We start from the raw sequence: 57,671 nt of genomic DNA, 5'->3' as shown, positions 1-57,671 counted from the left end.
ACACTGGACAAGGCTACACACCGGCAACGCACGGTAGCTCTGATCGTCAAGTTCCTGCTCTTCACCGGGGCCAGAGTCAATGAAGCCTTGAACGCTCGGTGGTCTGAAATAGACCGGAAGAACCGCACATGGACTATCCAGGCCAGGACCTCGAAGAGCAAGCGCAGAAGGTCAGTTCCACTCAATGACAGGGCTCTCGATATCCTCGATCAGCTCCGCACCAAAGGTCGATCAGAATGGCTGTTCGTGAGTAGCCGCAAGGGGGACAAGCGGATGACGTCCATCAACAAGGTCTGGCAGACCCTGAGGAAATCTGCTGACTTGGAGCATATCCGCTTGCACGACCTTCGCCACATGCACGCTAGTATGCTGGTCTCCAGCGGGCACAGCCTGTACGTCGTGCAGAAGGTGTTGGGGCACAGCGATCCGTCAGTAACGCAACGTTACAGCCATCTCACTTCCGAGGCTTTACGGGAAGCCACTAACAGCGTCGGCGACTATGTGGACCGCGTGACCAAGGAGGCCGGCTAGCGGTCAGAGGACAGATTCGGTTGCATTCCAGGATTCTACAATTCCAGTTTCCCGGTCATGGTGCGCCGCCGCGACCGGGCTCCGGGGCTGTGGGAGCCTGGAACTCTGACGGCGTCATTCACTGACCGCGCCGTCCGACCACACCGCCCCTGAGGCCGCCTCTCCGGCCCGCTGTGGGCCATTCCCCCCCGGCCCCTGGCTCGCCCCATGGGTCACCTCGCCGGCCCGCCTGCGGCCTCGCTAATGTGTCTACCTTTCGGACGCGTAGTTCGTCAATGTTTATGTGACTTAAACCTTATGTATTTTTTCGATCCTACGAAAGCACTATTTTTATGAACATAGATTTACTAACAAGCAACACGCTATTCACCAAGCAGACCAGGCACGACAATCGATCAGAAGGCTTTTCGTGAGTAGCCGTAGAGGCGATCAGCGTGTAACCTCCATCAATAAGGTCTGGCAGACCCTGAGGAAATCTGCTGGCCTGGAGCATATCTGTTTGCACGAGCTAAGCCACATGAATGCCAGTATGCTGGTCTTTAGCGGGCACAGCCTGGACGTTGTCCAGAAGGTGCTGGGCCATAGTGACTCTTCTGTAACGCAACGTTATAGCCACCTCACCTCTGAGGCTCTTCGGCAGGCCACCAAGAGCGTCGGCGACTATGTGGATCGGGTGACCCAGAATCCCAGTTAGCCAGCATCCCAGCTGACCACCTGGCCGGACCCCGGGGATCTGGATTTCTGAATTCCTGTAGCACCACATACACCACGCACTGTCTGCCGCACCGGCTCCTGCAGTACGGCCACTCTTGTGGCCCCACTTTGCCCCGCTCGCGGGCAATCTCACCCTCCCCCTGGCTCGCCCCCGGGGGCACATCCCCGGCCCGCTCTGGGCCACGCTATCTGTACATATTTCAGTCACATTCCCGGCTTGGCCCGGGATTTCACTCCATAAACCTATTTTTTTTTTTCTTCTAGATAAGGTATGTTGACAAATGCAGCATCACATGAAAACACAGCATCCAGGGAAGGGGTTGAATGAAGCTGTCCAGTACACCTGTTAAAGCAGTTTGTATCCTATTTCTGATTGCCCTCTGCACGCTAAGCCTTTCCGGCAGCTTCGACAAAGTGGCTGACGAGAATCTTGATGGGGCGCTTGCTGCGACAGGAGCGATCTACGCAACAGCAAGGGGCATCAACGCTCTGGTCTCCGTACTCCAGGGCACAGAACTTGATTTACCTTTCGTCACCCTAACCATCGGTGAGGTTCTCGACCCGGTCAATGACTTGATCGAGCGCTTCTCTACCGTAGTCCTATTTGCACTAGGTGCTGTTGCCGCCCAGAAGGTACTTCTGCTGTTGGTATCCAGCGAAATCTTCAACTATATCTTTACCGGAATAGCAGTCCTAACCGGACTAGGCCTAATCTCCCAAAATTCACGCGCACTCACTCCCCTCGTTAAAATTTTTCTTGTCGCTGTTTTCGTTCGTTTTGCGCTTGGCATCGTTGTCATAGCAAATACCTGGGTAGATTCAGTATTTCTCCAATCAGCCGAGGAAAAACACCACAGTGCCATGCAGGTCTTCGAGGGTGATCTTAGAAGCGTCAAGGCTTTGGCTACCCAGGGGGCTGACTACTCGAAAGCCCGGGAAAGCGCTCAAAAGAATATCGAGAATTTGAAGCTATCAATCGAGGCCAGTAAAGAAAATCACAGAGTCAAAGTAAAAGAGTTGGGCGTTGCTAGATCAAATCTCGAACAGCAACTAGGTAAAGAGGACATAGCGTGCCGTCTCTCAGCCAAGACCCCCAAAACCCCCGTGTTATCACCAAGTTGCTCTGGCACCACCAAATCTCTATTCCAAAATCAAAGGCTGCACGCAAAAGAAAAGACGAATATCGAAGAAGTGATAGACGAATTTGAAGATGCGCTCAAACAACAGCGCGACAAACTGATCTGCATAAACAAGCGGTCTCAGGGTAAAGCCTGTTCATTTTTGGACCATATTCCAAAACCGCCCAGTACTTCTTCGATTCAGAACAAACTTGAAGGCCTCGATAACAAGCTTGATGACTTCACCAAGAATGCCTGGCTCTTACTCACTTCCGTGCTGTTGAAATCAGTGGCAATCCCGCTGCTTTTCTTCTATGCCCTTCTCAAATGCACTGGACTTATATGGAGGTCTGACTTTGAAAAATCACCTGGCTAGATGGGCAAGTCTGTTTATTGTCCCTGCACTAATCATTCTTCACGGATGTAGCAAGGAGAATGACGAACGGATTCAGAGTTCGATGTCTGAAGCAGCTGAGACAATGCGGGAAAAAACGTCTCAGGCAATGGACACGGCCGGAGATATGCTCGACAGTGCCGAAAGCTATGGTAGTGGTACCCCCGACAAAACCGTGACTCAACAGCACCCTATTGAAGCAACTCAAACCGAGCAATCTAACGTCTCCTGGATGGAACGCGGTATTTGGCTTTCACTGATCATAATTATCGTTCTCGTTGGCTACATACTACACCTACAGAAACGACTAGAAGACAAAGAGGAATGATTGATACCCAGGAGGGAATCTTCGATGGGAACAATTACTACTGAGAGAACAAGCAAACCATTAAAACTTCATCTCGCGCTTTCTATCTTCCTGGCCTGCTTTGCAGGTCTGGGAGTATTCACTTTTCAAGATCGTGACGGCTCTATTGCTGATTGGACCGTCTATCTCTTCTTGGCCGCCTTCACTTGGTATGTCATCACCAAGGTGCGTATTTGGTGGAACCATGAATAAGCAACCTAGAATGCTCTCTATACTCACTCTGATCGTCGTCTCGGCACCGACCTCCCTGTACGCTGAGGCTGACACATACTGCAAAAGATCAAAGGGCGGGCTTACCGACTACAACGATTGTATCAAGGTCACGGAAGATGAAGCCGTTCCTGTGGATATCTATGGCAGGAGGACGAAAATAAAAGGAAAACGCCGGACGAACGAAAGTACCTTCTGCGATCAATCATCTGGGGGGAATGTTAACTACAACAAGTGTCACAAAGTGGTCGACGGGAAGCTGTACCCTGTTGATATTTATGGCAGAAAACTTTCGACCACTGGCGTCGACGTAAGTAATACTTATAAAAAGATTGATCGCTGATATCTGCTTCCAATGATTGACACAAAATTTGATTTTTTTACCGATACCCCCGCCGGAAAAGATCCAGACTCACATAGCCCAACTCTACGTCGGTACCACCAAATGCTCTGGTCTAAGACTCTACCCAATGGGAAGTATTTTAGCTTGGATATGACTAACACAAAATATCTGCAATGGCGGGAGTTAGCCCTGAGCAGTGACGCGATTACCAATAGTTATCGCGGAAATACCCGTATGGCTGCGATTATCGGCGAGGTTAATGCCGACGCTGAAGAGCTCTATCGGGCGGGGTCAACAATTGGTGCTTATATCATATTCCCCTCATATCAGATTGACAGAAAGAACACGATTAATCAGGCACGGGGTATAAATGCAAAAATAGCCGACAGATTTGACCTAACACTTGAATGCATTCGAAGGCATTATATTTTTGAAAAATCACCACTAGCCGATGTGCTTCAACGTTACAACGCGTTCTTCGAGTTGTTTATTAATTTCGATGGGTATGTAAATTTCTTTTTACTGCAAGACCTTGTAACAGCTGACAACCAAGTAGATTTTTTTCTACCGTTTGATGGTTTCATTCGTAAGGGCATACCTGCGAATGCTGAAGAGTATCTAAAGTTAAAGGACGCGACCATTAAGTTCATTCAATCTCGTGCCCAGCGGATGCAGGCAAGCCTCTCCACTGATTCAGATACCATGCCCGATAGCTGATGGCGTGAATGAGCAATCTAAGGATTTTGGTCATCGATAAAACCAGAAGCATCTACTAATAAAGAACAGCCTCAATCACTACTCGCTCCACACTATTGATGCGCGACTAAACGACTGTTGATCAAGATTTGTCCACGATCCGAGCGATTGACGTCCTAGCCCGGTAGTCAGCCCAACTATTATCCTAACAGGTTCACAGAATCTGAGTAAAACACGCTTCAGCGCTTGGCATTCATTGAATGTATGTGAAACTATGTTTCTCACAAACCGGGATTGTTCAAGGATGACTAATGAGAGTCAGGAGACGCCTTTCTCCGCTTTTATGCTTGCTAGCAACCATAACTTCTACAAGTGTTGTAGCTCAAACACAATCAACCAGCACGTCTCCTTGGCTCGAAATCGAGACCAACGGCGGACTACCGAATGGAACGGAAACATTCGGATTTCCGTTTGCTAGGTCACTAGGTAACGAGGAATCTACCTTTAAATCTTCAGTGCCCGTCCCCACTCGGCGCGAGCAGAACTCAGCGTTGATGTCAGCGCGTGACCACCAAACATCCGAATCGCCTGGCAATACACTCAAGCTGTCAAATGCCAATTATGGCGACATCAACTCCCAAAACGACAATTTTGATACTGATCGAGATAACTACCTGACTAGAGATCGCCAAGACAACACCGTAGAAGGCGCGGCACCTAATATACAGGAAGCTGCCTCTATACCAGCATGGCTTGTTGTCATGCTTTTTCTCCTTGTAACTACAACAGCTCTTTCCATTGGTATTAGTTTCTACCTTTATCGTTGGAGGCAATTACTTATCAATGACCAGAGATTGCTTGTTCCGGAAAAGTGGGGCAAATATCTATCTTCAGTCGGATCGGGGCTAGAAGCGCTCCATATGGGCATTACGACAGAATTAGCGCGCAATACTGATCAGAACGGCAGAACCGAAACGAAAGTCGCCTCCATGATAGAAACATATCTTGAACTTAACTCTGCTCTCGATGAAAAGGACCAAGAGATAAGACGATTACGTAAAGGCTATGATGCAGAAATTTTCCGGCGATTTGTATTAAGGTTTGCACGAGTTGATCAAGCTGTTAGTGAATTTATAGAGGACGGCGATGATTCGGAATCACTACACTTTATCAGACGACTGCTTGAAGATGCTTTTGAAGAGTCAGGCGTCATACGATTCGAGCCTGACGTCGGAGATGATTATAGAAAACTCGGCGATAGTATTTCAGATAACCCCAAGATTATCCCAACGCAATCTGAAGAAGATGACTTCAAGGTGGCTGAAGTCATAGAAGCAGGATATCGACTGATAGCGGGGGAAGAAGCGACTGTGATCATACCCTCAAAGGTCAAGGTATTTCAGCTTTCTAGTAATCCAGGAGCTTAATCAATGTCAGCATTTATAGGTATAGACCTAGGAACCACATTCTCCGCGGTCTCCACTATTGACAAGACCGGTAGGCCTCTAATCATTCATGACGAGGATGGCGAAAACATAGTCCCCTCCTGTGTCTCAGAAGGTGACGAGGGCCAGATGGAAGTTGGCGATACCGCTCGAAAAACATGGGGCGTCTCCCCCGAGAGGGCTGCAGCTCGTTTCAAAAGAGACATGGGTACAGAAAGAACCCACAGCATTAACGGAAAGAATTTCTCCCCAACACAGCTAAGTAGCTTTGTATTAAAAAAACTACTCAAGATAGCTAACAAGAATCTTGGAAGTGTTGGTGAAGCTGTGGTCACAATTCCAGCTAATTTTTCTACAGAAGCACGTGAAGCCACGATGACGGCAGCAAAAAGTGCCGGCCTAAAGGTAAATTATATTATCAATGAACCGACAGCGGCCGCACTGTACTACGCCTTCAAGAACGGCGAAGATCTTCATGGAGTATATGCAGTATATGATCTAGGCGGAGGCACCTTTGACGTATCCATAATCCGAGTCGACGGTCAGGATGTCGAAGTGCTCGCATCTAATGGTGTGTCTAAGCTCGGTGGAGACGATTTCGACAAAGTCATTATTGGGATTGTAAAGAGGAAGTACGCACAAATCACTGGCGACCCTCTTGATGACGAAGACTTCACTTTAAACGACGCAGAAGAAGAGAAAAAGTCACTTTCAAAAAGGAAAAGCGTCACTCTCAAAGTCAATCGGAAACTGATTGAAATATCGCGTGAAGAGTTTGAGGAAGGAATATCTACACTCATAGCTCAAGCGGAAATGCTTTGCGAATCAACGATCGAAGAGGCTGGTATTAGTCCTTGCGATATTAGAGAGATATTTCTCGCTGGGGGTAGCACTCGCGTTCCCCTCGTTCGAGAAAGTGTAACGCGAGTGTTTGGTAAAGAGCCAACAGCCTCTGTCAATGTAGACGAGGTTGTGGCAATGGGCGCGGCGCTTTATGCCGCTTATAAGGGTGACAAATCTAAACTAACCGAGACACAAAAGCATTCCATAGGAAAGATTCGAGTAAGTGAAAGCACATCCAAGTGCTTTGGCACTATCGCCGTAACGTACGACCAACACCGTGACCAACCCACTTTGTCGAATAGCGTCATCATCATGAAGGGGGAAAAGATACCATGCTCTGTCACCGAGTCTTTCTACACCATGTCTGATGGGCAAACATCAGTAGCATGTAGGCTCACTGAATCCACAGCACCGGAAACTGACCCGAGATTCGTGAAGATTATTTGGGAAGGCGCGCTCGAACTACCCCCGGGACGACCGGAGGGCCAGGAAATCAAAGTTACTTACGCCTACGACGAAAATCAGATAATGAAATGCGCTTTCGTCGATGTTGCGACAAATAGAAGGACCGACATTGATCTATCAATGTCTGGAAGCGATGACGGACAAGCTATTTCGATTGAACAGTTCACGGTAGAGTAACATGGAAATACTAGCCATAATTGGCGTCATAATCGCTTGGGTTTTTATCGGCCAAATTCTCTCTGCTGGCGCCAAGACCGTCACAGCTGCCGGCAAAACAGCTTTGGGAAAGGGTACGTTTTCAGAAAATCTAGAGCTTCAGTTCCAAGGAATGCAGCCCTTCGAAGTCAAACTTGAAGATGGCAACATTGACACTGATGACAAAGATAGTCCGATCGTAAAGCAAATTATGGGCAAGGGTCTATTTCCTGTTACACGCCCAGTCAACGCTGCGTGCATCACTTCGATATTCGACAAGACCTCTGGAGAGTATGAGCCAGTAATATGCGTACTGGACGCATTTCAAGAAGATGAAAGCCTCGTCTATCAACATGCGCTTCCAATTGGCGAGGTAAAACCTAACTACGGCTTCACAAGCTGGGTAAGGCTTGGGGTAGCTATTCCGCAAATGATACAGCCGCCATACACTGGTAAGCGCGAGCTTGTTGCGGTTTTTCGGTTAGTGGACATAGATAATCTTCCCTCTATAAAGCATGGCTTCCACCAACCCGATGATCCAGGAATTCTATGGCAAAAAGGGATCGACTTTACCTGGGAGTATGATGCTAAGGGCTATTTAGAACAGTCTGAAGACCGCGATGAAGCACAATGTCTATCTCTTAAGTTGGGCGTAGCGGTGGCAATGTCCGATGGATCACTTCACTCTGATGAAGGTGAGATCCTCAAACAACACGTGATGAAGCTGATCTCTCCATACGATGGTGATGAAGAACAACGTCTTAAGGAAATGTACAACACCGCTCTACGTGAGTCCTACAAAGCAGCTCTAAGTGGTGATTTGGCAGTAAGCTCCTTGACAAAACGCCTCAACGAGGTTGCGGATCCTGCACAGAAGTTTGAAGCGGTCGAACTGTGCTTTGAGATTATGGCTGCTGACGGTATTGCAGAGGCAAGTGAGCTTACACTAATTTCTAAAATTGCTAGCGCGCTTGAACTTGATTTGGATGAAGTCAATAAGCTGCGTGACCAAAAAATTGTTTCACTTGATGCATCTCAAAGTTCAAGCGATGGAGTTGAATCTCTTCTAGGAATCGATCCAGATTGGCCGAAGGACAAAGTTAGAAAGCACTTATTGGGGGAGTTTCAGAAATGGAATAATCGACTCAATACCCTTGATGATGGTGAGGAGAGAAGGAATGCTCAATTAATGCTTGAAAAGATTGCGGAAGCACGTAAAAAGTATGCTTAAAGAGCTGGAATCATGTAGAGCAAGGATAGAAGCTCTTAGATTTTCCGGTGAGCGCCAATCCTGCTCACAACACAAAAAATTTGCTGTAGACGCACAGAGAATACGTGACTCCTTGTTTTCGCAGGAGTTATCGATCAGTTCAGCCGTCACTCCCACCCTGGATGAGAGCGTTCTAAACGTCTCACATCGACTTGAGATTCCTCGCGCTTGTATACACGTTTTCGTTTTTCCTGGCCCTGACCTCAATGCTCAATGTTTGCTAGGAACTGACGGAGAGTGCATAGTCAGGTTCTCTTCTGCTTTGATTGATCTTCTGTCTCCTAAGGAATTCGAGTTTGTATTAGGACATGAGATTGCGCATTTCCTCTTACGGCACTACAGAACAGAATTTTTTGGTCAACCTCACTCAATAGAGTCCTTGATGCATGACCGAGCAATGGAAATATCTGCGGATCGAATTGGACTCGTTGCGTCAGGCGCAATTGACGTCGCCATTAGAGCGTTGATAAAGACTGCATCTGGCCTGAACGATAGACATTTGAGATTTGATGTCAGTTCTTTTATGCGTCAGATGGATAAGATTGAGGGCACTGATACTCGTGCAGCAGAATCGACGCACCCATCCATACTTATCAGATGCAGAGCATTGATATGGTTTTCCCTCAACGAAGATTTTTATACAGGAAATCTCCAGTTTTCCTCCAAAAATTTGATACAAATCGATAAAAGAATCGAAGAAGATTTGCAAAGATTTATTGATGGGCCAGCTAAGCAGAAAATTGCTAACGCGGAGCGGGATGTTGCAATGTGGATGCGGGCCAAAACTATAGTGGCAAAAGGAACATTTACAAAGGATGAACAATCAAAATTCAAGGACGAATTTGGGGACCAAATGTTGGTTAAGATGACTACATTTCTTAAAGGATTATCCAAGTCCGAGAGCATCGATACGGTTGAAGCAAAACTGAATGAGTCGCTCTCGTATCTCAGTACTCTGAGTCCAACAGCTTCTAGAGCTTGGCGAAGTTAAATTCTTGAGTCTATATTCTTCAGCCAAAACTTATTCACTAGCCAGTTAGAGCACAACCGTTATTGATCACTCCACTCTATCGTTGCACGCCCGAATGGTCGGTCACTCGAATTCGACAGCCCTAGCCATGATCCAAAAACATCGCGTCCGACCTCGGTGCTCATACCGGCCAACATACCCAGATTGAGGACAACAGTTACAAAAAACATCGACCGGAACGATTGCTTCTTCGACTTGTGTCTTAGGAACTGCTGAGCCACTAGAGCTCCCGGCCAGCCACCAAATAGCGATAGGCCATGGAGAGTTCCTTCAGAAGTCCGCCATGCCCCATCCTTGGCTGCTACCTTGTCAAACGCGTAAACAAAGAATGTAATTATGCTCAAGCCAATGTAGGCCCAAAGGATCAGGGCTGGTAATTTGCCAACCACTACGGCAGCTGAAATTGCACACAGGAATACAATGGCCACAACAACGGCAACTGTCCTGCCCTTGGTTCCCTGGGCTGGTTTCAGCCGATCACCGGGCAAGAGCACATTGGCCGCCCGCGGTCGACCTCGGTTATCGGTACCCAGATCATATGACGCTATCTCGCCTACGACTGGCCGCCTGCCCCGGCGTCTCACTGCTGAGACGTGCATGAAGACATCTTTGCCTCCATCCTCGGGAGTGATAAATCCAAACCCCTTTTGGTCATTCCATGACCTAATTTTTCCCTTTTGACGCATTTATCTCATCTACAAAGCAATTAGCTTATAAAAGCGGTGAAAAAATATCGCCCAGATGTTCCTGACAAACAAGCGCTGTCAATATCCCGAACCTCGATAGGTGTGGTATCTGCACAATCACCGTATCATTTTCAAAGAAATAGTGTGTCGCAGTTTGACACGCAGAATTATTCCAGCCAGTTTCGATACTTCGCATTCCAGTAACTCGATAAGGGATTGAATCCAATAGTGCACTGATCTGCGGTTTTCCAACACACACAATTTCGTTCGGGCAATGCTCAGTGAAATATGGTTTCCATATCCGATCATTGCAGAATTGAAGTGTCTCCCGGGCAACATCACTAGGAAGTTTTGACCAACTCGGGTGACGATAGGGTGAGAACGGCGCCTGAAGCACCTGCAGCGGCTCCCATCGGAGCAGCTTAAACATTTCTTGGTATTGTACCTGTAACTTACTGCTACCCATCGGGGCGGAAAGCCAACGTTCATTAACGTATGCGCTTGTTCCTTCGGCGGTAAACATGCCGTCGTTCTCATAATCAGGCGTGTTACCAGCGGGATTGATGGACATTATCAAACGAGATGAGCCAAGTGTAGACTCCGGCGAAGATAGAAAGCGATATCCTCGATCACCCAATTCTCTATACCCAAGGCGTTCGTAGCCGTTTTCGATTACACCTTCCAATTCGGCAAGAGAACTCCAACTCCGCATTTCTTTCTCCCCTCAGGCTCGAACTTTGGGTGTAATGTTCTAATAATGTGGGCAGACGTGACCAGAAATGATCAGTATATCTGGCTCCTAAGTGTCAGCTAGATTTACTCTTGTGTGACGGAGGTCACCTTTACACCAACCGAGATACAACTTCTCACCGCTGGGGGTATGTAACTGGTACAAATCTTCTGTAACCGGCTCTGCGTCCAGGGCTCTCGCAAAGAATTCGAAGTCCTCTCTCCATGCCTGATCAGCGCTGAAAGATTGTACGATCATCGCCGCAGTGGCGGTATGGAACGCTCGAGCTGTCAGAATCGCGGAGACGGTTCTATGCATGAGCTGGTAGCGAATTTCATCTGCCATTTCACGTCCATCGTGAAGCTCCGCTTCCAGGTAGCGTATGCGCTCCTGCTGGCCCATCGAGGCATTCCTACGTTTTTCACCTAGCGTCGGTCCGAAGGGCTCGTCGACTTTAGCCTCGACCCCCAGTACCACTAATCCACACTCGTTCCTCGCGATAGCCATTACATCGGTGCAAGAGGAGGTCTTACCGCCTGGTAGCTCAACCTCCCATTCTGGGATCGCGGCTAGAAGTTCCAGATTCAACAACGCTGGATCTTCCGAAGCTTCGAGGGTAACCCTAAGGTCCTGGGGCAATTGATCACGTGCCGTTTCCCAGCAAGAGGCCGTCGACATGGCCGATCGGCCGATTTTCCAATGAAGGTCTGGTTTTGCGAGGAGGGGTTTCCAATCATCGCCCGATTGGGTGGGCACAAATATTCTTTTCATTGGTTGAAGCCTAGTCGATTCACTGATCAAAAACTAGACAGCCCCAGAATGCCAGTTTCCCAGTGTGCCTGCCTACACGACAGGTGCCGGGCCGGATTTCGGTTTTGGTTCGGAAGTTCGGTTGGGAAATCCGTTACAACTCTTCGAGTTGCTGGCCCCCAGTTCGCCGCGGAGTCCCGTGAAGTTCGGTATAGGTTCGGAGTTCGGAATATGGGCGGTGATCTATGGAAAATCCCGTTATTTTTCTGCTACTTAGGGCCACCGAACTCGCCCTCTCCGCTCCCCTCATAATCGGCAGGTCGAAGGTTCAAGTCCTTCTGGGCCCACCATATCCCTTTGTTTTTTATCAGATTTTTCTATATATCGACCCGCCGACTTCCATCGGCGGGTGGGGGATTTTGCGTGCGGAATCGGTAGGTGAGGATGCTCGAGCGAAACCGTTGTAACCGGAGTTCGCCCGCAGAGAAATGGTCGGTGTGAGAGGATTCGAACCTCCGACCCCTTCCTCCCGAAGGAAGTGCGCTACCAGGCTGCGCTACACACCGTAGTTTTGAGGCGCGCAACTATACCAAAAGGTCCCGGGCAGGCCAAGAGCCCTTCGGGAATCAATGACTTCGGTAGCCCAGCGGGTCTCGCTCCTAGTCCTCAATGTCTTCCAGCCTCCATGCGGCCGTGTGCTCACTGAGCTTCACCGACTCCGGAAAGCTTCCTTCGCTCATCTTGGCATAGATAGTACTTCGAGCCAGCCCTACCCGATCAGAAACGTCTTTGATCCTTAGAAACGTTGGCTTCGATTTTGGTTCGTCATGCTGCGGCCTGACAGCCATGGCTGAGACCAAATCCCTCATCCTGGATTCCAATTGCTTGGTAACCCTGGCCACAATCGCATCAGCTACTCCATCGATGAACTGCCTGGGTATGGTTATGCTGAGATACTCAACCTGGTTAGTACTCGATACCTCCGCGTGGTGTAGAACAACCACGCGGCATCGAAAGTGTCAGACCGAAATTGGCGACCAAAACAACGGTCGCAACCATCGAGCCTCCTCCACACCAATCGTTATAGGCCTTCCTTAGGGATCGGCTCGGCCACCGAGGTTATCGACCACAAACCTTATTGAAATTCGGGATTAAGGTTAAATCACTCATAATCGGCAGGTCGAAGGCCTGGGCGGCCCCGTTAACTCCTTCTGGGCCCACCATTTTCTCGCTCTGGCTCAGGCGTGATTTCGTGATGGCTTGATCAATGACTCAGCGGGGATACCCAGTTCCTGATTCAGCTTCCAGATCATTTTCAGGGTCAGCGAGCGCTTGTGATTCAGGATCTCGTAAATCCGGTTGCTCTTGCCAATCATCGGCTCCAGATCCTTGACCGTCAGCCCTTTTTGCTCCATCTCATACTTTATGGCTTCCACCGGGTCGGGGAAATCCAACGGATAGTGCCTGGCTTCATACGCTTCCACCAGGGTTACCAACACATCCAGTTTTTCACTCTCCGCTGTCTCCGGGGCAGCGGTCATCAGCGTTTCGATTTCTTTCAACGCAGCACGGTAATCCGCATCCGTTTTAACTGGTTTGATGTCCATGGTTTTACCTCTCCCACCAACGATGGGAACTAAATGGTTTGCACGTCAATCTGGTAATAATGTGCGTGCGTACCAATGAAACGGACGTACACCACGCGGTAGGCATAGTTGATCCAGACCAACAGCCAGTACTTATTCCCAGCAAGGTTGAACACCACTCTTCCATCTTTGAGGATGCTGGCGTTCCGGATATCCTGCTTTACTTCGGCTGGCGATGACCAATCTGCGTTCAGAGTATGGCGATACCAGGCAAGCGTCGGCTGCATCGCATCGATGTAAGCAGGATTGTCCTCCCAGACGGCTTTCAGGGTTGATAAGGCTACAACCCTCACGGCACACATCTCCCAACGACTTTCTCACGCGGCAAAAGCCTTTCCTGTAGATAGATCATTGAACAACAAAACAGTCCCATAATGGGACTATTGCAAGTGTTATACACTCTAAAACCGCTCACTTTTCAAGCTCTACCCCATTAACGGGGGACGGGAATCCAGTAATCCACGCCATGGGCCAGTTTTCGCGGAAATGACTCAGATCGGTCAGAGAGTGGTTTGATTGCCTTTGCCCCACTGAGCTACAAATTAACCACCCAATTCAACTGATCAGAGCTGGTTGTTTGGTGTTCAACAACACAAGCCAATCGCCGTGTATCGGTTTCTGCGGGTATCACTAAATGGGCCTTTTCCCTGTTTATCTAACTCAACTCACCTGTTCCCCACTTCAGTCAGTGTCCGATTTCTCATGCCGCCCCTCCCATCAGGTGACTGTACAACATAGTCAACGCATCTCCACCGGGACCGGGATTTCCGCATTTCATCTACCCACGGAATTCGCAGGAGGACGACCGCACTGGTCAAGGGTTGAACATTCACCGGAGACAGAACATTGAAGAAATTCACAAGGCGGAACCTCATCAAAGGTGGAGCTGCAGCGGGAGTTGCTGCCGGCACCTACAGCCCCCTGAGTAGAGCCGCGCTGTTGGTTCCCACCTATCGCAGTTCCCGAAAAGCTGTTGTTATCGGTTCGGGCTTCGGAGGATCAGTGGCCTCGTTACGTTTAGCGGAGGCAGGCATCCCGACGATGCTGATCGAACGCGGAAAACACTGGGTCTATCAGGGTGAGGATTCCTATCCCACCGTGGGAGGATTTATCGGCGATATCGACGACGGGCTCCTGTGGAAAGAACCCGGTCCAATTTCCGGTTCCACAGGCATGCTGGAGCAGTACATCGGTGGCTCGATTCCTGTGGGTGTTGGCGCCGGCCTGGGGGGCGGCTCGCTGGTTTATGGCGGTGTCCTGTTGCAACCACCGCGCGAGTTGTTCGAGAAAGTACTGCCGAATATTTCCTACGACGAAATGGACTCCATCTACTACCCTCGGCTGCTCTCAAGGGTCAGCGGCGGCAAGATTCCCGACGATATTCTGAATTCACCCAATTACACATCAATGCGAGTGTTCATAGAAAACGCAAACCTGGCCGGACTCGATGTCGTGCGCAGTGAGGTCGGATTCGATTGGGATGTCATTCGCAAGGAAGTTCAGGGCGAGATCACCCCCTTTGCCTCGATCGGTGAATACGTGCTGGGTTGTAATAGCGGCGCCAAGAAAACCCTCGACAGGAACTACCTGGCCGATGCGCAAAATACCGGCAACCTCGAGATCATGACCCTGCACAACGTGGTCAGGGTACGCAAGAAAATCTTCAGTAGTCGTTACGAGGTACATTGTGATGTCGTCAGCGAGGACGGAGAAGTCATTGCCAAGCGCATCATCGATTGCAAGTACCTGTTCATGGCTGCTGGCTCCATTCATACAACACGCCTGCTGTTGAAGGCGAAGGCGCTGGGCGACATTCCGACAATCAACGAAGGGGTTGGGCAGGAATGGGGAACCAACGGTGATGAACTGAAAGCAAGAAATAACATTACCGCGTCAACCGGGCCGGTGCAGGGGGGGCCCCCTGCGATTGCTGCATTCGATTTCGACAATCCGGTCAAGCCGACCGGTTTCATGCATTCCCCCAATCTCGTCGCCGGAGAGTACATGCAGATGCAGATGGGAATGTGTATTCCCGACCAGACAAGCACGGCTTCCTACAATGTGGTGACTGACAAAATTAACTTTAACTGGTCCCGGGAAGACAATGAGCCATCTACCTCCGCTTTGAACCATACGATGGACAAAATGATGAACAAGGGCGGCGGAGAACTACTTGATGTCAAAGCGCTTGGTACCTGGCACCCACTGGGAGGCGCTGCCATGGGTGTCGCGTGCAGTGACCTGGGCGAATTGTACGGCACACCCAATCTCTTCGTAGTCGATGGCGCCTTGATACCGGGGTCATCGGGTGCGGCCAACCCGTCACTGACTATCGGTGCCAATGCGGAACGTATTATGGAGCGATTGGTAGCCCAACTGACATAGTAAAATCCGCCTGACTCCGTCCGTTTGGGGGCCTGTGTTTCGGGCCTCCTTATGGACCATCCAATTGGACCATCCGATCTGCGCGGTGCCCTAGGGGACAGCCTGTCGCCGAGGGTCTCGGATCCACTGGATACCCTGCCAGCCTTGAGCAGGACTTCACCGAACTCGCGCTTGGCTTCAGTCGCGTTGATACGTCCCATAGGGGTAACCTCTGGCAATTAGGCGTAAAGCCCAAAATGATCATTTTCGTCGACCGAATTTCATTCTCGAGGATTCGAATCCCTCGCTACATCAGTTGTTTAAGTGTCGGTAGAGATGGTTATTTATCAGCGACCGACTTTAGGGATGGTTACCCACAAATACTGATTGACTGGCAAGCGAAGCCTGCAGGGGGTATGCGCCGAACGGCAGGACGGCGGCGCGAGGGGTGTAAACCCGGTTGCTCTTGCTCCGCTTTGATCAATTGAACTACTGCAACCGAAGCTTGTTACTGTCCATCGCACTATGGTGAACCCTGAGTATTTGAAGTCGCTTGTTTACAACACGATAGAAAATATTGACCTTATCCATGGGGTAAAACCTGACGCCTTCGCCTGATCGGGTCCTTTCTGTACCCATCTGAGAGTTATGGCAGAGAAGATCGAATGCCTTGAACACCTTACTTGCGAAACTCTCGGCATAGCTTTGATAGCTTTCGGCAGCAATATACAAATAGATTTCCTCGATATCGGCCTCTGCCTGATCGGTGATCTCAAGCGTTAGCATTATTGACTTTGTTCTTCGTACCGTTGGCGGGCGCTAGCCAATATTTCATCTCTCACTTTCTGGGTAAGAGGGCGAATACGCCCTTCGTCAGCAGCAGTTATGCCTTCTTGAATGAGGGTATCCAGATGAGCTTCCCTCATCGCCTCGATGCGCTGTGATTCCTCGTAGGAATACACTACTGCAACGGGGCGCCCGTTGCGCTCAATGGTCACTGCCCCGCTTTGCACGTCATCGACCAGTTGGCCAAAAGCCTTGGAGGCCTCTGTTGCGGTTACTTTCTTCATGGGGCGAAATTCCGTAAATTCCGTAATTTACGGACTTCTAGCATGGAGTAGGGTTGAATGCAATAGAGGGTCATTTCGGGGGGGCACCGCAGAATTTAACGATGGGACCACCATAGACCATCATTTCGCCCCTTCACGCCACCCAATGCCCATCTCCAATTTTTAAGTCTCTGATTTCGAAGGCATCAGCGGGCATCCGGGCGCGTCATTTTCACTCAGGGTAGTCTCAGTTAGACTCTCCTGAACGTTCGGTATAAGTTCGGAGTTCGGAATATGGGCAGCTAGCTATGGAAAATCCCGTTATTTTTCTGCCGCTTCCCTCGCTGCTTGCCCTGATCATCGCCATACTGGGTACTGCGGGAACTGCTTTGGCGAGGCAAATCATATGTCTGTATCCCTACCCAGGTTCACCGTAATAGCCCGGATGACAACACTCTTATTGGTTCTAATGGCCGCAGGTTGTGAAACGACAGACTCTTCACTGCAAGCAGCGGGTAAAACGGAAGCGTACATCACTGGATTTCATGATGGCAGGCACAGTGGAATGAAAGAAGCCGGCAACTATCTCGAACACATGGTCAAGGACACTCAGCGATTCGAAACGGAGACAGACTATCGCGAGGGCTGGCTGGCCGGCGAGGAAGAAGGTATTAGAATGCAACAACAGGCCGATGCCGCAGTAGGGTCGGCAGCAGGGTATCAAATTACCAAGGACGCGAATAAATCTGTCAAAAGGGACATTGAGAAAGCCGGTAAGGAAGCTACACAGAACATCGATACCGATTCACTGAAAAACCTGAAATAGCAACCTCATTCATGTCGTCAGGCTAATGCAGCCATTTATAGACTGGATAAACGAGGCCCGATCCTTACCCCGACAGTCCCCGGTTTATATTGAAGAGCCGATGTATCTGCCAGCAAATCAGGAAGCACGACATGCACCGCCTAATGCCATTCCCTGTTGTTCTGAGCCTCGCCTTGCAAGGCTGCATGCATGAGATATGGAATGCAGGGGATCTGGCTGATTGGGTGCGGCAACAGGCAGTCAAAGAGGGCTGCAAAAGCGATAGCATCGAACTGGAAGATTGGTATCGCAAAACCGAGAGCGGCAACGTCTGGCATGGCACCTGTCGCAACGGGGCCAGTGAGACCATGGCTTTCACTGTCAACGTGGACCCGGTCTGGAAACCCTCCGAATCGTGAAACGGGATCAAACCTGTATCCAGACGCACATCGGCCGGGGAATATGACTGAAGTTACGTCAGCTAAACACACGGCAGCAGGCTACCTGGACCGTCTCGCGCCGTTTTGCTCTCGGCACTTCTGTTTTTCAGACAGTTATAGCGCCCTGGACTACCCGACTTTACCGGGGGGATCGATGGCACTGATACTCTGCTTATGAACAACGCCAATCCCATGCTCACACGCGCGACCATCGACGACCTTCCTCAACTGCTGGAACTTATCAGGGAATTTTGCGCTATCGACGGCCACACTTTCGATGAGCAACGCCTGGAGAGCTGCCTGCCCGATCTGCTTCACACAGACGATTACGGCCTTGTCTGGCTAATCGGGGAACCCTTTGTCGGGTATGCCGTGATCACCTGGGGGTACAGTCTGGAATCCGGCGGCCGTGAGGCGCTGATTGATGAGATCTACCTGCGATCAAGGGGCCAAGGCCTCGGCTCCCGGGCCATCGAAGCAATTCTCGACGACTGTCGCTCCCGGGGAGTCCAGATGGTCTTTCTAGAGACTGAAACGCGTAACACCAGGGCTCGGAGTTTCTATACCAGGGCGGGATTCACAGCGGACGACTCGATATGGATGAGCCGCTCCCTGAGCGATTCTCGTGAGTAGCCTATGATAGTAAAACCGGCCGGCTGAGAAGCCGGAAATTTCCACGGTTAGCTGGCCCGGTTTTGGGGGAGCGGCTTGAGTCTGATTGCCGCCCACCGGTTATCAATGAATTCGGAGTTGTTGTATGCCCAAGGGATTGTCTTGTTTGTTTGTCGCACTGGTCGTGTCATGGCTTTCAATCTCTGCTGAAGCACAGCAGCCGCCTGAGGAACCCGACAGGCAGCAACCAAAGGTGACCGGCTCGAGCGAAGTAGCGGCAGACACGCATGACCACACGCCAGAAGCCACGAAAGCCGCGGCAGATGCTGCCTCGACCACCGCAACTGTCGGAAACAAAGAAGCAATCCCCAGTGCGGTCGACGCGCTGCCACCCGGGGCCAGCGAGGCGGCACAGAAACTGGCCGAGGAGATTGACGGCCTGAGGGACTGGATTGCCCGCCTGCAAGTCGTAGCGTTGCAGCTCAAGGAGGGCGTTGACCTGGATCAGGCCTCACTGACCTATCGCCGGGACGACCGCGTCATCCGCCTGCTGACCCGCGCCAATGAATTGGCGCAAGAAGTTGAACAACTGCCGCGGGAGGATGCCGCGCGTGAACTCCTGGCGAACCATCTGCTGGGTGAACTGGCAGACCTTGGTGTGGCAGTGTTCAGGCGGGTGGACGCGCTACAATCGCAAATTACCAAGGAGAAGGATGGTCTGACAGACAGGAGCGGAAGTGACCGGGAGCTGGACGAGTCGTACCTGACCAGTCTGGAAGCGACGCGTGACCACTTCCTCCGCGTACTGGCTGACCATATCGCCACCCGACGCAGCTTTGAACTCCCGGTTGAAGATCTCCTCCCATCGTTAAAAACACGGTTATTGATCCAGGCCGAAAGCGTTGCCGGCCGTATCAGTTTTCTCCAGTACACTATGGGAGACCTCAGTAAGAAGCTGGCGCTAAACTCGAACAACGAAGATCTTAAGGCCGCTTTCAGCGAAGCCAACGACTACCTCGAGCACAACCTGCAGAGAATGCGTGAGCTGGTCGACATTATGGAAACGGTTGAAATGGATACCGCGGAGTATCGCTCCATCCTGGTAACGGAAGATTCCGGGATATCCATGGACATCATCAAACCCGGGGTAGTGACAGTACTTTTCAGCCAGTGGTTCGATTTGATTCAGGATTACCTGGTCTCCCAGGGCCCCGACCTCATTCTGAGTGTCATCCTGTTCCTCACCGTTCTGGTCATTTTCTATCTGCTGGCACGGCTGACACGGCGGGGCTTGAAGGCTGCACTCGGCAGGAGCAACATTCACATCTCGATGCTGATGAAGGATACCCTGGTGTCACTGAGCGGCGCCGCGGTGATGCTGCTTGGCATCCTGATGGCGCTGTCCCAGATTGGTGTTTCACTCGGGCCGATGCTTGCCGGCCTGGGGATCGCCGGCTTTATCATCGGCTTTGCCCTGCAGGACACACTCTCCAATTTTGCCGCCGGTGCGATGATTCTGATCTACCGTCCATATGACATAGACGACTATATCGAAGTTCCCGGTGCCTCTGGAGTGGTCAAGAAGATGAATCTGGTGTCCACCACGATTACCACCTTCGACAACCAGCTGCTGGTAGTGCCCAACGGTAAGATATGGGGAGACGTCATCAAGAATGTTACCGGGCAGACGGTACGCCGGGTCGACCTGGAGTTTGGCATCGGTTACGGCGATGACATTCCCAAGGCAGAGGCAATACTGGCGCAGATTGCCAAGGACCACGAGCTGGTGTTGGATTCGCCGGAAACGGTGATCAAGGTGGGCAGCCTCGGGGACTCCTCGGTCAACCTGCTGCTGCGGCCCTGGGTAAAAACCGCCGACTACTGGACGGTCTACTGGGACATGACGCGAGAGGTCAAATTGCGTTTTGATGCCGAGGGTATCAGCATCCCCTTCCCGCAGCGGGATGTGCATTTTTACAGTGCAGGAAACGCACAGGATACAGCCGATCCGGCAATGTCTACCGAATAGTTACCCGGGTTCAAATCTCCGGGAGCCTCTAATCAAGATTCGCCGGGGGGAGTCCTGGGTGGCTATGCTCTGCTAACCAGAGCACTCGCGGCATGCTGGATGTCACGTGTTGTCACCACTGTGGATAGTGCGGATCAGCGCGGGAATCTCAGCGGGGTGCATCACCGTGTGATGGGGCTCGATACCCAGTTCCGCGTCCAGCGGTTGCTGGTGCTGAATCCACACTGACGTGATGTGGGTGCTGTGCGCGCCAGCGATGTCTGCCGCCAGACTGTCCCCCACGTGGATCGCTTCGGAGGCCTCACAACCGGCGAGTTGCAGCGCCTTTTCAAAGATCGAGCGGGCAGGCTTCTGTTCCGGCTCCTGGCCGCCGATGATGATGTGGTCGACATGCTCCGCCAGCTTGACGGCCTCGACCTTGGGTAACTGAGAAAACTCGGGGCCGTTAGTAATAACGACCAGGGTGAACAACTGACGGGCTTCCGCGAGAAACTCAATAATGCCAGGGTAAAAGTCAAAGGCCTGGAGGCGGTCGTGATCGAACTTCTGTTGCAGGGCAAGGGCCTCATGCTCCGTGACGTTATCAATCCCGAGTACTGCCAGCAGGTCCCGAATTAATTGAACGCGAAAAGCCTCCTCACTTTGCTCACGGATGATTGGGAGGTAGCGTGCCTCCTGCTGCTCAGTCCAGTCCCGATAAATCCCTTTTACGTAGGCATGCGCGAATGCACTCCCATCGATGCCGGGCCCGAATCGATCTGTGACGGCGCCAGCCAGCTTGTCTGTGGCTACCTCATTGGCCTTGGAGGTGTCACACAAGGTCAGGTCCATATCGAAAAACAGGGCTTTTAGCATGGTGTTCCCGAGGCCGGTTTACTGCGGAGGTACAGCCTACAACATTTACGGCCCCCGATCCCGACGAACCTCACTCCTCAAGTGGCCAGCCGTAGTAGTCAGCAACACGCTCTGCAATCGGGCGGGTAACGGCGACGCCGGCATCTGAGTTGGTGAGAATGACGACTCCGCGCCCGCCCTCGAGTGTGGCCACCTGCAGGGCCTTATAGCCGGGGTTGTCGCCCCAGTGCCAGAATCGCGTTGGCTTTCCGGTATTCGGGTCGCGACCTTCCAACAGGTAACCCAGGCCCATTTGCGGCGTGAAGGTGGGGATCTTCTCGATCTGCGGCGGTAGCCCGGTTTCCTGCGGCGTCAACATGTCCCGGGCCAGTGTCCGGGAAACAAACCCAGGCTCCAGACCGTTAACGTTTTTCTGCAGCGCAATCATCGAGCGTGCCAGGTCGGATGCCGTCGTCCAGAGCCCCGCGACAGCGGCCGCCGGATACTCCCGGTAGCCTCCGGGCACCAGGGTCCCATCCTGCGCATACCCCACGGCGCTCACCGCTAGAAGCGCTTCCGGGTAAGGCGAAACATAGGTGCTGTCGGCCATCTGCAAGGGATTCAGTACGGTCGACTGCATGAACGCCGCAAAGGCCTGCCCGGTGACGTCCTCTATCAGCAATTGCACCACCAAAAGACCACCGCCCGAATAGCGCCATTGGCTGCCGGCTTCGAAGATGGGTTCTACCGGTTCTGACGTGGTCGGGGGCTCGCCGTTCAGCATGTCAGTCAGTGTGTCGGGCAGTTTCTCGCCGGGCCGATAGCCGGGGTAGAAACTGGCACTCAAACCCGCGGAGTGAGTGACAAGCTGGCGAACGGTGATGATGTCACCTTTGAAAGTTGAATTGTTCGGGATCTGCCAGCGCTTGAGATAGCGGTTGGCCGGTTGATCCAGCTCAACCTTACCGGCATCCACCAGCGTCAGCAGCGCCCGTACCGCCACGGGCTTGCTAAGGGAGCAGGCCTGAAACCGCGTGTGCACGGTAACCGGCTGCGCCCCGGTTAGGCTCGCCACCCCGAAGCCCTGAGCCCAGAGAATCCGGTAGCCATCCATAACAGCGACGCTCGCACCGGGAACGTGGTGCTCCTGCAACAGCGTGTTTATCGCCGCCGCCAGAGCCGGTGGCACTTCCGTTGAATTCTCGACTGGTCGCGCTTCGCTGTCGGCACCGAGAGTACTGGACGCGGTCATCCAGACCGCCAGCAGGATTGCCACAAATCGAGGCCATGATTTGGTCATATCTCCCTCACTTTGGAATGGTCACCGCCGCCGTGATCAGAACATGCAGCGACCGCTTCGAGCGAGACTGGCCCGATCAGCAAAAACTTCAACTCATCCACAAACACAGCGCGCAACGACTGCGGCTACTGGTACCCCCCGATCTCTCCCGGAACGGCGTACCTATGCAAAGAATGAAACCCTGAATATCTTTGCCCGTGTCTGGAAAGGGGTGATGATCGGGGGGCCTGGGGGCCGGCTTGCACGGCTTTGTCCCGAACGGCTGGATTGAGGATCATCTGGGCGATGGCCAGTGTTAGTCCTGAAAGGCCGCAACGGCTTGCTCAGCCATCTTGAGTTGCGCCTCTGAGCAACTGGAGCCAGCAGTAATGCGATGGCCCTTCGGATCAAACAGCGCTCCACAGCCACCCTTGAAATTCACTTCGAACTCTCCAGTGCCCCTCTGGTAGACCGATGGATTACCAGAATCATCGCCGTCAGCCAGCGACTTTCCCACCCCCGGCGCAGCAGGAGGCTGTGCTTCCGTGAGATAGCGGGACTGTACCCAGCCGTCGGCTGATTCATCCGCCAACGAGCCTACGCGACACCAACGGGCATCTCCCTCACCTTCACATCCGAGGTTGCGCACGGTGTCCCCGCTGCGAATCGCCCCCGTCACTTCCGCATCTTCTTCCGGGCCGGCCCGAAGTCGAAGCAAACCATCCGCCCGACTATCTACGGCCTTGAAGAAGTCCGGGCCACTGGCTTCAGCGACCACGTTGGGTGAGAGAATCCAGGCGGACAGGGCCATCGCAATGGATAGCAAAACTGTCTTGATATGCGGTTTTAATAGCATTTGTAATACCTGCGCATACTGCGACGCCACTAACGTAGTAACGGGATTTAATTACCCGCCGACTCTGGGGCAATCGGCCATGGCAACGACCGTTCACCCCAACTCATTTACCGCACATCACCTCAGGTTGCTTGGTGAGCGCCACGTAGTGACCATCTTTGACGTTTACCGCGATACACTGGTCGTCGCTTCGGTTCCACCAATACTCGATATCGCCGTTCTTGCCTTCTATGCGCTTCTCGTAGCGGTATCCCATGTCTTCGAGTTCATCTTCCCCGCGACTGGCTCGCATGTCCTTCAGGTCCTGAAGGTCGTCGCTACCACTGCTCCGGTGGCGGTCTGAGGAATGGCTGCTGCCGCTGCTCGTTTCCCGCAGGAATTTCTGCATCACCCAGCCTTTATCACCCCGGTATTCCACCTCGCACCACTCTTCCCCGTGATGCCGTTCGCAATCACCCAGACCACGAACACGCTCACCGTTGTGGACACCACCGGCGACTACGCGCGAGTCCTGGGAGGGACGATCCCAGATTCTGAGTTTGTTGTCGGAAACGCCATGAATTTCATAATTCTTGCGTCCACCATGGCTGGAACTGCTGCTTGAGGAATAGCGATCGGAGTTTTTGTGGCGGCCGTCCCGGTAGTCGTCCACGGCCTCCTCGGCATCCCGAACATCCCGGCTGGAGCATTGTTCGGTGGACGACTTTTCCCTGCCGTGGCGGTCTACGACAATGATGCAACCGTCACCCACGTTGACCAGGTAGTTTTCACCCGACTCGGTAACCGTGATTCTGGCCATTGCGGGCAGGGCTGTCATCAGAACAGCGAGTGAGCATGCGCTCGCGAGGTAGCGTGATTTCATAGCCTGTCTCCAAGATCAAGTATTATTCACAAACGACTCATGTGACCACGAAATGTTTGCAGATTCTTTACAGCCTGCCAACGAAAAGGAAGATAGTGCCTGCCGGCCTACAAAGCAATAGAGCCAAGTACAGCAAGCCGACAGCCCCCGGTGACAACCATGGTACAAAACCGCCCGCAGGATGGAGGCCCATACCGGCATGTATCTACCCCTTCATCAGGGGATAAGGTAGCAGTGTTTTGCAAACCCATGTAGCCTGCTCGGTCAGGCCAATACTTGCGCCTTCGTTTTTCGGCCGATGCCACGCAGCAGCCACAGCCCATATACAAACAGGGGCAAAGGCATCAGAGCAGGCAACAATATCTGCTCGAGCATGTTGGGGTCCGCAATCTCGTTGCTGGAACCCCCAGCCACCCCGCCCGCTACGACTGCCGCAGCGACCAGAAACAAGGCAAAATCCCACAGCCCATGAATGATCATCGCCGGGTACAGGGACGTTGTTCTCAGGCGTATGGCATGCAACCAGATTCCTGACATCATCGCCGCCAATGCTTGCGCCGAAGCGGCAATGAAATCCCCGGTCATGAATCCGTTCAGGGAATGTACCAGGCCAAACACGATCGAAACGACCCAGATAGCTGCCCAGGTCCCCATTGACGTCTGCATCAGGTTGCGAAACAGGATGCCCCGGAACATCAATTCCTCCGAGATACCGACCAGCATCGAATTGACCAGCACGATGACGATGGTAGCTGTGGGTGGCAGCCCCGTGACAACCGCCATACCGATAAAGCCCAGGACAAATAATCCCGGAAGCCAAAGCAACTTCCAGTCCTGCGCCGTCTTAAAACCTATCGCTTGCCAGTCCCATTTGAACAGGGCTATTACGGCCAGCAGAAAAATCGGGGCCACAAAAAGCGCAATGACGAACTGCTTGCTGGCCATTTCATCCAGACTACCCTTGCCGGCCTGAAGAATCTCACCGCCGAGAACAATGGCCAGCCATACCGTCAGGACGATAAAAGAAATGACCGGCAGATTTTGCTTTGGTTTCACAGCTCCATTGCCCTGTTGTTTCTATCTGATCACATGAATCACTGACCAGTCAGAAAACCCTTGATGGTACCGATATCGTATGTCTTGCCTGCCGCTGTCGTTACCGACTGTGGTTGGGTTTTCAGCAACTCACAATAATCATCGAGCGCGATGTCTTCGACGCTGTTGCCGTCGACCCTGGTCACGATATCGCCAAGTTTCAACCCCGCCTTGTCCGCCGGGCCACCCAACGCGAGGGAGTTGATAATAACTGATCCGTTCTGCAGCCCGATGCCCGCCGCCTTGGCATCGGACATCGGTTCCACGCTACCATCCTCGGCCAATGGGTCGAGAAACATCTTGTTCTGCGACCAGTCGAAGGTTACGACGAAATTCTTCAGGAACATGTGGCCCATGTTGCCTGCCGTAGTGGGCGCCATGCCATCGCCGACAAAAACCGTGGTGTTGATTTGCCTGCCGCCCACATTGACTGGCAACTGCAGGCCGGCCAGTTTGATTTCAAATGTCCCACCAGCGCCGCCGGCCAGATTAACCGAAACCGGTGCGTTCGCCGGCACCTCGACGCCGACCGATGCCAGATCCTTGGTATTGATCGTCAGGGGAATACCGCCACCGGTATCCACCAGGAAAGTAAGCGTTCCGTTCCCCACCCCCAGTTCAACCTGCGGCGAAGGAGAAAGCGTTTTTGGCTTAACGCTGAAGGGAAGTTCGATGGCACCGTCGATATGGTCCAATTGGTCCGCCGAAGCCGCCACGGTAATTTCTCCGGTACCGTAGTTGACCTGCCATACTGCGTTACGCATCGCAGGCGCACCGAGAAGTCCATGGGGAGTTATGCAGTAGAGCCCCGAGTCGGGTTCCCAGCCGATTTGAACCGTAGGATCTTCAATGGACAGTTTGCCCTCCACGGCCATGGATGAGAGCCGCTCCAGCGGGCTCCAGATCAACTTGCCACCACCCGCAGCGCCTACCGTCTCGATGACTACCTCGCCGGGATTGGCTTCAGAAATCTCTTTGGTTATGTAGGTCGGTGCGCCGGTGTCAAACATGAAGGGCAAGGCCTCGCCGTCGCCCACTGCGACATCCACTACGACATGGTCAAGCACATCTCTATATGACATGGTTATCGGCAATGACGACACGTCGACACGGTTGACGGTGGGCAGGAACTCATTGACCGATTCAAGGAATGCGGTGAGCTTGTGCAGTTTTTCCTGTTCTTCCGGGGTCAGCTCAGGAGCCTGGGAAAACGCGGCAACAGATAGTGTGGCTGTACCAACAACGACACCCAACCGGGAGGCAAGGCGTTTTAAACTATCGGGATATTTCATCGGGTTTACTCTTCCACCTTGGACAAAACACTAGTACCGGGAACGGTATCGCACTCACCATGACTGTACCAAAGTATCTCAATCAGGCAACCATCGCCGAACGGCCCTGTAAGTATAGGCAGGGGGCATGAGCTGTTCCAACCGGCCTGTTAGCGCAGCCCCGGAGCCGGCGTACCCTTAAGCACAGGCCCACAATAGGCTATGCTGGCGACTGACCGATGTAAACAATAGCAAGCAGCCAGGAAAATGACGTCTCGCAACCCCTTTTACCCCGCACTGGTTGTACTCGCGATCACCATCATCTGCGGTTGCGCCAGCAACCCGCAGGAACAGGATGGCCCACAGGTCGCCACCGCAGGCGCCGACAGCTCCCCCGTGCTCGATCCGGAAAGCACATTTGTCGGCAGCCCCTTCACCGATGTCGGGCTCAGCGGCCTGTTTCCGGTTCGCGATCAGGACGAGTGCGAAGTGGCCGTTGTGCAGGACGGGGGCGATTCATTCGCAGCGCGCATGGCGGCCCTCAAGGGCGCGACGAAGTCGATTCGCATTCAGACACTCATATTCCGGGGCGACGAATCGGGAGTTCGCATTGCCGAAGTGCTAAAGCAGAAGCGCGCCGAGGGCCTGGATGTCCGGGTCATCGTCGATGCCTTCTCCAATCCCTGGTTACAGACCCAGTGGATGTTCTTTGACCTCAAGCAGAACGACATCGAAGTCGAGGGTTATGAGGCCATGGCCCTGCAGTGGCTGAACGAGGTACCCATACCCCTGCTCACGCCCCACAGCAACCTGACCCACCTCGACAAGCGCTACCACGAAAAGATGTGGATTATCGATGGAGAAACGGATAACGGCGTAGTGGTCACAGGCGGCCTGAACATTGGCAACGAGTATTTCCGGGCAGATCCCAACAACCCCGCCATGAACTGGCGCGACCAGGACGTCGTGGTACGCGGTGCGGTCGTGAAGGATATGGTCGAGGCCTTCGACCGTAACTTTGACTACTTTATTTCGGTGAAGGAGAGCCGCGGCATCTTCAATACCAACCTGTACTGGGATGCGACGCGCAACGTGATGGACAGCACGGGGAAGCTCCCCATCAGTTACACCACCGACCCGGCTATTGACGATTACATTGCCCAACTTGAACAGCGCCAACCGGCACTGGACTACCATGCAGCCGCCTGCCGCTTCGTGCAGAACCGGCCCCGCCTTGAAGAAACCTATCTGCTGCAAGCCTACGAAAAACTGTTCCAGCAGGCCGAGCGTGAGATTATCATCGCCAACGCCTATTTCGTGCCGACCCCGGCGCTGTTCGCCTCCATTACTGCAGCGGCGCAGCGCTGCGTATCCGTAAAACTGGTCACCAATGGTCCCGAGGCCAACAATCACCCGCAAATCAGTCTCGTCGGCCGTGGCTACTACAAGGATCTGATAGCAGTGAACGAATCACCCGAGGTCTCCGCCTGCCCCAACGAAGATGCCGGTGTGCACATCTGGGAATGGACCGGACAGGCCGCAGATGAGGAAAGTCCGAGCCAGGGGACCATGCACTCCAAGTTCGCGGTGATCGACAGTACGATCAGCCTGGTCGGCTCCTACAACCTGGATCCTCGCAGTGAAAAGCTGAACAGCGAAAACGCCATCGTGTTCCGGGATGCGGTACTCTCCAGCCAGCTCCGGCAATTGTTTCTGGAAAACGACCTCAAGTACAGCCGCAAGGTGACAGCCAAAGACGCGGCAGCGTTCCAGGTTCCCGAATCATTGCTCGATCAATTCCAGCAATCAATGGGCACCCTGTTCGAAGAAGAGCTCTAAAGGTATGACATCCAATGTGCGGTGGTAAGGGCACCACAGCACATCGGGTCACGCCAGTTTATCGCCCGCACATCGCTTCAGGCTGCTTGGTAAGCGCGATATAACGCCCATCATTAACATTGACTGCGATACATTGGTCGTCACGTCGGTTCCACCAGTACTCAATATCGCCGTTCCTGCCTTCGATGCGCTTCTCGTAGCGGTAGCCCATGTCCTCCAGTTCATCTTCACCGCGGCTGGCGCGTATGTCCTTGAGGTCCTGCAGGTCATCACTTCCCCGGCTACTGTAACGATCCCTGTCGTCGTCGCGGTAACGATCAGAAGAATGACTGCTGCCACTGCTGGTTTCCCGCAGGAATTTTTCCATCACCCAGCCCCGGTCACCTCGGTACTCAACCTCGCACCACTGTTCTCCGTGATGGTGTTCGCAATTGCCCAGGCCGCGAACGCGCTCGCCATTGCGAACGCCACCCGCCACGACTTCCGAACCCTTACGGGGGCTATCCCAGATTCTGAGCTTGTTGTCCGAGACGCCGTGTATCTCATAGTTCGTCCGCCCACCGCGGCTGGAGCTGTGGCTTGAGGAATGACGATCGCGATCCGAGGAACTGTGGCGGCCGTCACGATAGTCGTCCACGGCATCTTCCATGTCCCGGAGGTCCCTGCTCGAGCACTTTTCGGTGGACGACTTTTCTCTTCCGTGACGATCAAAAACGGCGACGCAACCGTCACTATCGGTAACCAGATAATTGTCTCCTGATTCGCTGACCGAGATTCTCGCCATTGCCGGCAGGGCAACAACCATAGCGACCAGGGAACACGCACTTGCAAGGTGTGAAAGTTTCATTGGGGATCTCCAAGCTTATTTGTTCGTCACAGCACCGGAACATTCGGTTACAAAATAGTTCCGGCTTCCAGCTAACGGCTTACGAGAATAACAAGAGCCAGTCGCAGATTAAAACTAAATAGGTACAATTCAGCAAAGCTACTTCTCGCCACGTCCTGGCCCTGCTTGCTCATCACCCGGCCAATCATGGAATCTGGTCTATACTTTCCCAGCGCGGTAGGTATCCGGTAACAGCCTTACTCGGGTTCTCGCTAACACTGTCTTACGATTTCCATGCGGACGCAAACGCAGCGGGGACGGAGGCGGCTATTGAGTTCGGTTGGCAATCTTCAACCAGATAACAGGAATTTGCCCATGCGAAGCCCGTCTACTATCCCGTTAATCCTCACAGCGTGTCTCCTTCACTCCGTCGGACTTCAGGCAGAGCAAAGTACCCCCAGCATTGTGGCAGGCGGGGGAGAACAACGGTCGGATGTCGGGTTTTCAACCAGGCATATGGACCTCTCGGCTGACCCTCGAAAAGACTTCACACGCTACGCCATCGGTGGCTGGCTGGACCACACAGAGATCCCGGATGACAAGCTCCAGATCACTGCCGCCAATGCCCTGCTTGACACACTGGATGAACGACTGCTGACCATTGCCAGGTCAGCCGCAGACGCCACCACTGATAGAAAGAAGGGCAATGTGCAACTGGTGGGCGACCTGTATACGTCCGGCATGGACATGAAAGCGCGGGATGAACGCGGCACCCGACCTATTCAAGACTTCCTGGCCGCGGTAGAGGCTGCTGAAACGCCGGCGCAGATCGCTGAGGTGTCTGCGCGCATGGAACTCGAACTGGGTTCTTCGCCCTTTTTCTCCGTCGAGGTTGGGCCGGACAGTAAGGACCGACATCTCAATTCCCTCAGAATTTCCACAGACGTCGGTTCGCGAGGGTTTCTTTTGAACCGCAATGAATACACCAGCGAAAACAATCAGGCCATTCGTGATCAGAACGTTGCCACCAAGGCAACGCTCTTTGAAATGACCGGAGATTCGCCAGAGGTAGCACAACAGCGAGCGGTGACGGTAATGGCCATTGAGCAAGCTCTCGCTGCCGGCACAATGACACCGGTGCAGGCCTCCGATCCGGTGGCGACTTATAACAGCGTCACGATAGATAAGCTACAAGCCATGCTTCCGGCCATCGATATGGGGGTGTATTTCAAAGCACTCGGTGTGACCCCACCGGAATCTGTCATTGTGACGGACCCCGAATCGATAAAAAGTATGCAGGAGACGCTCGCCGGGCTATCGGGTGAAGACCTGAAATCGTTGATGCGATCCCACGTTATCTGGAAATCCGCGTCCCTTCTTGGCTCGAACTTTCACGACATCCTGAATGAGTATCAAAGGGTCAAGTACGGTCTTCCGAAAATGCCGCCAATGGAAAAGGAGATTGTGGGCGCCATCGGTGTTTTGATGGCACATCCGATTTCCCGCCTGTATGTGGAGGAATATTTCGACCCCGCCCAGCGCAATGCGGTGGTGGACATGATGGCGCGGATTCAGACGGAGTTCAGGCATCGAATAGATGGGAACGCCTGGCTGACGGACAGCACCAAGGCCACCGCAGCCGCCAAACTGGCCAAAATCCAGGTCAAGGTAGGTTATCCAGAGAATGAGGACGACTGGATCGATTACTCGGACGTCGCCATTGCCGCCGATGATTTTTATGGCAACATCAACCGGCTCCGCGAGTTCAACAAGCGGCGAAATCTGGCGCAACTGGGTCGCCCGGTCGAGATTGACCAGTTCACGGTTCCGGGAAAGATCACACCCATTTCGATGAACGCGGCGATCCATCAGGGCTTTCTCGTGGTCTATGTGACGGCAGCCTTCATCCAGCCGCCCTACTATGTCAAAACCAATGACGCCGCCGCAAACTTCGGATCACTTGGCGCTGTTGTCGGCCATGAATTGACCCACGCCTTTGACAGCAAAGGCAGAAACTACGACGTCTCTGGCAATCTCAACGACTGGTGGACGCCGGAAGATGCCGCCGAGTTCAAGAAACGTGCCGAGGTGCTGGTAGGCCAGTACAACGAGTATGAGGTCGCGCCGGGGGTCAAGGTGAACGGTGCCTTGACGCTCAGCGAGAACATCGCAGATCTGGGTGGCATGACACTGGCCTACAATGCGCTCCAGACTTACATGAAGGAGAATGGGCGGCTTCCAGACCAGGACGGGCTGTCGCCGGAGCAACGCTTCTTCATCGCCTGGGCACAGGCGTGGATGGCCAAGTCGCGGGTGGAGGCATTAAAAATGCTGGTGGCGACCGATCCACACTCCCCTAGCGAGGTGCGGTCTTTCGGACCAGCGGTGAACATGGACGGATTTTACCAGGCGTTCGGGATTACCGAAGGGGACCCCATGTGGAAGGCACCGGAAGAGAGGGTGACGATCTGGTAGCAGCCCCTCGGGGCGCCCCCGAACACACCTACAGCAAGCGGCTGAAACGCAGATCCTCCGGCAAGGTCAGTTCGTAGGTAATGCCATCCGTCAGCATCCCGCTGTAACCGCGCTGGGAGCTGAAGTAGAGTCTCGAGCCATCCGGGCTGAACGCGGGGCCGGTTATCTCCGACCGATCCTGATTATGCAGTGTCACCAGTGGTACGGCCACACGGTTGTCAGCCAGGCCCACCAGTTGCAGGTCACCGCCATCTTCCGCCACGAGCAACTCGCCATTGGGGCTGACGGCGATGTTATCGACACCTGTCAGCACGGGAGAGGCACTCAGCGTCGCATCGTAGATCATGCTGAGATAGCCATTGCGCAGGTTCAGCGACCACACCCGGTTATCGTACTTGGTGGTGAAGTAAACATGGTCGGCGTGATAGACAATGCCCTCCCCCCCTCGGAACCGGGCTGCCCCCGGCTGTTGATAGCGCAGGGCCTTGCTACTTGCACCGGGATCGTTGATGGGCAGCCAGCTGGCCTGCAAACCGTCAAGCGTCGCCACCTCCAGCTGGCCCTCGCTGAGGTCACCAGGGCGCTGGGGGCGAAAGCGGTAGAGACAGCCGTCAGGACGGTCTTCCGTGAGATAGGCGTCGCCCGTTGCAGGGTCCATGGCCACCGCCTCATGGTTGAAGGCACCCAGCGCCGGCAACGCCCTCGCCTCGCGCTCCCCCCAGGGGTCGCACTCATACACCAATCCGCTCTCGCCGTTTTCCTCACAGGACAACCAGCTGCCCCACAGGCTGGCACCGCCGGCACAATTGTCGGTGGTGCCGCCAAGGATTCGATAGGCATCAATCAGCTCACCGGCGGCATTGAATCGCAGCGCGCCGGCGCCGCCCTGACCGGAGGGCAGCTCGCTGTTGCAGGCATAAACCCAGCCACCGTCTTCATGGGGAAAGCAGGCGCCGCCATCGGGGGCGCCGTGCCAGACATAGTCACTGCCGGGGTGGGGCTGCTCCCCCGCCCGGGCCAGCACCCGCAGGCTGGCCCCTTCCGGCAGGGTGGCCTGGTGGACAAGGTCCAGCCATGTGGGAGAACGGGCGTCCGCCGCCCGCAGGTGTGGGGCCAGAGGCGTCAGAGCCAGCGTGGCCAGGGCCTGGCGCAGCAGGTGACGTCGATCGATCACGGGGCGCTCACCTCCCGCAACAGTGGCGCGATTGCACTCCAGGGAACCAGCTTGAAGTTCTGCTGCGCCTGGGGCAGGCGATTGCGGCCATCCTGTACCACCAGGATGCCCTCCGACCAGATACCCCCGAGGTTGGCCGAGCTCACATCCAGACCATCGGTTTCAGAACTGCCGTCGATAGCCTCTGCGGCATTGATGCCGACCCGGAAGTTGGCCAGCTGCCGGTAAGGCGGCTCGCTGTCGATCACCAGATAGCTGTCGTTGCCCTGGCTGGAAACCACCAGCAGGGGTGACAGACCAGCGCCCCGGTGGTAGAGCGCCAGGCCCTCCACGTCGGCTTTAAGACTCGCGCCCGCCATGACCACAGCGTGCTGTTCGGTGCTCGCATCGGCGTCTGCCGCGAAGGCCCAGACACCCACATCCTCCTCACCGACAAACAGGCGCCTGCCGCTGTCGTCGGCGACGCAGCCCTCCGGCTGGCTTGCCAGCCGCCAGCGACGTACGGCGTCGGCCTGAAAATCTGCGCCGTCCGCGGCTATGTGGTATTGCACCACTGTGCCGTCCTTGCTGTTGGCGAAAGCGTAGAGTTTATCGGTGGATGGCTGGTAGAGGCAGATACCGTAGATATCCGCAAGATCCGTCGGCAGGTCAGCGGCGTGGCGTACCCGCCCGGTCAGCGGGTCAATGACAAACAAGCTGAGACTGTTGTTATCGCGGTGGCTTGCCACCGCCAGGTCCAGTGACTGACCGTCCAGCACCACCCCCTGGCGCACGTCAACGTTATTGAGACGGCCGATATCGAGGGATTGCAGCAGTTCACCCTCCAGGTTATAGACCTTCAGCCCCAGCTTCTTGTTGGTCCCGAGAATCAGCGAACGCTGCGGTGACCTGGCATCCACCCAGATGGCGGGGTCATCGGCGGCATCACCAAAGCCGCGCACCGGTTCGGACTGCACGGCAGCTTTCACATAGGGTAAGCCGGGCTCAGCACCCTGATCCCCGGCCTGCCAGTCAACGCGGCGCTGATACCACTCGCCGCTGTCATCGTCGCGCACGGCAATCTCGAAACCGCCAGCCGCGGGGCTCACCCGCAATTGCTCCGGGTCACCGAGATCGGGCAGGGCCAGGCTTTGCGCCAACTGCCACTGCTCACCCTGGCGACGATAGAGATGCAACTGCGAGGTCGACGGATCGGTCACCAGCACGCCGCCGGGAACGACCGCGACACTGGCAGTTTCATCACCGAGTGTGCCAAAGGGCGCCCTCTGCGCCACCGGCAGGCGCAGGGTGTCAGCCTCGGCCGCTGCCGGGTAAGCCCATACGCCCTGGGACTCCTCGTTGACGTAAAGCAGGCCGGCAACATCGTCCACCGCACAGAACGTGGCCTGCGGCGGCAGTGGCAGGGTGCGCAGGGAAAGCGGCTCAGCCAGTACCTGCTGCTGGCTGGCAACCAGCCACTGCTCACCAATGCCATCCTCACTGATCAGGAATACAAAGCTGTTGCCGCCATCGTCCTGAAACAGACAGGCGGCGTCGACCGGGTACGGACGGGATGGCAGTGTCACTGCCGTCGCGAACTGCCCCGCGGCAGAAACCAGCAGCAGATCCGCTTTTTGCGCTACCGTATCCACAGCACTGATCAGCCACTGGCCACCCAGCGCGCGGCTGTCCAGCGACTCATAGCCAGCGTCCAGCGACGCCAGGGTTTTGCCCTGCGTATTGACCAGGCGCAAGCCCTGACCGGACAGGGCCTGCACTTCAAGTGCCGCTTCTGCTAGCGGCGCCTTATCCAGTACCGTTGCCGTGCCGGCCCCGGCAAACGTGAGTTTCTGCCAGCTGCTGTTGCCAGCTGCCGTGCCCTGCCCCGCGCAACCATAAAGCGCCATGGCCGACAGTAGTGCGGTCATTAAAGGAAATTTCATACTCACCTTCTTTGTGTCCAAACATAGCTGCACCCGCTCACCAGGAGCGGGTGCAGGGCCAGGTTTCAGCCGTGTTTACATCGATGTCAGGGTAATGCCCAGCTTGAAGCTCGGGCCGTACTCCTCGTACTGGGCATTGAAGCCGCGGGAGCCGGTGTAGACGTAGTAAGGCTCGTCAGTAATATTCTGGGCTTCGAAACTCAGTTGCAGTTGCGGCGTCACATACCAGCGCACGGTCAGGTCGACAAAGGTCTGCGCATCCACAAACAGGTCGTGTTCAGGGTCGTCTACCGTCGACACTTCCTGCAAGTAGCTGGATTTGTAGTTGGCCGACAAGCGAACGCTGAAGGTGTTGTTCTCCCAGCCCACCATGGCATTGCCCACCCGGTCCGACTGATAGGGCAGGTCGATGTCACGCTCCTCGTCGCCGTCGACCAGGGTGGCATCGGAGCGGCTGTAGGTGAAGTTGGCGCCCAGCAACAGGCCATTCCAGGGCGCAGGCAGCGAGCCGAGCTGCTGGGACCAGGATAGTTCCAGACCATAGAGATCAGCGCTGTCGCCATTGGCGAAGGTTTCCGCTTCATCGAAATCCGCCCAGGCCCCGGTGCCGGCGATGTCGGTCTGATAGATGAAATTGTCGATTTCCTTGTAGAAGACAAAGGCCGAGAGCACGCCAGCGCGGCCCAGGAAGTGCTCCACGCCCAGATCGAAGTTGGCTGACTCCAACGCGTCGAGGTCGGGATTGCCGAAGCTGGCTTCATCGCCATCGATAACAAAACCGGGTGCCACCTGTTCAAAGGTCGGGCGCACCACGGTATTGGTCCAGGCGGCGCGCAGCTGGGTGTCGTCACCCAACTGGTAGCGCAGGTGTGCACCGGGCAGCCAGTGATCGTAGTCGTTGTCGACATTCACAGCCTCGTAAACATCGTCCCGCAGGCCGGTGCCCTCGGCGCTGAACTCGGTGCCTTCATAACGGACACCCAGGATCATGCGCAGTCGCTCCCACTCCAGGGTATTCATCAGATAGGCCGCGGTAATATCTTCGTCCATGACGAAGTCCTCGATGCGCGACTCCTCTTCGTCATAGAATTCTTCGGCATCCAGCCCGCCGATCAGCCTGGCGATGCCCCCCGATTTGATACCGGGGCCGAATCGGCCGAGACTGTAATCGACCTCGCCACCGGCGTAGGTGCTCAGCAACAACGCATCATCGCTGATGCCGTAGTCCGCGAAGTCCTCGTACTTCCAGACATTGGTGTCATTGTCCTTTTCGCGGGTGCTGTATTTGCCGCCGAACTTGAACTCCCCCTCTGCGTTGGACGCCTGGTAGCTGCGGGCAATATCGAAACGAATATTTTGCTCCGTGTCGGTGGTCTTCTGCTGCCCCCACTCCACCTCCTCCAGCACAAAGGCGGAGGGATCATAGAAGCTGTCGGCGGCGACAAGCACCGGTTTGCGGCCGCTGCTGAAACGGGTATCAGTGAAGTCACCGTCGCCTTCGAAGACCGCGCCGGCGATATGGCCGGGAGTATCTTCCGATGAGCGGCTGTAGCCCAACTGACCGGTGACGCTCCACTGCTCCAGATCCCATTCACCGCCGAACACAAAAGAGGCGATTTCCTGTGTCTCTTCCCGGTCCTTCAACTCACGCCAGCCCTCGGCGTCGCCCTGTTCACCGGCCTGTTGCGCATCGGCAAACTCCACCCCCGCGGCATTGCGAATCTCGGTGTCGGTGAATTCGCTGTACAGCGTACGCAGATACAGTTTGCTACTGTCGCTTACACGGTAGTCAAGGTTGAGCCCCAGGCCGCTGCGCTCGCGCGTAATGATGTAGTCGCGCATCTCACTCTCTTCCAGGCGCGCACCCTCGTCAAAATCCCAACCGCCACCGGTCTCGACATTATCCGAGCCGAAATCGCGTTCCTGCCAGCTGAACGCCAGCGCCACACCCAAATTCTCGGAGTCGCCGCCGATACTGAAAAGGTCGCTGTAAACACCGGAGAGCTTGGGGCTCGTCTCGCCCACGTTGTCGTCGTAGTTGGACTCCGCCGCAAGGCTGTAGAAGCGGCCGTCTCGATCGAAGGCGGACAGGCTCTCCACTGCCACACTGCCGCCCAGGGAGTTGGCGTCCATATCGGGAGTAACGGCCTTGACCACCGACAGGGTTTCCACCAGTTCCGAGGGCACCACGTCCAGCGCCACGGCGCGAGTGCCGCTGTTGGGGGAGGGAATCACGGTACCGTTGATCTGCACACTGTTAAGGTCAGGACCCAGTCCGCGCACGCTGACGAAGCGACCTTCACCCTGATCCCGCTCGATGGAGACGCCGGGCAGACGCTGCAGGGCTTCGGCTACGTTTTCATCCGGCATCTGCGCCATGGCGTCGGCACTGACCACGCTCTTGATGCTGTCGGCGCGGCGCTGCTCCCGCAAGGCCTTGTCGAGGCTGGCGCCCTGCCCCACGACCAGAACGTGTTCCAGTTCGGACTCCGAATTCTGGGTCACCTCGGCCATGACCGGTACCGAAGCAAAACAGGCCAGAGGCAGTGCGCCCCGGGTCAGCGCCCTGAACAGCAGCGTATGTTTGAGTGCCGGAGCGGCGTTGCGGGTATTCATTGCGGTGGTTTCCCTTCTGCAAAAGTCGAAATACGAGTGACGAATTGCAGCGCATGCTAGGAACCCACTGTGACAGTTACGTGACACCCATTGTGGCCACCCCTCTAAACGCGCCGGTTTGCCCCGTCTGCGACAGCCATTTGAGCTGAATTGCCTTGCGGGCGTGACGATAAACGTACAGCGCGTCACGGCTCGCGCCACCACGGGTACCAGCAGTGCCACTTGGGCACAGAAATTTGCACACCAGGGTGAGCTGATATGCCTCCCACAGCTGTCATGAAACTGTCACGAACTTTTGTTGAGCTACGCCAAATCCCCGCTTTCCCCCACTGGCCGACTACCCATGCCCAGCTTTTTACGTCTGCATACCGCCAAGTTGCTCGCACTGCTGTTGGTCGCCAATAGCCTGTTACTGCTGTACCTGGGGGCAGGGGAATGGAAACCGACTGAACAGTGGTCCTGGGCCGATATCGCCGGCGAAGGCGGGGCTGCCGTGCTCGTTTTCGTCTGGCTGTGCCTCATCCTCAACAGTCGCCCTGCCGGACGCATCACCACCCTGCTGAGCCTCGGGCTGGGGCTGATGTTTGTCGCCTGGTGGGTAGACGCACTGGACGAATTCATTCAGCTGCCCGAGGGCATCAACTGGGATCACTGGCTGGAATCGCTGCCAATGGCGAGCGGGCTATTGCTACTCACCTACGGGCTCTTCCACTGGCATCACGAACAACTGGCGATCAGCGGCCAGCTGCAGAAGCGGGAACGACTGCTACGCGAACACCGCTACTTTGATCACCTGACCCCGCTCTCCGGTGCAGACTACCTGCGCCAACAAATTGCCCAGTGCCAGCAGGCGCAGCAGGGCGCCACCCCGGTATCGCTGGTCGCCCTGGACCTGGACGGTTTCGACAGCATCAACCAGCGTTTCGGCCACCGCGAGGGCGACGCCGTACTGCAGGCGGTAAGCCAGTTGATCCTGCTGAACCTGCGCAACCAGGACCTGCTCTGCCGCCTGGCTGGCGACCGCTTTGTGGCGCTGCTGCCTGGCACCGGTGAAACACAGGCCGGCCAGTTGGCGAGAGACCTCGCCGATGCGCTACGCCACTTTGCCTACCACACGCAGCAGCACGGCGAGCGCCTGCAACTCAACGCCACTACCGCTGTGGTAATGGCCATGAATGAATCACCCGAAGACCTGCTACAACGCCTGCAGCTGGCGTTGTGCCGGGCCCGACAACCACTGGCACTACAGGCCTGACGCCATGTCCTTTTACGAGCGCGACAGCGGCATCATCGAGGCGCAGGGCCTGCCCCTGACGTTGCTCGACCTGTGCTTGCAGCGGGGTTTGCACGGCGACCGGGTGCTGCGTGGCACACGCCTGTTCATGGACGACCTGATCCAGCGCAATCCCCGCATCAGCCAGGAGCAACTGCTGCAGCTGGCGGATAACGCCGAACGCCTGCTGGACAGCTCCGACAGCGCCTTCCTGCTGGGCCAGCGCCTGCTGCCAGGCAACCTTCACGGCGCCAGCCAGCTGCTATCGCAAGCCCCCAACCTGTTCAGCGCACTGGAGAGCCTGGTGGAGTTTGCCCCGCTGCTGTCTCCCCTGCTGTCGCCGCGACTGGTTGTCGATGAGAACTACGGCTATCTCTATTGGCTGGACAGCTGCGGTACCGGCAAACAGTGGCGCTTCCTGCTGGAGGCCAGCGCCACTGCGGTGGCTGCCTTCAGCCGGCGTCACCGCGGCGAACACCTGCCCTGGCAATTCCACTTCCGCCATAGCCGCCCGCCGTATATCGAGCAATACTGGGTGCACCTGGGAGAGACACTGCATTTCGATCAACCCTGCGACATGCTGCGCGTACCCCGGCAATGGCTATTTGAAGGCATCAAGCCCGCCGGCATCAGTCACCAGGTCGCCCTGCAACAGGCCCGGCAGCAACTCCAGACGCTGCCTGCCCCCCGCCCGCTGCTGGTAGCCGTCTACCACCATCTGGAACAGCAGCTCAAACAGCCCGCGAATCACCGCACGCTACAGCTGGAAAGCGTAGCCGAGTCGCTGGGAATGAGCCCTGCCACCTTCAAGCGCCACCTAAAGAAACACGGCACTCATTTCCAGCAACAGCTTGATCTGGCTCGTTTGCACACGGCGATCTATCTGCTGCGCAGCCAGGGCCTTGGCACCGAGGCCGTGGCTCGACAACTGGGTTTCCACGACAGTGCCGGACTGCGCCGCTCCTTCAAGCGCTGGACCGGCAGCACCCCCTCCAGCGTACTGGCCTTATAGGGTCTCAAGCCCATTTCCAGGACAGGAACCCGCTCACCTGCCGCGCATCATGCCGCATCGCCTCACTTCACGGGTCGTTTAGCAACGTCAGTGGCAACAACTATCGCGCCACCTTGACGGGACGGACCTGTCTGCTTTCCTTGTTACTGGAAACACCGAACCAGGAGAGAGAAGATGGAACCCGCCTTTCACTCCATGCCGTCGCTGTTCGAACAACTCGGGCTACCGAGTGGGGACAGCGAGATCGCCGCGTTCATCGACCGACATGTGTTGCCGCCCAATGTCCCCCTGGCGGACGCGAATTTCTGGAACGAGGGGCAGGCACGCTTTCTGCGTGACTGCCTGGAAGAGGACGCCGACTGGGCAGAGGTCGTGGATCACCTGGATGCACGCCTGCGGCGCTAACACGTTCAAGGCGAGTGATGCTGGACTTGATGCTTGAGTTCGATCAACACCTCCTATTCCTGGTCAACAACACCTTGTCGAACCCGGTATTCGACCTCGTCATGCCCTGGTGGCGCAGTCGTTTATTCTGGATTCCTGCTTACGCGATCCTGATGCTCGCGTGGATTTGGCGTTTCAGGCAACGCGCATGGCCCTTTCTTCTCTTGCTGATCGTTTGTGTTGGCCTGAGTGATTTCACGAGTAGCCAGCTGATCAAGCCCTGGGTGGGCCGGCCGCGGCCGTGCCATGAACCCGCACTGGCCGAATCCCTGCGCTTGTTGGTGACCTGCGGACCCTCCTTTTCCTTCACCTCTTCCCACGCGGCCAATCATTTCTGTTTTGCCTGGCTGGTGGGCATCGCCTTTAAACGTCCGGGCTGGTGGCTTATGCCCTCACTGTTGGTATGGGCGGCCTCCATCGCATTGGGGCAGGTTTATGTGGGGGTGCACTACCCGCTGGACACTCTCGCGGGCGCGGCACTGGGACTGGCCATAGGCTGGCTGGGCTGCCGGGTGTTCCGGGCGTTGGGGTATCGCTACCCGATGTGAATCGCCACCGCAATGTGCGTCAACAAAGGCACACTACTGAGTCAAGGCTGGTACTCGCCGCCCTGGCCACCCTCCGGCAGCGCAAACGCCACCATGTAGTCACCCAGCCTTGTCCCCAGCCTGGCGTGTCCTCCGGCGTAGATCACCACGAACTGCCGCCCTTGCCATTCGTAAATCATGGGCGTCGCCTGGCCGCCCGCGGGGAGCCGACCCTTCCAGAGCTCTTCCCCTGTTGCCACATCGAAGGCGCGCAGGTAGTCATCCATCGCCGCCCCGATAAACACCAGACCGCCAGCGGAAATGGCGGGGCCACCCACGTTCGGCGTACCCAGCTTCAACGCGGGGCCGGGAGCCAGGTCTTCGGTGGTACCCAATGTCCTGCGCCAGATAATACTCCCCGTCGCCAGGTCAATACCGGCAATCACGCCCCAGGGCGGCATATTACAGGGCAGGCCAAGCCGCGAAAGCAGCACTTCACGCTTTGCCCCCCAGGGCGCGCCTTGCTGGGGTGCGACCTCCTGGTCGTGAAAGACACGGCGCATTTCCTCAACCTGGTCTGCGGGGAACAGAGTCACCCTGTGCACCATGTTACTCATGTTGACCACCAGCAGATTGCGCGCCGGGTCGTAGGCGGCGCTGCCCCAGTTGGCGCCGCCACCCGTAAACGGTATCAGCAGGGTTCCCTGCTCAGATGGTGGCGTAAACAGCCCCTCGGAACGGGACTCGGCAATCCCTTGCCGACACGTGTTCCTGTCGAACCAGGTAATACCGAAGGCCTCATCGGCAGACACGGACTGGGGAACAATGGGCGGGGTCACGGGAAAGGGCTGCGTCGCCGACAGGACCTCGCCGTCAACAGCGCCCCGAGGCACCGGCTTCTCGGTCACTGGAAGGAAGGGTTTGCCACTGTCGCGGTCGAGTACAAACACCATACCTGTCTTGGTCACCTGGGCTACCACATCGTGAGGGCGCCCGTTTTTCCAGACGGTGTAGAGTCCCGGCTGTGCCGGGAGATCATAGTCCCAGAGGTCGTGGTGTACCGTCTGGAAGCTCCAGGCCACCTCACCGGTCCGAGCATGCAGGGCCACCACCGCATTGGCGTAGGGCTGCTCGTGCAAGCGCAGGCCGCCATAAAAATCCGGACTGGGGCTGGAGGTCGGCAGGAAGATCAGTTCCCGCTCAACATCGACAGACATCGGAGCCCAAACGTTGGCGTGCCCCGCTACGGGCTCTCCATCACCTGATGGGCGCCGGGCAATGGGGTCAAAAGTCCACGCAAGGGCGCCGCTGCGCACATCAAAAGCTCGAACCGTACCGGCCGGAGCCACCACCCGCACATTGTCACTGATTGCCGACCCGAGAATCACGGTATCGCCGATCACGACGGGGGGAGACGTGACCTGGTACTCCCCGGCCCACCACAGCTCCATGCCGGGATCGATGTGCACTTGCCCCTTCTCGCCGAAGTCTGCACAGCGTTGTCCGCTCCGTGCGTCCAGGGCAATCAAGCGGGCATCGTTGGTACCCATAAGGATTCGGTGGCTGCAGTGGCCTTCGACATCTTCACCCTGCCAGTAGGCAACGCCGCGACACACAAACTGGTTGGCGGGCCGTTGCTGGAGATCGATCCCGGGGTCAAAACGCCAGCGCTCACTCCCGGTTCCCGGATCGAGTGCAATCACCTCATTGAACGGCGTGCAGAATACCAGCGAACCCTCCACCAGAATCGGTGTGCCCTCGGATGCCGCATCGCGCATGGCATCCGGCCGCCGCGCCAGGTCGCCGGTACGATAACGCCAGGCGGGCGCCAGTGCTGCGACATTGGCTGGCGTGATCTGCCGGGCCTGGCTGTAGCGATGCCCCCCCGTGTCACCACCGTAACTGGTCCAGCCATGCCCGATACCAGAGGCGCGCACATCGCGCCCGGTAAGATCAGCCGCGCCGTGGATGTCGAGGCGGTCCACACCAGATAATTGCCAGATCACCGAGCCGCCCAGAAACGGCAACAGGCCCAGGACGCAAAGAACGATCACTATGCACAGGGATTTTTTCAACGGTTGATCCCACCTCTTCTGGTGTTGCTGCGCGGCCCATGGCACTGTTGCGTCAGCCCGGGCTTGTTCGCCGTGCAGGCAATAGCAACATGCATTCGGTTATTAAAAAGTAGCCTATAACAACAATCGGTATAAGGCGCGCGGTTCGCACGAGTTTCGCTAGCTATAATTCACAAACGTTGTGACAGCGGAAGTCGAAACGGCGGTGATCAGGCAGGGAGCACAATACCAATAAGCCCGGAGGATCCCCCATGACCCACTCCAGAAGCACTCTGTTGCTTGCGTTTTCACTCCCTTTGCTCGCAGCCAGCCCGGCAATTTCTCAAGACTCACCACTCAAAAACTTCACTGCGATCGAGGCGTACCTGTGTACCTACAACGAAGGCCAGACACGTAATGACCTCGACAAAGTAATCACCCGCTGGACCAAGTGGGCCGACAGCAATTTCAAGGTGCCTTACAGCGCCTGGGTACTGAGCCCAATCTTTATTTCATCCAATACTCCCGTGGAGGTCGTTTGGCTGGGCGCCTGGCAGAACGGAATCGACATGGGTAAAGGGCTACAGACCTGGATGGACAAAGGTGGTGACCTGAATGCCGAGTTCGACAAGGTAGTGACCTGTAGCGAACACTCCAATTCCGCATCCGTCAACCTGAGGCCACCGCCAGCCAGCTGGCCGGGCAAGTCGGGCATCGCAGTGTTCGCCAACTGCACCATGGCGGAAGGCAAGACGCCGGACGAGGGGATGGCCGTGCAGCAGAAGATCGCCCAGAGCCGGTACCCGGACGGCAGTGACGTCGGCGTGTGGGCCTTCATACCGGGGCCCGGCAACAACAACCCCGAGTGGGACTACAAACTGGTGACCAGCTATAGCGACCTGGCGGCGTTTGGCGCCTCCTGGGACGGCTACGTCAACGGCCAGGGTTGGCGCAGCACCCTGCAGATGGCACAGGGGGTGATCAGTTGCGACAGTTCCCGCGTGTACCATTCGACGACGGTGCGTAACGCGGGCATAAACCCTGCCCCGTAACCATCGCTTGTATTGGCAGGGGCGGGCAACAGCTCCCGCCCCTGACCAGCAAAAGCCGCCGGCTTCCGTGTCGATGGCCTGATGATGACGAGATGATGAACAGGCCGATCAGCCCCGCAGCTTGTCCACCAGTTCGTCTTTCAGGTGAACCCGCTTCATCTTGAGACCCTCGAGAAAATCGTCCGATGCGTTCTCAATGCCCTCTTCGATGCGGATGATCTCCTTGTCCAGCTCGGTGTACTTCTCGAGCTGGGACGCAAAATTTACATCCGACATCTTCAGGTCATGAATGCGATCCCTGAATTCGGGGAAATCATTTATCAGGCTGTGTTTCTCGATCAACATGGAAGAACCTCTTTCATCATGTAAATGGCGGGCCGGTAGAGTGGGCCAACCCTGTCTTCCATAGTAGACAATTCCTGCGCCATGCCTATTGATCCAGCTCAAGGGAAGCCAAGCCAGACCGCGCCTACAGGGTTTTGAGGTATTCGATAATTGCGAGGCGTTCCGACTCTTCCAGCTCGGGGCCGATCACGCCCATGGGTTGATCCCACCACGACTTTGTCGCGTCGTAGCGACTGGAGAATTCGTGCCCCCGATTGCTGTTGCCGGGAACCGAGGTATCGAGGATAAAACGGCCGTTGCGGCCGTACTTTGCCGGCGCCTCTTCACCACAGGCCAATTCGATGTCCTGGGCGAGGCCAAGATGAACCGGATCGAACTCGATGCCACCAAGCTCCACGAAGCAGGGCCGCTCATCGGGCGGCGACAGCAGCGCCATGACGGTCGGCACCGAACCGTTGTGCAGGAAGGGCGCGGTCGCCCAGACGCCGTTCAACGGGCGCGCCTTGTAGCCCTGGCCTGCCTGCAGGCAATTGGGCCTGCCCTCTTCGAACAGTGCCTGTTGCGCCGCGCTGTAGTAGTTCTGCAGGAACCATTCGTTGTTCACCTGCTGAACCACTGCACCCAACGCCAGGGCGAAGCTGAGATTGGGGCCGTCGCTGACCGCCACATTGACCAACTTGCCGGCCTGGCGGGAGGGCGGTGCGCTGCGGTCGTCGGGGTACCCCGGCCGATAGGGGTTTGGCGGCATCCCGGGGGCACGCGTACACACCTCGGTGCCCACACCCATTCCGCGGAAGTTGGAGAAGCCGTTACTGTTCCCCATCCCGGCGGTGTTCACCGTGCGGCTGACCAGCACCTCCCCCTGGGCGGGATCGGTACCCACCTGGGCATGGGGAATGATGTGGACGGACAGGAGTGCCTGCTCGGTTTCCCGACGCTCGTCGTTAACGTAGTACTCCACCGGGTTGAAATGTGACCAGAAGCGCTCGCTGTCGGGGGCCGGCAGGTGACAGGCCTCGCAGTGCTCGCGGTAGAGCGCCGCCCCCGTCTGTGCCAGCGCCCGGTCGACAGCGGGCAGACTCTCCGGCCAGGGAGGCGACAGCAGGCCGTTAAAACGCTGTTCGGGCAGCGGGTTTGTGCCACTGAGGGACTGCTCGATCCAGTACAGGTTGTCGACCTTGACGGAGGAGCTGAAGCGCCTCTCCTCGTGCGGCGAACGGGTATCCAGGTAGGCGCTGACGCCCATGGCCTCACCGGTATTGCGCACCAGCGGGTTCATGATGGAGCCATCGTACTGCACCCAGCTGAACCAGGATGAGGTCCAGATGTGGGGGTAGTTTACCGGCGCATTGATGGGCACGTAGTTCTCGAACTTGCCGGGGTCCAGCGCGAATACCTGGTTGCCAATGCGGTTCAGCGCATCCAGGCGGGTGAAGCCTTCAACCGTATCCACCGCGGCGGGCAGACCGGCCAGGTATTCCACCAGGGACTCGAGGTCCTTCGCCAGCTGGCTGATATTGGCATCGGTAGCAGCATCCTCTCCCAGCACGGCATCGGCAAAGCGGTAGAAGCGCCCTTTCACCAGCGGCACCTTCGAAGACAGTAGCGTCTGGCCCAATGCGGCGCCCAGGGCACTGGTCAACTGGCCCAGGTCGGTGGTCGCCGGCCCACCCTCGATGATGTATTCGGTATCGCCGTAGGTGAAATGGCTGGTATGACAGGCCGCGCAATTGAAGCCCACGGCCGTTACCTGGCCGCTGACACCGGGCAGGTTCTGTGACGGGGTCGCGGCGAAACCCACCGGCAAACCGTGGGGGTTGTGTTCGCTGCGCTCGCTGCCAATGAAGCCGAAGCGCAGCAGGTAGTCGTCATCGCTGAACTTGCCGCGCTTACCGAAGGGCAGCGTCAGCAGGTTGTCGACCGGACGCTCAAGGGCCAGCAGCCAGCTCAGGGGAATGGGCAGGGTGCGCGTACCCTGGCTGATGTGGTGGTACTTCTGCCGCAGGGGCGCGTCCCAGTTCTGCTGTGGCCAGACCCGCTGCTTGCCAGAGTAATCGACCTTCGGCAGATGGGGAGGTGTCAGCCCCTCGATGACCGCGCCAAATGACGGCCCTCTGAGCCAGGAGACCAGTGCGATAAGGGCCAACACCAGCAGTAGCCAAAGCAGCCCCTTGAACCACCGGTACAGTAAGCGCGAGTTTACCGTCGTCATGAACACTTCCTCCTGGCGGCAGCTACTGCCTCCATCCATGGCAGGACCAAGTGACTGGCACTGTTGGTGCCGCTTCCTTCAGTATGTTGATCAGCCGGGTGATCTCAAGTTGATTCTGCCGTTATCTCCAGTTTTCCCGCCCCTCACTCTGTACCAGCGAGTCCAGCGGCAGTTCCCGCGCCAGTTCCTCGACAATATGCTCACCCAGGGCCCGATAGGCCTCGAACTGGGCTTCATTAAAGAACTGGTCCGCCGTGGACTCATGGGGGAATGCCGGTTGCAACTCCCGATAAGCCCGCACAGTGGCCGGCTCATCCCCGGTGTAGGACAGTTTGATGTACAGCAACTGGCCCGTCTCGCCGTCACCATAATGGATGGTGCCCAGGGCCCAGTGACGACGACTTACACGCCCGTCCTGCAGGCGCAGGGCATCCAGTTGATTCTCCCCCTCGCGATTGAAATCCACTTCCACGCCGAGGTCGATACGGGCAAAGCGGAGCAGGGTTACCAGGCCGTCAAAGCGCAGTTCGGCGTCCTGCTCCCCATCGATGGCGACGATCAGGCGGCAGCGGCGACGCAACAACTCGTAGATGGCCAGGTTCTCGATATGCCCGCCGTCGGACACATTCACGTGGGAGTGCCTGGCATCCAGCAGGCCCAGCGCCTCGCGCCACATCAGCGACGGCCGGGCGCAGCCGGTACGCAAGTGCTGCATGAGGTGGCGCCGGGCTACCCGCCGGGGATTGGGCAGCCAGTAGCCCAGCCTGATATTCAGCAGTGTGAGCACAAAGCTCAGCGACCGTTTGGTCTGGCGGCCGGCATTGGGCGCCGCAGCTGCGCCCGAGATGGCAACAGCGGTGCCCAGGTCGAGGTGAGGGTCCGCTTTCTCCAGGGAGGGCGTGGCGACATAACCCGTCAGGCGACTGCCGCAATAGCGCTTGCTGAACAGGAAGAAGTCAGACTCCCGGCCACGCAAGCCCGGATCCCGGTCTGCCTGCAGGTTGAGTGCGGCGTTTATCAGGTGGTAGGGCGCACTGGTGTGCTCGGCATTCAGGCTCGACAGGGTCAGGCCATCCCGGGCAACCAACTCGTCCTCCTCCCCCAGGCCGACCAGAAACGCGCGACTGAGGCGGTCGCGGTAGAAACGGTGAGGGCCAATGATATTGATATCCAGGAAAAACCGATTGAACAGCAGCACCACGAGAAACAACAGCACAAACCACAGGTTCTCCTCATCCGCCCAGGGCATGGCAGCCCCGTTGGATATCCGCAGATGGTCGGGTGAAACCCGTTTCAGGTAATGGCAATAGAGTCCATCCGCAGCATTGAAGCCGCCCGCTGAATCCGAGGGCGGACAGGGGTTGGTCGTGCCGGCACTATTGGTCAGTACCCACACCCGCTGGTCCTGCTGCCACGAGGCTGGCTGCTCGAGACAATTCCCGGAGGAGGCACAGAACACCCGGGCATCGTCGGTGAGCACCAGCCCCCGCCCGCGCAATTCAGTGACCAGTTGGCCGAAGTCATCCGGCGGTGTTTCTGCCGCAAACAATCCTGTGACTGCGGCGACCAGCCCGCCTTGCCGCTGGCGCTGGTCCACCTGCGCACCCTCCACCAGGCAGGGTTGCTCACAGCCCAGGGCCCGATTGAGCACTGTGCTCGAGCCCGCTGGCAGATATGGCGACTCAATCTGCCAGAGACACAGCGTCAGGTAGGCCGCGAACAGCAGCACCGGACCAATGACGGCAATGAGCCCGACAAAGATCCGCCCTACCCAGGGCGCAAAGCGGGTCGACGCCCGACCCAGCAGGCTGAGCAGAAGCAACAGCACAAAGACCAGTGCCCCCAGGTGCCAGAGGCGAAGACCATCGGAACCATCGAGAAAACCCGCCACCTGGCTGGCATTGTGCTCAATGGCCAGGCGGGTCAGGTTCAACAGTGGAATCAACAGCAGGCTGAGCACCGCAACGATCAACGGTACCGCCAACCAGCGCTCCAGGCGGTCACGCCAGGTCCAGTTCAGGCGCCGTCGCAAAATCCGCTGGGCGACGGGAAATGCGATCGTCAGTAACGCAAACGCCACCAGCAGTGGCATGACAACCCGGGGTAGCCAGTTGGTATCCGGCCCCAGCAGGTAAACCGCCTGGGTGACGATGACCGCTCCCAGAATGTAGGGCAGGAAAACACACAGGTTGAGCAGCATTCCGCGCAGCAGTAACACCGGAATCCGCAGGGTGTTGAGCAGGCCACCCGGGTCGAGGTAATTACTGCAATTGCGAACGTGGGTTAACGCCGCCGGTTCACTGCAGCCACGGGTGTAGCGCAGGGGAAAATCGCTGGCATCCACGCCGGCTTTCGGGTTGGTCAGCAGGCTGCTGATGCAGGCTCCCAGATACCCTCCGCCCGAGACCGTGGACAGGTAATCCACATGCCGCAGCAATCCGTGCCGTGCCAAACCCTGCACCGCACCCAGGGCGAAGGTCGCCGAACGAATACCGCCCCCGGAAATCGCCAGACCGACCAGTTCATTGTCGACGGAGGGAGCTTGCGGCTGTGGCAGGGGCCGCGGGTCCACCTGCTCCCGACGCCGTGCCACTTCTACCAGCTCCTCGGGAAAGACAACCTCCCTGAACTCCCCCTGACCAGGACCTTCCATAGCCTACCCCCTTTTTCTTTATCGTTATCCGGACTGGCGGTGACCGTAACCGATCAACGCAGCCCGCGCTCATCCAGCCCACCACCGGCAGCTGAACCAAGCTTATCTATACTACGGATAGATATACCAACAATTCGTCGAGATATGAGACGTTTTATCTACCAGCTGATAATGACATGGCTGCTCGCGTTATCGTCGCAGGCCGTCGGGCAGGCGCCGCCCGGTGCTGTCTGGCAGGTGAGCATTACCGGCGCCATCGGCCCCGCTACCGCAGATCACATGATTCGCAGCCTGGCGACAGCCAACACAGCCGGTGCGAGCCTGGTACTGTTGCAAATCGATACCCCCGGGGGCCTGGATACCGCCATGCGCGACATGATCAAGGCCGTCCTCGCATCGCCCATACCGGTCATCGGGTATGTGGCTCCCAGCGGGTCGCGCGCCGCCAGTGCCGGCACCTATATTCTTTACGCCACGCATATAGCCGCCATGGCACCGGGCACCAACCTGGGCGCGGCGACACCGGTGCAGATAGGTTCTCCCGGTGTGCCGTCCCTGCCCCGGGGAGATGCCCCGGAGGAGTCTCCTGACGGAGACGCAGCCCCCGGGCCGGAGGCTCACCAGCCCGGCACCGCAATGGAACACAAGATCATCAATGACGCCGTGGCCTACTTGCGCGGGTTGGCGGAATTGCGTGGCCGCAATGCCGAGTGGGCCGAACGGGCGGTGCGCGAAGGCGCCAGCCTGACGGCCTCCGCCGCGCTGGAACAGGGCGTCATCGATCTGGTCAGCACCTCGAGAGAGGAACTGCTGGCGACAGTCCACGGCCGTACAGTCCAACTGGGAGACCACAGCGCGACGCTGGACACCGAAACTGCCACCGTTTATGAACACCCGATGGACTGGCGCAGTGAATTCCTCGCCGTCATTACCAACCCGAACATCGCCTACCTGCTGATGCTGGCCGGCATCTACGGCCTGCTGATCGAGTTCTACAACCCGGGCGTCGGACTGCCGGGCGTGGTCGGGGCCGTCAGTCTGTTGCTGGCCATGTACGCGTTCCAGGTGCTTCCTATCAGCTATGCCGGGCTCGGCCTGATTCTGCTGGGGATAGCGCTCATGGCGGCGGAGGCCTTTGCGCCCAGCTTTGGCATCCTGGGACTGGGCGGCATTGTCGCCTTTGTATTCGGGTCCATCATGCTGATGGACACGCAATTGCCCGCTTACCAGATCGCCATGCCCATGATCGTAGCCATCACAGTATTCAGCGCCGCCCTGTTGATCTTTGCCCTCGGCATGCTGGCCAGGAGCCGGCGGCGGGCCCTGGTCAGCGGGGCTGAACACCTGCTCGGCCAGCGCGCGGTCGTCCAACGCTGCCAGGGTGACGAGGTCTATGTGTGGCTCGAGGGCGAACTCTGGCAGGCCAACTGCAACAGTGCGCTGGCCGTCGAAGATGAAGTGGAAGTCACGGCCTTGCACGGCCTGACTCTGGAGGTCCGCAAACTCGAAGGGAGTGCGTCAGATGATTGAGTTCGAATACTTTGGAGCCATGCTCCTGTTCATGCTGATCGGCCTGGTGATCTCGATGTTCCGGGTACTGCGGGAATACGAACGCGGGGTGATTTTCATGCTCGGGCGCTTTTATCGGGTCAAGGGTCCCGGCCTGATCATCGTGATCCCCATATTGCAGCAAATGGTACGGGTTGATCTTCGAACCGTTGTCATGGATGTACCCACCCAGGACGTTATCTCCCGGGATAACGTGTCGGTACAGGTCAACGCGGTCATCTACTTCCGGGTGATGGACCCGGAACGGGCCATCATCCAGGTAGAAAATTACCTGGAGGCCACCAGCCAGCTTTCCCAGACCACGCTGAGGTCGGTACTCGGGCAACACGAACTGGACGACATGCTGGCGGAGCGGGACACCCTGAATAACGACATCCAGCATATTCTCGACAAGCAGACCGAAGCGTGGGGTATCAAGGTGGCGAACGTCGAGATCAAACACGTGGACCTCAACGAGACCATGGTCCGGGCCATCGCCAAGCAGGCCGAGGCAGAGCGGGAGCGTCGGGCCAAGGTCATTCACGCCATTGGCGAATCCGAGGCGGCGGAAAAACTGGCCAGTGCAGCGCAAATGCTGTCCACCCAGGAGCAGGCGATACAGTTGCGCTATTTACAGACCCTGGTGGAAATTGCCGGCGACAAGAGCTCCACGATCGTGTTCCCGCTGCCGGTTGACCTGTTGCAGAAGTTGCGCAGCGAGTAGCCGCGAGCAATGTCAGTCCCAGAACACCTCTGCCCGCTGTAAATTTCGCCATACCGGCTGGGCGGGCCGGATAGCCGCCTGGGCTTGCGCTTCCGACCAGGCCCTGATCGCCAGCACGACGGCGGCGGGCACCCGGCTCGGCGTCAGGCTCGCCAGAAGCTGGCGGGCCACCACCGCGTCGTTGGCGATACCGAGCGCGTCCTGGAGTTTTTCCAACAGGTCCAGGTAGCGGGTAACGGTCACTCCCTGCCACAATCCCGCAAAAAATTCGGTCGCGTAGCGCGCCTTCTTGCCCACCTTGCGCAGGGTGTGGCGTTCCTCCTCGCTCATCCGTGACAATGGGCGCGCGTCCTCGAGCAGGTCACGCCGGGTCTTGTTCAGCACACTGCGGGCGAAGGGAACCAGACGCTTGCGGTACAGCGCAGGGTGATCCCGTTCCAGCGCCAGCACCCAGCGCTGGAACTCCAGGATCAGCCGTGTGTAGCGCTTGCTGCACAGCAACTCGGCGGCATCACCCGCCTGACGCCTCGCTTCCTGCCGGGCGACTCGCTGCAGTTTTTGCCAGTCAGTAGCGGGCAGTGACGAGCTGGCCACGATCGACGGCAGGGTCTCTTCGCAGAACACGTGCCAATCCCGGGCGGGAGACAAACGCGCCTGGAACCAGCGAAATTCGCCATTGAAGGCCTTGCACTTGTCGTAGGGCAGCACGCGCTTGAACGCGCGCAGGGCGGCGCGAATACGGCGGATCGCCACCCGACTCTGGTGCACTCCCCCTGGCTGGCCCTGCAGCGTCGGCTGGTGATTACTCTGCAAATGCTCCAACGCTTCACCGACAATGCGCTGGAACGACTGCCCAACACTCATCTGCGCATCGAGATGCACTTCGCTGGCTTTCCGGTGCACCGGGCGCAGTGCAGGTCGCCCCAGGGCAAATCCCCGTTGCGCCTTGCTCAGGTAGAGCGGTGCAAAGTCGATATCGGCCGACAGGTCGATAATAAAGTCCAGCATGACCAGCGGGTCGCCGTGTAGCAGTTCGAACTCCGCCTCGCACAGGGTCTGGGACCGTTGGCCGGCACCTCGACTGACAATACGGCCGGTGTCCAGCGCCAGTTCAAACTCGGTGTCACCCGTGCGGACTACCTTGGCCCAGCGCTGGATTTCGGTGGTGAAGAGTCGCTGCAGGTTGATATCCCGGTGGGAGCCACACACTCTCTGCCGCAATGCAGTGTCGAAGCGCGACAGGTCCAACCCGGGTTTATCCAGCGGCACAGTCCACTCCTCGCAGTTCTGCATACCCAGGGGGCCATCCCCGGGAAGCTTGACGGTCTGCTCGTGCTTTCCAGAAAAGGTCCTCACGCGCAGTGCGGCGCCCCGCTTGCGCAGGCGATGATGGCGGGTATCGTAGTAGTCGCTGGTAAGTTGCCGTGTTTTGGCCCGACCGGTGGCATGCCGGCGCACCAGCGGGTGCTTCATCAGCTTTCGAGCCTGGGCGGGCGCCAGCGAGAACTTTATTTCGGTCTCGATGGGGACGTTGTCAGCGGAGGTGGTCATCGGGTTTCAACTTTAGCGTCCGCCATCTGAAATAGCCATTCCCGGCACCGGCGCTAACGTCGTCCGAGGTCGCTCTACGCATGGGGCCGACCCACGACTCCCGGCAGCACGAGCGCCTGTCGTCGCAGGCATGTTTAAATGGCTTGCAGGGGCGCTCACCCCGAAGGCACGAAAATTGCGTTCAGGCAGGTTTACGGCCACCTGGCCCGAAACGCACTACCCTTCAGTTCCCTACAGATGGACTCAAGCCAATGAGACGCAGGCAATTTCTGACCACGGCGGCCGGGCTCGGCGTTACCGCCCTCACCGGCTGCGCCGGCTCACCCGCCACGGGTAACCGGGACTACCCCGGCACCACCGGTGACGCGCTGGTGCAGCCAATCGGGGCCCCCATGCGCCCGATTCACTCGTCGATGGACCGCGTTACCCGCACCATCGTTGGCCTGCGCCCCTTCCGCAAACCGGGCCCCCGCCTGGAGGCTGTCCGGGTCGGGCTAAAAGACGTGGTACACAACTATGGCCACGGCGGGGGTGGGGTGTCCCTGTCCTGGGGAGTTGCCGAACTGGCCGCCACCCTGGCCAAAGGCTTTGGTCGCCAGGAGGTTGCCGTGCTGGGCTCCGGAGCCATTGGCCTGTCCACTGCCATTCAGCTACAGCGCAGTGGCGCCAGTGTCACCATTTACGCCCGCGACTTCCCGCCCTATACCACCTCCAACGTCGCCGGCGCCATGTGGCACCCGGTAACGCTGTTCGAGAGGGAGGAGGTCAGTCCGGCCACCCTCAACATGCTCGACCGTGCCTCCCGCATCGCCTTCCAGCGGTTTATTCGCTATGCCAATGACCCCACTTACGGGGTTTACTGGATTCGCCAGTACTCCTTCAGCAACCGGCCGCTGGACACGACCTACCCCTATGTCGGCGGTGACGACCTCTACCCGGGCCTGGTCCGCAATCGACCCGGTGGCCCCTTCGGCTTCGCTTACCACGACGCCTACTACACGCTGATGATCGATCCGGACATTTACCTGAGAGCCCTGGTCAGGGACTTCACGAGTGCCGGGGGCAAGATGGTGGAGTCCACCTTCGACAGTGAATCTGACCTGGACCGACTTCCGCAAACCACCGTCGTCAACTGCCTTGGACTGGGCGCCGGCAAGGTGTTCGGGGACGAAAGCATCATCCCCGCCCGCGGCCAGCTCAGCTTCCTGCTGCCCCAGAACGACATCGATTACGGCTATGCCGGCGGTGCGCCTGGGCATGGCCTGCTCTATGCGTTCCCGCGTAAAACCGGGATTCTGCTGGGCGGCTCGGTGGACAAGGGGGACTGGGATCTCGCACCCCGGGAGGACGAGATCCGGCGTATGGTCGAGGGCCACGCCTGGCTGGCAGCGCGTATCGCCTGATGAAGGGTCAGCGATGTGCTGGCCCCAATCCCCGGCGGCAACCAGGGGCACTCTCTTTGCGCCATTTCGCCGCCCGAAGCACCAAACGGGTGCGCCAGACACCTGAATCAACACTCTCCATACTGACCGCGGCTCACCGGAAAGCAGAGCCCGTTATCAGCGACATAACCTAAGCTGTTAATTTATAAAAGATTGCGCTGACTATCATTTGATAGTGAATTCGGGGCACGGCCAAATGGCTCATTTTTTGCTCAATTGCCTCTTGCCTCATCGGCAGCGTTAGCGCCAGGAAGGTGCAACTTTCTCTCAGTATTGGCATTCTCGAGGACCACGCAATGGCTTATAAATCCGTACTGCAGTTTCTGGAAGCAAGTTCAACGGACGAAACACTTAAAAACGAACTGGCGGACCTGATGGGCGTCGGGGACGGTGATATCAGCGACCCTCAGCACCTTGACCAGGCGGAATCGCAGGCGATCAAAGGACAGAAAGGCGTGCTGGTGACCGACCTGGCCCAGAAGCGCGGCTATGACTTTACCCTGGCGGAGTTGACCGCGGTTGTCAGCGTATTCCAGCAATACCTCGAGGGCTCCATCTCGGCGGAGGTGTTCGAGGAAACCACCGGCATCAGCCCCTCGAAGGGAGAGACACCCGAGTCCGAAGGGTCTATGGGCAACACCGTACAAATGGTCTACCTGGGGGTGAAGTACACCGTTGATGCACCCAAACACGAGCCGCTCGCGGTACTGGCCTTCATGAAAAAAACCCACGAGGACGCGGCGCTGAAAGAGGGCTTGCAAAAGATCCTCGCGGTCGGCGACGGTGACATCAGTGACGTCAGTGAACTCGATGAAGAGGAAGCCCGCTCCCTGACCAGTGAACGGGGTGCCCTGGTGACCGAATTTGCCAACCAGAACGGTTTCGCTTTCACCCTGGCGGAACTGCTCGCCGTGACCAACGCCTTCCAGCGGGTCCAGGCGGGCGAACTGACCGAGGCCGACTTCGACCACTTCCTGGAGGCGGATGCACAATCCAAAGGCTACTTCCCCTATATCGAGAACGTCGCGTCGATGACCTTCAAAGGTGTGAAGTATGCAGCGCCGGTCACGGCAAAAATCAACGACAACACCCTGTCCGTGGTGCGGTTTCTCGAGCGCACAGGCAGTGATGATGCGCTCAGTGCCAAGATGAAAGAGATCGTCGGTGGCGACGGCAACATCAGTGGACCCGCGGAACTCGACGCCGACGAAGCTGCCGCCCTGAGCGGTGAGCGCAGCCAGCAGATCATCGAGCTCGGTGCCGAATATGGCTACCGGTTTTCAGCGCAGGACCTGAGCACCGTGATCGGCGCCTTCCAGCTGGTCAATGCCGGTGAACTGTCGCCTGAAAGCTGCTCGCGGATTCTCAGCCTGGGCAAGTCGGCAGGCCAGGTGGAAAAAGCCAAGAAGACAGCCGGACTGGTGTACCGGGGCGTCGCTTACTGACACCGGCATCCCACCCTTCGCCTCACGCTGCAGGATGGCAGCGGTGAGGCGAAGCCCCGCCAACATGGCATAAGCGACGGGCAGAAAGAGCGAAAAAATATAATACCCAGGCCCTGAATCCACAGCCCGCTTGATCCAGATCAATGATCCCCCGACCTCCGCAATTGCGCACTTGAAGTAACGTGCCTGTGGCTATATTCAGGTAGTGACATGGGCAGCAAATAGCGAGGAGGTGCCAAATGTCATTGCTGGGCGGTGACGTTCACGAAGACGCAACTGCATCCGCAGCCCGGACTTCCCCAGGTAGTCCTGGCACCGGCGGTTCGCCTGCCCCGCATACGTTTGTCGATCGCAAGACCAGCGATATTATCTGGCAGGACAGCCAGCACCGGGTGCTGTTCCAGACCCTGGACCTGATCGCGCACCCCGACAGCGGGCCGGAAGTACTGCAGCGACTTCGGGACTATGTAAATTCCCATTTTGCGCTGGAGGAGGAATACATGGCCTCACTGGATTACCCGGGGCTGGACGCCCACGTGCGCGCCCACCGGCGTTTCCAGAAAGAAGTGAACAGCCTGTTCCACAATAGCGACCCGGACTCACCGGAATTCCTGTCCGCCGCTTCCCTCTTCCTCACCGAGTGGCTGGCCCGCCACGTCATGGGCATAGACAAGGAACTCGAGGCCTTCATTCTGGAGTCTGGCAAACAGTAGCCCGACTTTTTCCCGGGCAAGCCAGCGAACAGTAAGACCGGGGGAACCCCCTCGGCATCGGGTGACTTTCAGCCGGGCACACGCCGCTTAATCGCGCGGATGTCCGATAAGCCAGTCGACAAAGCTATCCAGCGCGGCCGGCACCCAGGGCCCGGGTATATGGGGGCCGTCTGCGATGGTCCACAGCTCCACCTCCACACCGGCGGGGCAATCCGGCCAGGCCTGCACACGGGTCTCCGCGCCACTCAGGTTGCCGACAACGTCCACACTGCCTCCGTCGCCTGGGTTGTCACCGTCGCAACCGGCCAGCACAGCGAATCGGCGGGCCGTTTCCTGCGCAGACGGATAAGCTTCGCCCAGTATCTCGCCCCCGTCATAAAGAATGGTGTCGTCGGCCGTTCCGTGCACAGCGAGCAGGCTGACGGGTTTGGCAGCGGGGGCACAGGCGCTCTCCTGCGCAAAGGTCGAGCCCGCCAGGCTGACAATAGAGGTCACCAGGTCGGACGCTTCGCAGCCCAGTCTCAGGGCCAGGAATCCGCCGTTGGAGTGGCCGAATAACGCGACCCGTGACGGGTCGATGCTGTAGGTCGCGGCAGCCTCCTCGATGAGGCTACGGATATACCCCACGTCATCAATCTGCGAGTAGTCCTCGCCGCTGCCATCTTCCGCCGCGGCCGCGGCGGCACAGCAGGCCGGGGTACCGTTCCAGAATCGCGTGCCGTTGCGATTCTCGGTGCCATCCGGTGATACCAGCACGTACTGCGCGCTATCGACCCGGGCATCGAGACCGAGGTAGCTCGACTGCAGGGAGCCAAAGGCACCGTAGCCGTGCAGCGTAACGATCAAGGGGTAGCGGGTGCCCGGGTCGTAGTTGGAGGGGATCAGCACTTGCGCC

General features: G+C 56.9%; 52 protein-coding genes, 1 tRNA gene and 1 pseudogene (2 of these 54 cut by a window edge). 29 read left to right on the top strand and 25 right to left on the bottom strand.

What is annotated here, in order from left to right; translation table 11 throughout:
• The 12 genes and pseudogenes from FV139_RS17660 to FV139_RS21260 form a co-directional block, all read left to right on the top strand.
• On the top strand, positions 1–531 hold the 3' end of the coding sequence (locus FV139_RS17660; RefSeq protein ID WP_148069801.1) for a site-specific integrase. The gene continues 660 nt to the left of window position 1, outside the view; 531 of the gene's 1,191 nt are visible here — the last part of the coding sequence; its start codon lies off the left edge, out of view; its stop codon occupies positions 529–531.
• Positions 532–832: 301 nt separating this feature from the next.
• On the top strand, positions 833–1,225 hold the full coding sequence (locus tag FV139_RS21425; RefSeq protein ID WP_148069800.1) for a tyrosine-type recombinase/integrase: 393 nt from the start codon (positions 833–835) through the stop codon (positions 1,223–1,225).
• A gap of 344 nt (positions 1,226–1,569) precedes the next feature.
• Positions 1,570–2,739 (top strand): hypothetical protein, encoded by a 1,170-nt coding sequence (locus FV139_RS17650; RefSeq protein ID WP_148069799.1) that lies wholly within the window; start codon positions 1,570–1,572, stop codon positions 2,737–2,739.
• 82 nt (positions 2,740–2,821) lie between these two features.
• Entirely contained in the window at positions 2,822–3,085 is a 264-nt protein-coding gene (locus FV139_RS17645) for a hypothetical protein (RefSeq protein ID WP_148069798.1), read from the top strand.
• Positions 3,086–3,109: 24 nt separating this feature from the next.
• A complete protein-coding gene (locus FV139_RS17640) occupies positions 3,110–3,316 on the top strand; it encodes a hypothetical protein (protein ID WP_148069797.1) in 207 nt (68 codons plus the stop codon).
• Complete coding sequence (locus FV139_RS17635) at positions 3,309–3,677, top strand: hypothetical protein (protein WP_148069796.1); 369 nt, start codon at positions 3,309–3,311, stop codon at positions 3,675–3,677. Before FV139_RS17640 ends, FV139_RS17635 begins: the two co-directional genes overlap by 8 nt.
• 12 nt (positions 3,678–3,689) lie before the next feature.
• Positions 3,690–4,394, top strand: a complete 705-nt coding sequence (locus FV139_RS17630; RefSeq protein WP_148069795.1) for a DUF6994 family protein — start codon at positions 3,690–3,692, stop codon at positions 4,392–4,394.
• Between the two features lie 533 nt (positions 4,395–4,927).
• Entirely contained in the window at positions 4,928–5,800 is an 873-nt protein-coding gene (locus tag FV139_RS17625) for a hypothetical protein (RefSeq protein ID WP_148069794.1), read from the top strand.
• Positions 5,801–5,803: 3 nt separating this feature from the next.
• A complete protein-coding gene (locus FV139_RS17620) occupies positions 5,804–7,303 on the top strand; it encodes an Hsp70 family protein (RefSeq protein ID WP_148069793.1) in 1,500 nt (499 codons plus the stop codon).
• Between the two features lies 1 nt (position 7,304).
• The gene (locus FV139_RS17615; protein WP_148069792.1) at positions 7,305–8,552 is read left to right on the top strand and encodes a tellurite resistance TerB family protein; all 1,248 of its coding nucleotides are present in this window, start codon (positions 7,305–7,307) and stop codon (positions 8,550–8,552) included.
• Positions 8,545–8,934 (top strand): annotated as a pseudogene (locus FV139_RS21420) (M48 family metalloprotease); the annotation flags it as partial. The gene FV139_RS17615 and the pseudogene FV139_RS21420, both read left to right, overlap by 8 nt.
• A 39-nt stretch (positions 8,935–8,973) precedes the next feature.
• Positions 8,974–9,582, top strand: a complete 609-nt coding sequence (locus FV139_RS21260) for a M48 family metalloprotease (protein ID WP_235898708.1) — start codon at positions 8,974–8,976, stop codon at positions 9,580–9,582.
• Between the two features lie 59 nt (positions 9,583–9,641).
• On the opposite strand, the gene FV139_RS21415 is transcribed toward FV139_RS21260, so the two are convergent.
• The 7 genes from FV139_RS21415 to FV139_RS17575 form a co-directional block, all read right to left on the bottom strand.
• Complete coding sequence (locus tag FV139_RS21415; protein ID WP_148069790.1) at positions 9,642–10,307, bottom strand: cold shock and DUF1294 domain-containing protein; 666 nt, start codon at positions 10,305–10,307, stop codon at positions 9,642–9,644.
• Between the two features lie 25 nt (positions 10,308–10,332).
• Positions 10,333–11,019: a hypothetical protein gene (locus FV139_RS17600; RefSeq protein WP_148069789.1), complete on the bottom strand. Its 687-nt coding sequence runs from the start codon at positions 11,017–11,019 to the stop codon at positions 10,333–10,335.
• 87 nt (positions 11,020–11,106) lie between these two features.
• Positions 11,107–11,808 carry a DUF6946 family protein gene (locus FV139_RS17595; protein WP_148069788.1) on the bottom strand — a complete coding sequence of 234 codons (702 nt, stop codon included), beginning with the start codon at positions 11,806–11,808 and terminating at the stop codon, positions 11,107–11,109.
• Positions 11,809–12,276: 468 nt separating this feature from the next.
• A tRNA-Pro gene (locus tag FV139_RS17590) sits at positions 12,277–12,353 on the bottom strand.
• Positions 12,354–12,446: 93 nt separating this feature from the next.
• On the bottom strand, positions 12,447–12,635 hold the full coding sequence (locus FV139_RS21410) for a helix-turn-helix transcriptional regulator (protein WP_148069876.1): 189 nt from the start codon (positions 12,633–12,635) through the stop codon (positions 12,447–12,449).
• Positions 12,636–13,025: 390 nt separating this feature from the next.
• On the bottom strand, positions 13,026–13,394 hold the full coding sequence (locus FV139_RS17580) for a helix-turn-helix domain-containing protein (RefSeq protein ID WP_148069787.1): 369 nt from the start codon (positions 13,392–13,394) through the stop codon (positions 13,026–13,028).
• A 29-nt stretch (positions 13,395–13,423) separates the two neighbouring features.
• Positions 13,424–13,735: a type II toxin-antitoxin system HigB family toxin gene (locus FV139_RS17575; protein ID WP_235898707.1), complete on the bottom strand. Its 312-nt coding sequence runs from the start codon at positions 13,733–13,735 to the stop codon at positions 13,424–13,426.
• Positions 13,736–14,279: 544 nt separating this feature from the next.
• On the opposite strand from FV139_RS17575, the gene FV139_RS17570 reads away from it, so the two are divergent.
• Positions 14,280–15,818, top strand: coding sequence for a GMC family oxidoreductase N-terminal domain-containing protein (locus FV139_RS17570; protein WP_148069785.1), 1,539 nt, complete (start codon positions 14,280–14,282; stop codon positions 15,816–15,818).
• A 468-nt stretch (positions 15,819–16,286) separates the two neighbouring features.
• Here the strand turns inward: FV139_RS17570 and FV139_RS21405 are convergent, their stop codons facing one another.
• Both FV139_RS21405 and FV139_RS17560 read right to left on the bottom strand, forming a co-directional pair.
• On the bottom strand, positions 16,287–16,583 hold the full coding sequence (locus tag FV139_RS21405) for a type II toxin-antitoxin system RelE/ParE family toxin (RefSeq protein WP_148069784.1): 297 nt from the start codon (positions 16,581–16,583) through the stop codon (positions 16,287–16,289).
• A complete protein-coding gene (locus tag FV139_RS17560; RefSeq protein ID WP_148069783.1) occupies positions 16,583–16,867 on the bottom strand; it encodes a type II toxin-antitoxin system Phd/YefM family antitoxin in 285 nt (94 codons plus the stop codon). The genes FV139_RS21405 and FV139_RS17560 overlap by 1 nt, the downstream gene beginning before the upstream one ends.
• A 424-nt stretch (positions 16,868–17,291) precedes the next feature.
• Here FV139_RS17560 and FV139_RS17555 point away from each other — a divergent pair, with 424 nt between their 5' ends.
• The 4 genes from FV139_RS17555 to FV139_RS17540 all read left to right on the top strand — a co-directional run bounded on the left by FV139_RS17555 (position 17,292) and on the right by FV139_RS17540 (position 20,732).
• Positions 17,292–17,672 (top strand): hypothetical protein, encoded by a 381-nt coding sequence (locus tag FV139_RS17555; RefSeq protein ID WP_148069782.1) that lies wholly within the window; start codon positions 17,292–17,294, stop codon positions 17,670–17,672.
• A gap of 131 nt (positions 17,673–17,803) precedes the next feature.
• A complete protein-coding gene (locus tag FV139_RS17550) occupies positions 17,804–18,070 on the top strand; it encodes a hypothetical protein (protein ID WP_148069781.1) in 267 nt (88 codons plus the stop codon).
• Between the two features lie 195 nt (positions 18,071–18,265).
• The gene (locus FV139_RS17545) at positions 18,266–18,724 is read left to right on the top strand and encodes a GNAT family N-acetyltransferase (protein WP_213004153.1); all 459 of its coding nucleotides are present in this window, start codon (positions 18,266–18,268) and stop codon (positions 18,722–18,724) included.
• 232 nt (positions 18,725–18,956) lie between these two features.
• Entirely contained in the window at positions 18,957–20,732 is a 1,776-nt protein-coding gene (locus FV139_RS17540; protein WP_187276614.1) for a mechanosensitive ion channel family protein, read from the top strand.
• A 102-nt stretch (positions 20,733–20,834) separates the two neighbouring features.
• Here FV139_RS17540 and FV139_RS17535 read toward each other — a convergent pair whose 3' ends face one another.
• From FV139_RS17535 to FV139_RS17505, 6 genes are all read right to left on the bottom strand, one after another.
• Complete coding sequence (locus tag FV139_RS17535) at positions 20,835–21,587, bottom strand: HAD family hydrolase (protein WP_148069779.1); 753 nt, start codon at positions 21,585–21,587, stop codon at positions 20,835–20,837.
• A gap of 70 nt (positions 21,588–21,657) precedes the next feature.
• Complete coding sequence (locus FV139_RS17530) at positions 21,658–22,866, bottom strand: serine hydrolase domain-containing protein (protein ID WP_148069778.1); 1,209 nt, start codon at positions 22,864–22,866, stop codon at positions 21,658–21,660.
• 295 nt (positions 22,867–23,161) lie between these two features.
• Positions 23,162–23,701 carry an SH3 domain-containing protein gene (locus FV139_RS17520; protein WP_148069777.1) on the bottom strand — a complete coding sequence of 180 codons (540 nt, stop codon included), beginning with the start codon at positions 23,699–23,701 and terminating at the stop codon, positions 23,162–23,164.
• 103 nt (positions 23,702–23,804) lie between these two features.
• Positions 23,805–24,563 carry an SH3 domain-containing protein gene (locus FV139_RS17515; RefSeq protein ID WP_148069776.1) on the bottom strand — a complete coding sequence of 253 codons (759 nt, stop codon included), beginning with the start codon at positions 24,561–24,563 and terminating at the stop codon, positions 23,805–23,807.
• Positions 24,564–24,827: 264 nt separating this feature from the next.
• Positions 24,828–25,619: a CPBP family intramembrane glutamic endopeptidase gene (locus tag FV139_RS17510; RefSeq protein WP_148069775.1), complete on the bottom strand. Its 792-nt coding sequence runs from the start codon at positions 25,617–25,619 to the stop codon at positions 24,828–24,830.
• Positions 25,620–25,657: 38 nt separating this feature from the next.
• On the bottom strand, positions 25,658–26,950 hold the full coding sequence (locus tag FV139_RS17505; protein ID WP_148069774.1) for a PDZ domain-containing protein: 1,293 nt from the start codon (positions 26,948–26,950) through the stop codon (positions 25,658–25,660).
• Positions 26,951–27,196: 246 nt separating this feature from the next.
• Between FV139_RS17505 and FV139_RS17500 the strand changes: the two genes are divergently transcribed.
• Positions 27,197–28,768, top strand: coding sequence for a phospholipase D-like domain-containing protein (locus FV139_RS17500; protein WP_148069773.1), 1,572 nt, complete (start codon positions 27,197–27,199; stop codon positions 28,766–28,768).
• A 58-nt stretch (positions 28,769–28,826) separates the two neighbouring features.
• Here the strand turns inward: FV139_RS17500 and FV139_RS17495 are convergent, their stop codons facing one another.
• Positions 28,827–29,417, bottom strand: coding sequence for an SH3 domain-containing protein (locus FV139_RS17495; protein WP_148069772.1), 591 nt, complete (start codon positions 29,415–29,417; stop codon positions 28,827–28,829).
• A 693-nt stretch (positions 29,418–30,110) separates the two neighbouring features.
• Here FV139_RS17495 and FV139_RS17490 point away from each other — a divergent pair.
• Positions 30,111–32,069 (top strand): M13 family metallopeptidase, encoded by a 1,959-nt coding sequence (locus FV139_RS17490; RefSeq protein WP_187276613.1) that lies wholly within the window; start codon positions 30,111–30,113, stop codon positions 32,067–32,069.
• Between the two features lie 28 nt (positions 32,070–32,097).
• Here the strand turns inward: FV139_RS17490 and FV139_RS17485 are convergent, their stop codons facing one another.
• From FV139_RS17485 to FV139_RS17475, 3 genes are all read right to left on the bottom strand, one after another.
• Positions 32,098–33,243: an alkaline phosphatase PhoX gene (locus FV139_RS17485; RefSeq protein ID WP_148069770.1), complete on the bottom strand. Its 1,146-nt coding sequence runs from the start codon at positions 33,241–33,243 to the stop codon at positions 32,098–32,100.
• Positions 33,240–35,165, bottom strand: a complete 1,926-nt coding sequence (locus tag FV139_RS17480; protein WP_148069769.1) for a phytase — start codon at positions 35,163–35,165, stop codon at positions 33,240–33,242. Before FV139_RS17480 ends, FV139_RS17485 begins: the two co-directional genes overlap by 4 nt.
• A 75-nt stretch (positions 35,166–35,240) precedes the next feature.
• Positions 35,241–37,781 carry a TonB-dependent receptor gene (locus FV139_RS17475; RefSeq protein ID WP_148069768.1) on the bottom strand — a complete coding sequence of 847 codons (2,541 nt, stop codon included), beginning with the start codon at positions 37,779–37,781 and terminating at the stop codon, positions 35,241–35,243.
• Between the two features lie 343 nt (positions 37,782–38,124).
• Between FV139_RS17475 and FV139_RS17470 the strand changes: the two genes are divergently transcribed.
• The 4 genes from FV139_RS17470 (at position 38,125) to FV139_RS17455 (ending at position 41,058) form a co-directional block, all read left to right on the top strand.
• Positions 38,125–39,036, top strand: coding sequence for a GGDEF domain-containing protein (locus FV139_RS17470; protein WP_148069767.1), 912 nt, complete (start codon positions 38,125–38,127; stop codon positions 39,034–39,036).
• Positions 38,957–40,066 carry an AraC family transcriptional regulator gene (locus FV139_RS17465; protein WP_213004152.1) on the top strand — a complete coding sequence of 370 codons (1,110 nt, stop codon included), beginning with the start codon at positions 38,957–38,959 and terminating at the stop codon, positions 40,064–40,066. Before FV139_RS17470 ends, FV139_RS17465 begins: the two co-directional genes overlap by 80 nt.
• 174 nt (positions 40,067–40,240) lie before the next feature.
• A complete protein-coding gene (locus FV139_RS17460) occupies positions 40,241–40,471 on the top strand; it encodes a DUF2789 domain-containing protein (protein WP_148069765.1) in 231 nt (76 codons plus the stop codon).
• A 17-nt stretch (positions 40,472–40,488) separates the two neighbouring features.
• Positions 40,489–41,058: a phosphatase PAP2 family protein gene (locus FV139_RS17455; RefSeq protein WP_148069764.1), complete on the top strand. Its 570-nt coding sequence runs from the start codon at positions 40,489–40,491 to the stop codon at positions 41,056–41,058.
• Between the two features lie 41 nt (positions 41,059–41,099).
• Here the strand turns inward: FV139_RS17455 and FV139_RS17450 are convergent, their stop codons facing one another.
• Positions 41,100–43,112, bottom strand: a complete 2,013-nt coding sequence (locus tag FV139_RS17450; RefSeq protein ID WP_213004151.1) for a pyrroloquinoline quinone-dependent dehydrogenase — start codon at positions 43,110–43,112, stop codon at positions 41,100–41,102.
• A 251-nt stretch (positions 43,113–43,363) separates the two neighbouring features.
• Between FV139_RS17450 and FV139_RS17445 the strand changes: the two genes are divergently transcribed.
• Positions 43,364–44,143 carry a hypothetical protein gene (locus FV139_RS17445; RefSeq protein WP_148069763.1) on the top strand — a complete coding sequence of 260 codons (780 nt, stop codon included), beginning with the start codon at positions 43,364–43,366 and terminating at the stop codon, positions 44,141–44,143.
• A 108-nt stretch (positions 44,144–44,251) separates the two neighbouring features.
• On the opposite strand, the gene FV139_RS17440 is transcribed toward FV139_RS17445, so the two are convergent.
• From FV139_RS17440 to FV139_RS17430, 3 genes are all read right to left on the bottom strand, one after another.
• On the bottom strand, positions 44,252–44,488 hold the full coding sequence (locus FV139_RS17440; protein WP_148069762.1) for a YdcH family protein: 237 nt from the start codon (positions 44,486–44,488) through the stop codon (positions 44,252–44,254).
• Between the two features lie 124 nt (positions 44,489–44,612).
• Positions 44,613–46,700 carry a di-heme-cytochrome C peroxidase gene (locus FV139_RS17435; RefSeq protein ID WP_148069761.1) on the bottom strand — a complete coding sequence of 696 codons (2,088 nt, stop codon included), beginning with the start codon at positions 46,698–46,700 and terminating at the stop codon, positions 44,613–44,615.
• Positions 46,701–46,821: 121 nt separating this feature from the next.
• The gene (locus FV139_RS17430) at positions 46,822–49,353 is read right to left on the bottom strand and encodes a patatin-like phospholipase family protein (RefSeq protein WP_148069760.1); all 2,532 of its coding nucleotides are present in this window, start codon (positions 49,351–49,353) and stop codon (positions 46,822–46,824) included.
• 171 nt (positions 49,354–49,524) lie between these two features.
• Between FV139_RS17430 and FV139_RS17425 the strand changes: the two genes are divergently transcribed.
• Together FV139_RS17425 and FV139_RS17420 are read left to right on the top strand one after the other, a co-directional pair.
• A complete protein-coding gene (locus FV139_RS17425; protein WP_213004150.1) occupies positions 49,525–50,883 on the top strand; it encodes an NfeD family protein in 1,359 nt (452 codons plus the stop codon).
• Positions 50,876–51,625 carry a slipin family protein gene (locus FV139_RS17420; protein ID WP_187276612.1) on the top strand — a complete coding sequence of 250 codons (750 nt, stop codon included), beginning with the start codon at positions 50,876–50,878 and terminating at the stop codon, positions 51,623–51,625. The genes FV139_RS17425 and FV139_RS17420 overlap by 8 nt, the downstream gene beginning before the upstream one ends.
• Positions 51,626–51,637: 12 nt before the next feature.
• On the opposite strand, the gene FV139_RS17415 is transcribed toward FV139_RS17420, so the two are convergent.
• Complete coding sequence (locus FV139_RS17415; protein ID WP_148069758.1) at positions 51,638–53,176, bottom strand: CYTH and CHAD domain-containing protein; 1,539 nt, start codon at positions 53,174–53,176, stop codon at positions 51,638–51,640.
• Positions 53,177–53,427: 251 nt separating this feature from the next.
• Here FV139_RS17415 and FV139_RS17410 point away from each other — a divergent pair, with 251 nt between their 5' ends.
• The 3 genes from FV139_RS17410 (at position 53,428) to FV139_RS17400 (ending at position 56,776) form a co-directional block, all read left to right on the top strand.
• Positions 53,428–54,579, top strand: coding sequence for an FAD-dependent oxidoreductase (locus FV139_RS17410; protein ID WP_187276611.1), 1,152 nt, complete (start codon positions 53,428–53,430; stop codon positions 54,577–54,579).
• Positions 54,580–54,914: 335 nt separating this feature from the next.
• Entirely contained in the window at positions 54,915–56,063 is a 1,149-nt protein-coding gene (locus FV139_RS17405) for a hypothetical protein (protein WP_148069756.1), read from the top strand.
• 239 nt (positions 56,064–56,302) lie between these two features.
• Complete coding sequence (locus FV139_RS17400) at positions 56,303–56,776, top strand: bacteriohemerythrin (RefSeq protein ID WP_148069755.1); 474 nt, start codon at positions 56,303–56,305, stop codon at positions 56,774–56,776.
• Positions 56,777–56,863: 87 nt separating this feature from the next.
• Here FV139_RS17400 and FV139_RS17395 read toward each other — a convergent pair whose 3' ends face one another.
• A protein-coding gene (locus tag FV139_RS17395) for an alpha/beta hydrolase family esterase (protein ID WP_187276610.1) crosses the window boundary here: on the bottom strand, positions 56,864–57,671 show its 3' portion. It continues 239 nt past the right edge of the window; 808 of the gene's 1,047 nt are visible here — the last part of the coding sequence; its start codon lies beyond the right edge, outside the window; the stop codon is at positions 56,864–56,866.

The sequence above is a fragment of the Parahaliea maris genome (genome assembly GCF_008064665.1).
Classification (GTDB): Bacteria; Pseudomonadota; Gammaproteobacteria; order Pseudomonadales; family Halieaceae; genus Parahaliea; species Parahaliea maris.
This window is presented reverse-complemented; position numbering and strand designations above follow the sequence as displayed.

Bases quoted from the DNA above. Each gene is read 5' to 3' on its own strand.
- FV139_RS17650 (WP_148069799.1), top strand. From the start codon at position 1,570: ATGAAGCTGTCCAGTACACCTGTTAAAGCAGTTTGTATCCTATTTCTG.
- FV139_RS17645 (WP_148069798.1), top strand. From the start codon at position 2,822: ATGTCTGAAGCAGCTGAGACAATGCGGGAAAAAACGTCTCAGGCAATG.
- FV139_RS17640 (WP_148069797.1), top strand. From the start codon at position 3,110: ATGGGAACAATTACTACTGAGAGAACAAGCAAACCATTAAAACTTCAT.
- FV139_RS17635 (WP_148069796.1), top strand. From the start codon at position 3,309: ATGAATAAGCAACCTAGAATGCTCTCTATACTCACTCTGATCGTCGTC.
- FV139_RS17630 (WP_148069795.1), top strand. From the start codon at position 3,690: ATGATTGACACAAAATTTGATTTTTTTACCGATACCCCCGCCGGAAAA.
- FV139_RS17625 (WP_148069794.1), top strand. From the start codon at position 4,928: ATGTCAGCGCGTGACCACCAAACATCCGAATCGCCTGGCAATACACTC.
- FV139_RS17620 (WP_148069793.1), top strand. From the start codon at position 5,804: ATGTCAGCATTTATAGGTATAGACCTAGGAACCACATTCTCCGCGGTC.
- FV139_RS17615 (WP_148069792.1), top strand. From the start codon at position 7,305: ATGGAAATACTAGCCATAATTGGCGTCATAATCGCTTGGGTTTTTATC.
- FV139_RS21260 (WP_235898708.1), top strand. From the start codon at position 8,974: ATGCATGACCGAGCAATGGAAATATCTGCGGATCGAATTGGACTCGTT.
- FV139_RS21415 (WP_148069790.1), bottom strand. From the start codon at position 10,307: ATGCGTCAAAAGGGAAAAATTAGGTCATGGAATGACCAAAAGGGGTTT.
- FV139_RS17600 (WP_148069789.1), bottom strand. From the start codon at position 11,019: ATGCGGAGTTGGAGTTCTCTTGCCGAATTGGAAGGTGTAATCGAAAAC.
- FV139_RS17595 (WP_148069788.1), bottom strand. From the start codon at position 11,808: ATGAAAAGAATATTTGTGCCCACCCAATCGGGCGATGATTGGAAACCC.
- FV139_RS21410 (WP_148069876.1), bottom strand. From the start codon at position 12,635: ATGGCTGTCAGGCCGCAGCATGACGAACCAAAATCGAAGCCAACGTTT.
- FV139_RS17580 (WP_148069787.1), bottom strand. From the start codon at position 13,394: ATGGACATCAAACCAGTTAAAACGGATGCGGATTACCGTGCTGCGTTG.
- FV139_RS17575 (WP_235898707.1), bottom strand. From the start codon at position 13,735: ATGTGTGCCGTGAGGGTTGTAGCCTTATCAACCCTGAAAGCCGTCTGG.
- FV139_RS21405 (WP_148069784.1), bottom strand. From the start codon at position 16,583: ATGCTAACGCTTGAGATCACCGATCAGGCAGAGGCCGATATCGAGGAA.
- FV139_RS17560 (WP_148069783.1), bottom strand. From the start codon at position 16,867: ATGAAGAAAGTAACCGCAACAGAGGCCTCCAAGGCTTTTGGCCAACTG.
- FV139_RS17555 (WP_148069782.1), top strand. From the start codon at position 17,292: ATGACAACACTCTTATTGGTTCTAATGGCCGCAGGTTGTGAAACGACA.
- FV139_RS17550 (WP_148069781.1), top strand. From the start codon at position 17,804: ATGCACCGCCTAATGCCATTCCCTGTTGTTCTGAGCCTCGCCTTGCAA.
- FV139_RS17545 (WP_213004153.1), top strand. From the start codon at position 18,266: ATGAACAACGCCAATCCCATGCTCACACGCGCGACCATCGACGACCTT.
- FV139_RS17535 (WP_148069779.1), bottom strand. From the start codon at position 21,587: ATGCTAAAAGCCCTGTTTTTCGATATGGACCTGACCTTGTGTGACACC.
- FV139_RS17530 (WP_148069778.1), bottom strand. From the start codon at position 22,866: ATGACCAAATCATGGCCTCGATTTGTGGCAATCCTGCTGGCGGTCTGG.
- FV139_RS17520 (WP_148069777.1), bottom strand. From the start codon at position 23,701: ATGCTATTAAAACCGCATATCAAGACAGTTTTGCTATCCATTGCGATG.
- FV139_RS17515 (WP_148069776.1), bottom strand. From the start codon at position 24,563: ATGAAATCACGCTACCTCGCGAGCGCATGCTCACTCGCTGTTCTGATG.
- FV139_RS17505 (WP_148069774.1), bottom strand. From the start codon at position 26,950: ATGAAATATCCCGATAGTTTAAAACGCCTTGCCTCCCGGTTGGGTGTC.
- FV139_RS17500 (WP_148069773.1), top strand. From the start codon at position 27,197: ATGACGTCTCGCAACCCCTTTTACCCCGCACTGGTTGTACTCGCGATC.
- FV139_RS17495 (WP_148069772.1), bottom strand. From the start codon at position 29,417: ATGGAAGATGCCGTGGACGACTATCGTGACGGCCGCCACAGTTCCTCG.
- FV139_RS17490 (WP_187276613.1), top strand. From the start codon at position 30,111: ATGGACCTCTCGGCTGACCCTCGAAAAGACTTCACACGCTACGCCATC.
- FV139_RS17480 (WP_148069769.1), bottom strand. From the start codon at position 35,165: ATGAAATTTCCTTTAATGACCGCACTACTGTCGGCCATGGCGCTTTAT.
- FV139_RS17475 (WP_148069768.1), bottom strand. From the start codon at position 37,781: ATGAATACCCGCAACGCCGCTCCGGCACTCAAACATACGCTGCTGTTC.
- FV139_RS17470 (WP_148069767.1), top strand. From the start codon at position 38,125: ATGCCCAGCTTTTTACGTCTGCATACCGCCAAGTTGCTCGCACTGCTG.
- FV139_RS17465 (WP_213004152.1), top strand. From the start codon at position 38,957: ATGAATCACCCGAAGACCTGCTACAACGCCTGCAGCTGGCGTTGTGCC.
- FV139_RS17460 (WP_148069765.1), top strand. From the start codon at position 40,241: ATGGAACCCGCCTTTCACTCCATGCCGTCGCTGTTCGAACAACTCGGG.
- FV139_RS17455 (WP_148069764.1), top strand. From the start codon at position 40,489: ATGCTGGACTTGATGCTTGAGTTCGATCAACACCTCCTATTCCTGGTC.
- FV139_RS17445 (WP_148069763.1), top strand. From the start codon at position 43,364: ATGACCCACTCCAGAAGCACTCTGTTGCTTGCGTTTTCACTCCCTTTG.
- FV139_RS17440 (WP_148069762.1), bottom strand. From the start codon at position 44,488: ATGTTGATCGAGAAACACAGCCTGATAAATGATTTCCCCGAATTCAGG.
- FV139_RS17435 (WP_148069761.1), bottom strand. From the start codon at position 46,700: ATGACGACGGTAAACTCGCGCTTACTGTACCGGTGGTTCAAGGGGCTG.
- FV139_RS17430 (WP_148069760.1), bottom strand. From the start codon at position 49,353: ATGGAAGGTCCTGGTCAGGGGGAGTTCAGGGAGGTTGTCTTTCCCGAG.
- FV139_RS17425 (WP_213004150.1), top strand. From the start codon at position 49,525: ATGACATGGCTGCTCGCGTTATCGTCGCAGGCCGTCGGGCAGGCGCCG.
- FV139_RS17420 (WP_187276612.1), top strand. From the start codon at position 50,876: ATGATTGAGTTCGAATACTTTGGAGCCATGCTCCTGTTCATGCTGATC.
- FV139_RS17415 (WP_148069758.1), bottom strand. From the start codon at position 53,176: ATGACCACCTCCGCTGACAACGTCCCCATCGAGACCGAAATAAAGTTC.
- FV139_RS17410 (WP_187276611.1), top strand. From the start codon at position 53,428: ATGAGACGCAGGCAATTTCTGACCACGGCGGCCGGGCTCGGCGTTACC.
- FV139_RS17405 (WP_148069756.1), top strand. From the start codon at position 54,915: ATGGCTTATAAATCCGTACTGCAGTTTCTGGAAGCAAGTTCAACGGAC.
- FV139_RS17400 (WP_148069755.1), top strand. From the start codon at position 56,303: ATGTCATTGCTGGGCGGTGACGTTCACGAAGACGCAACTGCATCCGCA.